Genomic DNA, 44,367 nt, shown 5'->3' with positions numbered 1-44,367 from the left:
GTGGACCGCGCCGGGGGTCCACGCTCTCTCACCCCGCGGCCGCCGCGCCGTCCGTTCCCGCCTGTGTGGCGGGCGCGGGCCCGGCGCCCCCCCCCCCACTCCTCGCTGTGCCGCGCCGGGCGAGGATCTGACCCCGTTCCCGGGCGAGCGGCTCGGCCGTACCCAGCTCGGCACCGCGGCGCTCTTCCGGCCCGACAGCGAAGGCGGGGGCGGCGGCGCAGCGGACATCGTCCGTTCCTGCTCATAGCGCAGCGGGTGAGCCACGCGTGAGTCCGGTCCGGCCCGCGCATCGGCGAGCGGGCCGCCGTGATGCTGTCGGAGGACTCGTCCGGGCGCCCTGGCCGGTCGGCCGGGCGGTCCTCGGCCGGCAGCGCTCACGACGACGTGCCTCGGCTGCTGCATCGTGGACCCTTCCCAGGTGACCTGTGACGGCACGACCCGTCCTCTTGAGTCGAGGCGTTCGGGGTCGTCCCTGACAGAAGATCAGGGTTCATCGGGGGCCCAACCCTGATGATCTTGGCGTCCGGGTTCGGGAGACTCATCGTGCGGGCCGGGAAACGACCACCGGTCCGGATGACGATCAGTCTGGAGATGGACCGTACGTGAACGCCTACACGAACCGCACCCGTCGGGCCGTTGTCGCCGCCGCCGGCGCCCTGGCGGCCGCGCTGACGGTCGGGGTGGGCACGCCCGCCCTCGCCGCGACGCCGGCCACCCCGTCCGCCGGTGCGTCCGCGAGTGCGTCCGCGCTGCCGCCGCTGGACCAGGCGGCGATCCGGGCCGCTCTCGCCAAGCGGCCCGCCGCCGATGTCTCGGCCGCCTTCGTGCGCGTCACCGGCTCCGGTGGGCGGTTCGAGGGCACCTCGGGGGAGGACGGCACGGACATCGACCCGCACGGCAGGTTCCGGGTCGGGTCGATCTCGAAGGTCTTCACCGCCACCGTCGTCCTCCAGCTCGCCGCCGAGGGCCGGATCGACCTGGACGGCAGCGTCCAGCAGTACCTTCCGGACTTCCCCTATGCGTCGGTCAAGGTCGGCCAGCTGCTCAACCACACCAGTGGACTGCCCGGCGGCTCCAACACGCCCTGGGGCGACGGCACCACGACCTGGTTCGCCGAGCACCGCTTCGACTCGTTCACCCCCGAGCAGGTCCTCGCCACGATGGCCGGCCAGCCGTTGGGCTTCCAGCCCGGCACCGCCCAGCAGTACAACGGCATGAACACCTTCGTCGCCGGGCTGATCGTCGAGAAGGTCACCGGCGACAGCTACGCCGACGAGCTGCGCGAGCGGATCATCCGCCCGCTCGGCCTGCACGACACCTCCCTGCCGGACGCCGACGACCCGGAGCTGCGGCACCCCGCCACCCACCCGTACCTGACCGTCCCCGACGCGGACGGCGGCTCGCACCGCGTGGACGTGACCGAGCAGAGCCCCTGGCCCTGGGCCGAGGGCGGCATGATCTCCAGCGCCCCCGACCTGGACCGCTTCATGACCGCCCTGTTCCGAGGGCGCCTCCTCCCGTCGGCCGAGCAGGAGAAGCTGTTCACCGTTCCCGACGTGCCCGTCGCCGATCACAGCAGCCACTGCCCGGGCGGCAAGGCGTGCATGAGCATGGGGCTTGAGCGCCTTGAGGCCAACGGCGTCGTGGCCTGGGGCAAGACCGGATCCCGCCCCGGCTACACCAGCGGCGTCTTCGCCACCCGCGATCTCGCCCGCAAGGTCGTGTACTCGGTCGACCCGACCGCCCTGAACGGCGCCGAGACCCCGTACGCCCTCGGGCTCCTGGTCACCGCCTTCGGTCTGGGCGCCAAGTCCTGACGGGGCGACAGCCCTGCGGGCCCGCCGGAGCGAGGCGGGCCCGCAGGGCTTCGTCGACGGGACGGCGCCGGCCGCCGCAGCCCTGGGCCCCTGACAGCCCGCCACCTCCTGCGCGGGAAGTCGGCCCCACCGACTTCCCGCGCGCCTCCACCTGTGTGACGACCGACAGTTGGCTCGCGCGGGGGAGGGGGTCGGGCCCCGCGGTGGAGGTGGGGCCGGGGTGGTGTCCGCGACGGTGGACACATGCTGAAGAACATCCCGGTGGGCGACACCGAGCGCCCCGTCCCGCGTTGGGCCCTGCGTCTCGCCAAGGCCCTTCCGTTCATCGTGCTGCCGCACTGCCTGTGGCGGCTGCCGTTCGCGTTCGACTTCCGGATGGGTACGGCCGACCCGGCCGCCCCGCCGTACGAGTGGTGGTACACCCCGTACGTGTTCTGTCTGAGCCTGATCACCGAGGCTCTGGCGCTGCTCACCCTGGGGCTGGTCAGCGGCTGGGGCGAGGTGTTCCCGTCCTGGGTGCCGTTCCTGCGGGGGCGCCGGGTTCCGCCGCTCGCGCCGCTCGTCGCGGCGGTGCTGGGCGGGCTGGTCCTGTTCGGCCTGTTCGACCTCCAGCCGCTCGCGTGGATCGGCGTGTTCGATGAGGCCGGGTTCAGCAACGGGTGGTGGGAGGCCCTGGCCCGGGTCTGCATCGGCCCGGCCATGTTGTGGGGGCCGATCACCATCGCGCTGGCCGTCTCGTACTACCGCCGCCGTGCCCGCATCGCGTGACTTCGGTCGATGCGCGGGAAGTCGGACCCGCCGACTTCCTGCGCGCGGCTCGTTCGGGGTCAGTGCGTCCGGTAGTACTCGCCGACCGCCGCGAAGGCGGCCTTCGGGTCCCAGGGGAGCCCGGGGTAGGCGCTGCCGGAGCGGTCCTCATGGACCTTGACGATGCCGTAGCTGGCCAGGTCGAGGTCCGCGCGCGGGTCGCCGTCCGGGCGGTGGGCGAAGTCGTACAGAGCGAAGGTGAAGACGAACGTGGCGTCGATCCCGCCGGCGTCGAAGGCCTCCAGCAGCTCCCGCAGGTACGCGGCCTGGCCGGGCTCATCGCGCTCGTAGGCGCCCTTCAGGCGCACCGGACCCTCGGCGTCGTACTCGACGATCTCCAGGCCGAGCGCGCCCCGGTCGCCCGCTCCCCGGTAGGTGGCCGAGCCGAACTCGGTGACGGCGACCGGCTTGCCCTGCGCCGTCAGGTCGCGGACGCCGTCGGCGAAGCGGTCGGCGACCTCGGCGGAGCGGTAGAGGTCCAGGGAGACCAGGTCGAACGGTGCCCAGTCGACCCGCTCCAGCGGGACGGCGGCGTAGGTGACCGGCCCGGCGAAGTGCTCGCGGACGGTGGCCGCCGCCTTGCCGAGGAACGCGTTGACCTTGCCGCTGACCGCGCCGAGGTGCTCGCGCACCAGCTCGGGCCGGGCGAGCAGCGCGACCCGCTCGTCCGTGCTGTCCCCGGGCAGGAGGCCCGGATTCATCAGACTGAGTTCGGCGCCGGCCACGAACACCACCTCGGCCCCGCGCCGCCGCAGCCGTTCCGCCCGCTCGGCGCAGTCGGCGAACAGCCGCAGCATCTCGTCACCGGTCAGCTCCAGAGGGTACGGGGAGTACCAGACTTCCAGTCCGAGGTCGGCGGCGTACCCGGCCGCGAGTTCGATCCGATCCGGATCCCCACCCGTGATCCGGACGGCGGTGCAGTGCAGGTCGTCGCGGATGATCCGTAACTCACGTTCTACGGCTGCCGGGTCGAACAACTTGCGGGAGTGGGCCCCGCCCCTGACGAAGCCGGTGTCATAGCTGATTCCTTTGGCGCGCATGGTCTCCTGCCTTCGATCGCGGATCGGGAACTTACGGTACGTCCAGTACCGTAGTTGCCGTCGCCCGGGAGCGGCAAGAAGGATGGGACCGCATTCACGAGAGGACGGGACCATGGCCGGGCAGACGCGGCGGCGCGGGGCGGCGCTGGAGGAGGCGATCCTGCGGGCGGCGGTCGCGGAGCTTGCCGAATCCGGGTACGCCGGGCTGACCATGGACAAGGTCGCCACCCGCGCCGGCACCAACAAGAACGCCATCTACCGCCGCTGGCCCAACCGCCTCGCGCTCGGCATCGCCGGCTACAAGCAGCTCGCCAAGGCCGCGCCGCTCCCCGACACGGGTGAACTGCGCGGTGACGTCCTGGAGCTGCTGCGCCAGGCGAACCGGCACTGGAGCTCCCCGCTCGGCGCGGTCCTGCGCGAGCTGTTGGCCGCGGCGGGCGGCGCGACGGAGTTCCTGGCGCAGCTGCAGGACCAGTCCGGCGACGCGGCGGCCGTCCCCTGGCTCACCGTCCTGGGCCGCGCGGTCGCCCGCGGCGAGGCGGCCCCCGAGGCGCTGCATCCGAGGGTGGCGACGGTGGCGATGGTGCTGCTGCGCAACGAGTTCGTCGTGCGCGGGGTGCCGACGGCGCCCGACGACGTGCTCGTGGAGATCGTCGACGAGGTGTACCTGCCGCTGGTGCGGCGCCGCGGCCCCTCCCCTAGACCGCCGCGCTCCCCCTGACCAGGGAGTCGGCCAGCCGCTCGGCGACGGTCTCGTCCAGTGGGCCGTGGCCGAGCAGGAATCGGTACCAGAACACCCCGTAGACCTGGTCCACGATCAGGTCCAGGTCGGTGTCCCCGGCCAGTTCGCCGCGCTCCCGCCCCCGGGAGAGCAGGCCGCGCAGGGCGGTCCGGCGGGTGCCGACGAAGCTCTGCATCAGTTCGGCGAGGTGGGGGTCGCGGGCGGCCTCGCGAGTGAGGGTGCGCAGCGCGGAGGCGGTGGTGCTGTGCTGGGCGGCGTCGAAGGTGGCGGCGATGAAGGCGCGCAGGTCGGTGCGTAGGGCGCCGGTGTCGGGGCCGGGGACGTCCTGGTCGGCGCGGTCGGTGAGGGCGTCGAGCAGCACGGCGCCCTTGGAGGGCCACCAGCGGTAGACGGTCTGCTTGCCGACGCCGGCGGCGCGGGCGATGGCGTCGATGGTGACGGGCGTGCCGTCGGACTCGGCGAGCAGTTTCAGTGCGGCGTCCAGGATCGCGCGGTGGGCGGCCTCGTTGCGGCGGCGGCCGGTGTGCGGCCGGGTGGAGGGGGCCTGCTCGGCCTGGGGTTCGGTGTCGCTCATCGTGGTCGTCCCTTTCTTCTTGCCCCCGCTTGACAAGACTAGCAGTCTCGATAACCATCATTGCCGGAACTAGCGGTATCGACAAGCTCTCGAACCAGCCGGAAAGGCCCCGACCATGAGCACTGCATCGAACCTCTTCGCCGGACAGCGGGTCGTCGTGATGGGCGGCAGCTCGGGCATCGGCGAGGCGGCCGCCACCGCGTTCGCGGCGGACGGCGCCGAGGTCGTGATCACCGGCCGCGACCGTGAGCGGCTGGACGCCGCCGTCGAGCGGATCGGCGGCAAGGCCGGTGGCAAGCAGCTGGACGCGACGGACCCGGCCGCCCTCGCCGCCTTCTTCGCCGAGACCGGGACCGTCGACCACCTGGTGGTCGCGGTCAGCGGCGCGGCCGGCGGCGGACCGTTCGCCCAGCTCGACCTGGCCGACCTCGCCGGCGGCTTCGACGCCAAGTTCTGGCCCCAGGTCCGGGTCCTGCAGTCGGCGCTGCCGCACCTGCGCGAGGACGGCTCGGTCACCCTGATCACCGCCGCCTCCGCCCGGGCCGCGATCCCCGGCACCGCCGGACTGGCCGCCATCAACGGCGCCCTGGAGGCGATGGTCCCGCCGCTCGCGGTCGAACTCGCCCCGCTGCGGGTCAACGCCGTCTCGCCCGGCGTGATCGACACCCCGTGGTGGGACCGCGTCCCCGCCGAGCAGCGCACCGCGCTCTTCGACGGCCTGGCCGCCACCACCCCGGTCGGCCGGGTCGGCCGCCCCGAGGACGTCGCCCGCGCGATCCACATGCTCGCGGCGAACACCTTCGTCACCGGCGTGGTCCTCGACTGCACCGGCGGGGCCAACCTGCCCACCGGCCGCTGATCACGTGTGAGCACGCCTGAGCACGTTTGAGCGCGAGGCAGCGGCCCGGCCCGGGATCCCTCCCGGACCGGGCCGTTGCGGCGGGCCTGCTGCCCCTACCGCATCGCTACGCCCCGCCCGTCACCACTCCGCCACCCGGTAGTCCTTCAGGAACACCCCCGACACCGGGTGCCCCGCCTCGCCCCGCACGATCGGGTCGTAGACCCGGGCCGCGCCGTCGACGATGTCCAGCGGGGTGCGGAAGCCGTGGGCGGCGATCCGGGTCTTCTTGGGGGCCGGGTTCTCGTCGGTGATCCAGCCGGTGTCGACGGCGCACATGTGCACGCCCCGGGTGGCGAGTTCGGCCGCGCTGGTGCGGGTGAGCATGTTGAGCGCGGCCTTGGCCATGTTGGTGTGCGGGTGGCGCGAGGTCTTGTTGCGGACGGCGAACCGGCCCTCCACCGCCGTGACGTTGACGATGTAGCGGGCGCGGTGCGCGGAGGCGAGCAGCAGCGGCAGCAGCCGGTCGCAGAGCAGGGCCGGGGCCAGCGCGTTGACCAGCTGGGTCTCCAACACCTCCGCCGGGTCGAGCGAACCGAGCGTGGCGGACCAGGAGTTGGCGGGCGCGAGGTCGGGCAGCAGTCCGGCCTCGTCGGTGAAGTCCAGCAATGACCCGGCGCCCGAGGGGAGTTGAGTGGAGCCTCCGGAGAGCGGCCGGAATCCGGGGGCATGGGTGATGGCCCGGCGGTCGGTCGTGGGCAGCGCCGTCACCTCGCCCGCCGCCAGCAGGGCGTACGACTCCGGCGGGCGGCGCAGGGTTTGCGCGGCGTTGTTGACGAGGATGTCCAGCGGACGGCCGTCGGCCCGCAACTGCTCGGTCAGGCCGAGGACCTGGCGCGGGTCGCGGAGGTCGATGCCGACCACGGTCAGCCGGTCCCACCACTGCTCGCTGCCCTGGGCGGCGCGGAAGCGGCGGACGGTGTCCTGCGGGAAGCGGCTGGTGACGATCAGCTCGGCGCCGTCCCGCAGCAGCATCAGCGCGAGCTGGAAGCCGATCTTCACCCGCCCGCCGGTGAGCAGCGCCCGGCGTCCGCGCAGGTCGGTGCCGAGGTCCCGGCGGGCGGTGTTGTCGGCCGCGCAGTCCGGGCAGAGCATGTGGTAGAAGCCGTCGACCTGACGGTAGGCCTGTTTGCAGACGTAGCACCGGCGTGGGAGCTGCAGCTCGCCGACCGGTCCGGTGGTGGTCCGGGCGAGCGGCGCGTCCTCGCGGCGGTGCCGGTCGCCGGTCGTGGTGGCGGCGAGCAGCTCGGCGTCGGCTTGCCGGACGGCCTGCTTGGCCTCCTGGCGGCGGCGCTTGCGGCTCTCCGTCACGAAGGAGCTGAGCTGCCGCTCGGCGTGCAGCCGGGTGCGGTCGTGGGAGGGGAGCGCGCGCAGCCGGCCGAGGGTGCGGCTGAACGCGGCGAGTTCCTCGGGGGTGAGGCCCGCCGCGCAGGCGGCGTCGCCGGTCGGAAAGATCGTGTCGAGCTGGTCGTGGTCGTCCCGGACCGTCATGTCCGCCCCCTCGTGCCGTACAGGTGGGAGGGACTGTAGTTGACGGTCCGGGGTGATGAGATGCCAATTTTCCCCCGAGGTGCCGGCCGGGGTGTCAGCCGCAGTCGGGTGTGAGCGAGCCGACCCGGCGGCCGTCGAGTTCGTGGTTGCCGAAGCCGACGACCTCCTGTTCGTCCCCGGCGAAGTGCGGCCGGTCGTTCAGCCGGACTATGCAGCCGGCGCCGTCCGGGAGCGGGTTGCGGGCGGAGCGCGGGAAGATCGGCGGCTCGATGCCGTCCAGCTCTCGCAGCTGGAAGCCGTCCTTCGTGATGTGCGCGTTCTCGGCGAGCAGCACCCGGCCGCTCTGATGGGGGCCCTCGAAGAGGCAGAAGTAGCCCCGGGGGCAGCCCGTCGCCGCCGGATCGGCGTGGACGGCGGGTGCGGTGACCGCCGCCAGGCCGAGGGCGGCGGCGGAGGCGAGGGCGGCGCGGAGCAGGCGGTGGCGCACGGGGGCTCCCAACACGAGACGGTGACCGACAGTGCCGTCGGCATCACCGCATGCTAGATGGTTCCCAGGCGAACGGGTGGCGCCAGGTGCGGGTTTCGGACATCCGAAGGGAACGCATCCGAAGGGAACGCCGAGGTGCCGGTGTCCTCCGGCCCACCGGCGCCTCGGAGCGTCCGCCTTGCACCGGCCCTCCAAGCCGGAGCAGCGAGGACCTTTGTCCAGCAATGAGCAAATCCCTGGGATTTACCGATCCCTCAAGGAGCGGTCAGTTCCGCCAGCTCCTGCGCCGAGAGCGTGAGCCCGGTGGCCGCGGCCGAGTCGCGGATGGAGGCCGGTCGGCGGGCGCCCGGGATCGGGATGACGGCGGGGGACTGGGCCAGGTGCCAGGCCAGGCAGATCTGCTGCGGGCTGACGCCGTGGGCCCGGGCGAGGGTGTGGAAGGGGGTGTCCGGGGCCGGCGCGCTGGTGCCGGGGTCGTCGACGGCGCTGAGGGAGATGCCGCCGAGGGGGCTCCAGGGGAGGAAGGCCAGGCCCAGTTCGGTGCACAGGTCGAGGGTGTCGCGGGTGGCCGGGTGTGCGGGGGAGAAGCGGTTCTGTACGGACACCAGGCGTGGGCCGAGGATCCGCCGGGCGGTGCGGATCTGCTCGTGGTCCACGTTGGAGAGGCCGACCATGCGGATGGTGCCGGCATCGGCGAGGTCCCGCAGGGCGCCGACGGAGTCGGCGAAGGGGACGGCGGGATCCGGCTTGTGGAGCTGGTAGAGGCCGATGGCCTCCACACCGAGCCGGGCCGCCGAGGCCTCGGCCGCGCGGCGCAGGTGGCGCGGGTCGCCGTTGACCGTCCAGGTCCCGTCGCCGGGTCGGCCCCGGCCGCCCTTGGTGGCCACCAGCACCTCGTCGGTACCACTGCCGCGGGCGGCGAGCGCCCGGGCGATCAGCCGTTCGTTGTGGCCGAGTTCGTCGGCGTGCCAGTGGTAGCTGTCGGCGGTGTCGATCAGCGTCACGCCCGCGTCGAGGGCGGCGTGGATCGTGTCGACGGCCTGGTCCCGGTCGGGGCGGCCCTCGACGGACAGGGGCATCGCGCCGAGGCCGACGGCGCTCACCGTGATGCCGCCGATGGCGCGGACGGCGGTCGGCACGGGGGTCGGGGTCATCGGCGGGCCTCCTCGACGGCCCGGGGCAGCCAGTCGGTGATCGGGGAGAAGCGGAAGCCGAGGCGGGCCGCCCGGCCGGTGTCCATCGCGTAGCAGCGGTCGAAGGAGAACGGCGAGAGCGGCTCGTCGGCCCCGGCCGTCAGCACCGGCTCGGTGCCCAGCTCGCGACCGATCGCCGCGCACAGCTCACGTACGTCCAGCGTCCCGGGGGAGGACGCGTTGACCGGGCCGGTGAACGCGCTCGTCGCGACCCAGGCCAGGAAGCGGGCGATCTCCGCCTGGTGGACGAAGGAGGCGCTCTGCGGTGCCGGGTGGACGGCCACCGGCAGGCCGCGCCCGATCCGCTCCACGTAGTGCGCCAGCCGTCCGGTGAAGTCGGCGCCGCCGAGGACGTGCGCGGTGCGCACGGCGACGACGTCGAAGGGCGCCTGCCCGGTGAGCAGCGCCTCCGCCTGGCGCTTGCCCTGGCCGTAGTGGCCCGTCTGGAACGCCGGGTCGGCCCACGGGAGTTCGAGGTCCACCGGTTCGGCCGACAGGTCGAGGGCCTCCTCCCCGAGGGCCGGTCCGCCCGCCCGGCCGAGGTGGGCGTAGACCTCGACCGTGGAGGTCAGCACGTAGCGCGGGGTGCGGTCGGCGAAGACCCGGGCGGCGAGGGCCGCTTGGACGGGCGTGTAGCAGACCTGGTCGACCACGGTGTCGAAGCGCCGGTCGCCGAGCGCCGCGCGCAGCGCGGCCTCGTCGTCGCGGTCGGCGCGCAGATGGGTCACGCCCCACGGTGCGGGCGTCGAGCCGCGGTTGACGACGGTCACCGTCGCGCCCGCGTCCCGCAGGTCCTCGATCAGCCGTCTCCCGAAGTAGCGGCTGCCGCCGATCACGCACACGTCCACGTTCTCGATCCCTCCCTGGTCCCGGTGCTGTCCGATCCCGGTGTCGTCCGGTCTCGGTGATGAGCCTGCCGGGCCCTGGTCGACAGCGGTAGTGTCGATTCGGATACCTCACCATCAGGAGAACTGTTGATCGACGTTCAGCGCCTCGCGGTGCTGCGGGAGGTCGCCCGCCGCGGCAGCTTCAACCAGGCGGCCCTGGCGCTGCACTGCACCCCCTCGGCGGTCTCGCAGCAGATCGCCGCACTGGAACGCAGCCTCGGCGCCCCCGCGGTGGAGCGCTCCACGCGTGGCGTCACGCTCACCGACGCGGGCCGCCTGCTGGTGGAGGCCGCCGACGCGATCGCCGCCGAACTGGCCGACACCCAGCAGCGCATCGGCAAGCTCACCGCCGACCGGACCGCGCTGACCGTCGCCACCTTCGCCAGCGGTGGCCGTCGGCTGCTGCCCGCCGCCCTGGCCGGATTCGTCGCCGACCACCCGGAGGTGGAGCTGACGATCCTGGAGGCGGAGCCGGAGGAGAGCCTGCCCGCCGTCCGCGAGGGCCGGGCCGACCTCGCCCTCGCCTACTATTTCGACGGCCCGCCGCCCGCCCGGCCCGGCGACCGATCCGGCCTGGACTGGACCCCGGTCGGCGAGGACCCGCTGCGGGTCGTCCTGCCGCACCACCACCCGGCCGCGGCCCGCTACCGGGCCCGTCCCGAGCCGCCGCACCTGGCCGAACTCGCCGACCAGCGCTGGATCCTGGGCTGTCACAAGTCCGCCGGTCAGCTCGCCCGGCACGCCGCCCTGGCCGGTGTCGACCTGCGGATCTCCTGCACCGCGACGGACTACGACTTCGCGCAGTCCCTGGTCCGCGCCGGCATCGGCATCGCCCTGATCCCCGAGATCGGCCTGACCCGGCACCCGGAGCTGGTCGCGCTCCCACTGGCCGAACCCAGCCCCCGCCGCCGCCTGGGCCTGGCCCTCTCCCGCCGCCGACGCGGCCGCGCCGCGGGCCTGGCCGAGGAGTTGGCGGCCCGCCTCGTCGCGGAGGCCGGCTGACCGTCCGGATGGAGCCGTCACGCACCTGGTCGGCGCGCTGTCGTCGGACGACCTCACCCGGACGGGCCGTCAAGGGCAGGCCGTCAAGGGCTCAGGCATCAGCCGCAGCAGGGCTTGCACTCCTTCACCTGCACGTTGTCCAGCACCGGCCCGTACACGCCCGCGACGGTGCTCTGGAAGGTCAGCGTGGTGGCGGAGTTCTGCGCGACGAAGCTGAACTGGTGGCCCACGTAGCCCATCGCGGTCTTGGTCTTGCCGGTGACGTCGAAGGAGAAGTCCTGGAAGTCCTGCCCGTCGATGAGCACCTGGCCGGTGCGCAGCGGGACGCCGCCCTCGGGGTTGCCGGCCAGGGCGTAGGTCACCGAGTAGGTGGTGCCGGGGACGGTGGTGAAGGTCTGGGCGATGGCGCCGGGGCCGGAGCCGTTGAGGTCGACGGACTGGTCGCCCTCGGCGGCCTGCCAGAAGCCGGCGCCGATCAGGTCGACGTTGCCGCTGGTGACCGTCCAGGGGCCGATGCTCTGCCCGGCGACGGGCTCGATGAAGCTGTTCGCCGGGGCCTTGGGGGACTCGAAGCTGCCGTCGTCGAAGTGGCTGAGGGTGCGGTGCCCGCCGGCCGCCTGCGCCGGGGCGGCCAGCGCGGTGCCGGCGGCGACGAACAGGGCGAGGGCGGCGATGCGGGTGCGCGAGAGCGACATTTCTTCCCCAACTTCCTTGGTGGCGGGCCGAGATGATCGGCTGTGCACAGAGCGTCGACCGTCCCGGAGCGCCCTGCCAAGACCGGACGGGCGGCGCCCGGTGGTGCGGGGCGCGTGGGGGTGGGCTCCTGCGCGCGGGTTTGTCGGACGGCCGGTTGCCGCAGGCTCGGCGGACCGTCCGGGGGCGAATGTCCTTTCGTGCGGGGGCGAACCCTTCGGGTCGACCGCCGGGTCACCGGGCCCGGTGGTGAAACCGGAGGCGCACGCCCCGCTCGCACCCCTACGGTGGCCCGATGAGCATACGAGCGCCAGGCGGCCCCTTCGGCGGCCCGCGTAGCTGCTTCCTCAGCGACTCCTTCGGCCAGGGCCTCGGCGACCCGGAGTTCCGCGGTTGGGTCGGCCGGGTGCTCCGGGCCGTCGCGCCGGACTCTGCGCCTCCCGCGGCGTCCCGTTCACCGACGTCACCGAGGCGCTGGCCCGGAGCCCCGGCCGGGGTGGCCGAGGCCGGGGCGGCGGACGGCGCGCATCCGGGCGCCGGAGGGTACACGCGGCTCGCGGAGCCGGTGCTCGACGGTGGCTTCGGCGACTGGATCAAGCCAACTCCGCGTCGGACTTGACCTCGGGTGCACTCGAAGGTGAAAGCTGGAACGCGTTGATCCAACCCGCGGACATCGAATCGGAGCACTGGCATGCGCAACGTCTCGTTCGGCAGCAACGGCCCTGAGGTCGGCGTCATCGGCCTCGGCTGCATGGGGATGACCTTCGCCTACGACGTGCAGAACCGGGATGACGAGAAGTCGGTCGGCGTGATCCGCCAGGCGCTGGACCTCGGCGTCACCCTGATCGACACCGCCGACATGTACGGCCCCTTCACCAACGAGGAGTTGGTCGGCGCCGCGCTGGCCGGCCCGTACCGCGAGCGCGCCTTCCTGGCCACCAAGGTGGGCATCGTCCCCGGCCAGATCGGCCGGACCGGGGCCCGCGACGGCAGCCCCGAGCACGTGCGCCGCTCGATCGACGACAGCCTGCGCCGCCTCGGCACCGACCACGTCGACCTCTACCAGCTGCACCGGGTCGACCCGGCCGTCCCGATCGAGGAGACCTGGGGCGCGCTCGCCGAGACCGTCAAGGCCGGCAAGGCGCGCCGGATCGGGCTCTCCGAGGTGACCGTCGAGGAGATCAAGCGGGCCCAGTCGGTGCACCCGGTGGACTCGGTGCAGTCCGAACTCTCGCTGTGGACCCGGGACGTGCTCGCCGACGTACTGCCGTACACCGAGGAGCAGGGCATCGCCTTCCTGCCGTACTCGCCGCTCGGCCGCGGCTTCCTGACCGGCAACATCTCCTCCTTCGACGAGCTGCCCGCCGACGACTTCCGCCGCCGACTGCCGCGCTTCCAGCAGGACGCGCTGAAGGCCAACCTGGCGCTGGTCGGCAAGGTCAAGGAGACCGCCGACCGGCTCGGCGTCGCCCCCGCGCAGGTCGCGCTGGCCTGGGTGCTGGCGCAGGGCCGGTACGTCTTCCCGATCCCGGGCACCAAGACGCCGCGCTACCTGGTGGACAACGTGGGTGCGGCCGAGGTCGAGCTCTCGACGGCCGACCTGGCCGAGCTGGACGCGCTGCCGGCGCCGACCGGCGAGCGCTACTGAGGTCTTTGAGGAGCCGGGGCGAGGCTAGCGTTCCATGATCCACACCAGCTGCCGTCCGGTCTCGCCCGGAGCTCGGACGGCGGCCTCGGCCACCCGGTCCAGCCGGTAGCCGAGCTTGCGCGGGACGGCCGCGCTGGCGCCGTTCGCCTGGTCGCAGCGGATCTCCACCCGCGTGATCCCGGGCAGCGCCAGCGCGGCCTCGGTCAGTGCCCCGGCCGCGCTGGTGGCGATGCCCCGGCCGACGTGCCGGGCGGCGACCCAGTAGCCGATCTCCAGCGCGCCCGGGCCGATCCGCCCGTGCAGCCCGAAGGCGCCGACCACCCGGCCGGGTTCGGCGTCCAGTCCGGCCAGGTACATGAAGTCGGTGCCGGCCTCCCAGGCGGCGGTGCCGGCCCGGGTCAGCTCGGTGGTCCGGGCCCGGGTGGGGGCCTCGGCCGCCCACTCCATCCAGGGCCGCAGATGGTCCAGGTTGGCGCGGACTGCCTTGTTCAGCGCCGCCGCGTGGGTGCTGCGGCGGCGGTGCAGCCGGAGGCCGCCGGGCAACCGCAGCAGCTCGGGCGGCCGCCCGGTGCTGGCCTCCGGTGCCACGGGGGCGGGGCCACAGGACCGTGGCTGTGCTTGGCTCATGGCGGCGATTATGTCCTTGGCCCGGACCTGCCACATCCGGAAATCGGCGGTATCCGGAGCCCCGGCCGGCCCGGGGGCGCACCCGGCGCCGCCCCGGCGCGTCAGAGCCGGACCATCACCTCGTCGAGCTCCTTGCGCCGCAGATCCGGCACCCGCGCCCCCTCGGCGGGGTAACCGACCGGGATCACATAGGCGGCCCGCTCCTCCGCCGGGCGGTCGCACACCTCGTTGAGGAACCTCATCGGGCTGGGGGTGTGGGTCAGCGTGGCCAGTCCGGCCTGGTGCAGCGAGGCCAGCAGCAGCCCGACCGCGATCCCCACCGACTCCTTGGTGTAGTACGGGCGCGGCGACTGCGGCCCCCTGTGCACCTCGAAGACCACGATCACGGCCGGTGCGTCCTCCAGGAACGGCTTGCGCCAGTCGGTGCCGATCGGCGCCAGCGCGGCCAGCCAGTCCTCCGAGGCCCGGTGGCCGTAGAACTCGCGCTCCTCGGCCTCGGCCGCCTCGCGCAGCCGCCGCTTGCGCTCCGGGTCGGTGATCACCACGAACCGCCAGGGCTGGACGTGCGCACCGCTGGGCGCGGTGCTCGCGGTGCGGACCGCCCACTCGACCACCCCGTCCGGGATCGGGCGGGTGGCGTAGTCGCGGACGGTCCGGCGCTGCGCCATCACGTCGTGGAAGGCCTTGCCGCGGGCCTCGGCCTCGTGGGCGGGCACCGTCATCGGGGTGAGCGGGACGCTCGGGTACGGCGTCCCGGTCACCGCACTGCCTGTGCTGTCAACCATGGCCGACAGCACAGCACATGACGGCTGCTCCGGGAAGAGGTCGAGATCAATCCGGGGGCCGGTCCGGGGTGGCTGGAGGTCCGGGGCGGCTAGAGCTCGTGCACCCGCCCGTCCCGGACCTCGATCCGCCGGTTCACCGCCACGGTGTCCAGCATCCGCCGGTCGTGGGTGACCAGCAGCAGGGTGCCGGTGTACGAGCCGAGCGCGGACTCCAACTGCTCGATCGCCGGCAGGTCCAGGTGGTTGGTGGGCTCGTCCAGCACCAGCAGGTTCACCCCGCGCGCCTGTAGCAGTGCCAGCGCGGCCCGGGTGCGCTCGCCGGGGGAGAGGGTGTCGGCCGGACGCAGCACGTGCACCGCCTTGAGGCCGAACTTGGCCAGCAGGGTACGCACCTCCTCCGGCGTGAGGTCCGGTACGGCGGCCGCGAACGCCTCCGCCAGCGGCTCGCCGCCCAGGAACAGCCCGCGCGCCTGGTCCACCTCGCCGACCACCACGCCGGAGCCCAACACGGCGCTGCCGCCGTCGAGTTCGAGCCGGCCGAGCAGAGCGGCCAGCAGCGTGGACTTGCCCGCGCCGTTGGCGCCGGTGATGGCGACCCGGTCGGCCCAGTCGATCTGCAGGTCCACCGGGCCGAAGCCGAAGTCGCCGCGCCGGGCGACCGCCCCGCGCAGGGTGGCGACCACCGAGCCGGAGCGCGGCGCGGTGGTGATCTCCATCCGCAGCTCCCACTCCTTGCGCGGCTCCTCGACCACGTCCAGCCGCTCGATCATCCGCTGGGTCTGCCGGGCCTTGGAGGCCTGCTTCTCGGTGGACTCGGCACGGGTGGCGCGGGCCTTCTTGTCGTTGTCGCCGCCCTTGCGGCGGACATTGCGCACGCCGTGCTCCATCCAGTTGCGCTGCATCTGCGCCCGGGCCTCCAGCGAGGCCTTGGTGTCGGCGTACTCCTCGTACTCCTCGCGGGCGTGCCGGCGGGCCACCGCCCGCTCCTCCAGGTACGCCTCGTAACCGCCGCCGTACAGGTTGACCTGCTGCTGGTGCAGGTCCAGCTCCAGCACCTTGGTGACGGTGCGGGCCAGGAACTCGCGGTCGTGGCTGATCAGCACGGTGCCGGCGCGCAGGCCCTTGACGAAGGCCTCCAGCCGCTCCAGGCCGTCCAGGTCGAGGTCGTTGGTGGGCTCGTCCAGCAGGAACACGTCGTAGCGGGAGAGCAGCAGCGAGGCCAGGCCCGCGCGGGCGGCCTGGCCGCCGGAGAGCGCCGTCATCGGCAGGTCGAGGGAGACCTTCAGGCCGAGCGAGTCGGCGACCTCCTCGGCCCGCTCCTCCAGGTCGGCGCCGCCGAGGTCCAGCCAGCGGTCCAGGCTCACCGCATAGGCGTCGTCGGCGCCCGCCCGGCCCTCGACCAGGCCCTCGGTGGCCTCGTCCAGCGCGGCCTGCGCGGCCGCCACACCGGTGCGCCGGGCCAGGAACTCGCGCACCGACTCGCCCGCGCGCCGCTCCGGCTCCTGCGGCAGGTGGCCGACGTTGGCACCGGCCGGGCTGAGCCGCAGCGAGCCGGCCTCGGGGGTGTCCAGGCCCGCCAGCAGGCGCAGCAGGGTCGACTTGCCGGCGCCGTTCACGCCGACCAGGCCGATCACGTCGCCGGGGGCGACGACCAGGTCCAGGCCGGAGAAGAGGGTGCGTTCGCCGTGGCCGGCGCTGAGGTCCTTGACTACGAGTGTGGCGCTCATGATGGGGCCGATTGTAGGAGGAGCGGGCCCCGGACCGGAAAAGCCCGGGGGCCGCAGCTGTGGCAGCCGCGGCCCCCGGGGTCACCCGTGGATCACTTCTCAGCGACTCACTTGGTCTTCTTGGAGAAGTAGTCGAACATGTGCGCCGCCACGTCCTCCAGGTACGGGCCCGCCTCGTAGGTGTTGGCGCCGTTGCCGATGGAGGTGTCGCTGACCAGGGCCGGCTTGCCGTCCTTGGTGGCGTACCAGCCGCCGCCGCTGCTGCCGCCGGTCATGTTGCAGCCGATCATCAGCATCGCCGGGCGGTCCGGGACGCCGGCCTTCGCGGCCGGCTTGCCGCCGTCGCAGTGCTCCAGCTCGACGCCGTCGAAGGGCTTGCCCTCCGGGAAGCCGTAGTTGGAGACGGCGGTCAGCTGCTCACGCGGGGCGTTGAACCACAGCGGCACCGAGCCGCCGACGGTCTCCTCCAGCGACTTGCCGTTCGGGTCGGGGTTGGCGACCTTGATGATGCCGAAGTCGTACTGGCTCCACGGGCCGCCGTGCTCCGGGTCGGCCTCGGCCGTCCACTGCGGCGAGACCATGCCGGCGGTGGCGCCCCACTCGCCGTACGGCTCGGCGTCCTCCAGCTTGGACTTCTGCTTGTTGCCGTTGCTCAGTACGCCGTTGCTGTTGAAGGCCGGGGCGAAGGTGATGTCGGTGTAGTACTTGTTGCCCTTGCCGCCGTGCAGGCAGTGGCTCGCGGTCCACACCAGGTTGCTCTTGCCCGGGTTGGCCGGGTCGGAGACGACGGTGCCGGAGCACACGTAGTCGTCGTTGCCGTCCTTGAAGAAGATCTTGCCGTTGACGTGCATGTTCTTCGGGAACGGGTGCGCCACCGGCTTCGCCGCGACCACGGCGGGCAGCTGGTCCGGCCCGGTCGGCGGCTGGACGGCGGTGGGCTGGGCCGGGTCCGCGCTGGTCGGCGCCGCGGTCGGCTGGGCCGGGGCCTGCGTCGGGCCCTGGTTGGGCGCCTGCGGCAGCGGCTTCGGCTTGGCGTTCAACAGCTTCTGCAGGGTCCAGTAGCCCTTGACCGCCGGGGTGATGACGTTCGCCTGGGCCCACTTGTCCCAGTCCTCGAGCTTCCAGGTCTTCAGCTCTTCGAGCGTCGGAAGCTTGATCGGGGCCGCTCCCGGCTTGCCGGAGGCGGTGGCCGCGACGGTGGGAGCCGTGGTCTGGGCTCCGGCCGGGTCGCTGTTGTCCGGCCCGCAGGCGGTGGCGACCACCATGGTCAGCGCGGCGACGGACGCGCCCAGGACAGCACGGCTCGGCCGGGATATCGATGACATGAGTTCAAATCCCCCTGTTGACTACTCGCCATACGGCCCGTTCCTCGGGTACGGCCCCGGGGGGCCGCAGGTATGGCAGGTGAGGAGTCTGCCATGTGGATAAGAAACTCCTTACATCCGGCCCCGGCTGGGACGGGGCTGTCACCGGATCGGCACCGGATCGGCACCTGCCCTCCGTCAGGGGTCGGTGAATCGGCGGCCGGGTGAATCGGGGGCCGGGTGAATCCGGCGCCGGGTAAATCGGTTGCACACGTCTGTTGACGTTCGTACCGTGGAGTTCGTCATCAGCCAGACAAGGAGAAGGCCGTTGCTCTACTGAGGTCCCGGGACACCGCCCCGCCGCGCAGGCCCTGCTGCCGCCGCGCGGTGTGCGAGTGTGCGACCTCAGTCACGGCCCACTGGCGCCTTGCCGTGCCCCCTTGTTGTCAGGCCGTACCGGTTCCGCACCCGCGGTGTCTCCCCGTGTTGCTCATCACCCCTTTCAGCAACCATCCGGGAGGCCCTACATGGCACAACCCACCACCGCCGTCCTCTGCACCGACCTCGCGTTCGAGTGGCCCGACGGCAAGCCCGTCCTGGACGGCTTCCACCTCGCCGTCGGCCCCGGCCGCACCGGACTGATCGGGCTCAACGGCGCCGGCAAGTCCACCCTGCTGCGGCTGATCGCCGGCGAGCTCACCCCGACCGGCGGAACCGTCCGGGTCGAGGGTGAACTCGGCTACCTGCCCCAGGGCTTGACGTTCGACACCGGGATGCGGGTCGACGAGGCGCTCGGCATCCGGGCCGCCCGCGAGGCCCTGCACGCCATCGAGTCCGGCGACACCGACCAGCGGCACTTCGACGCCGTCGGCGACGACTGGGACGTCGAGGAGCGCGCCCGCGCCACCCTCGACCGGCTCGGCCTGCGCCGCCTCGGCCTCGACCGCACCACCGGCGAACTCTCCGGCGGTGAGGCGGTGTTGCTGCGGCTGGCCGCCCTGCTGCTGCGCCGCCCCGACGTCCTGCTGCTCGACGAGCCCACCAACAACCTCGACCGGGCCGCCCGCGAGCGGCTCTACGAGACGGTGGCCGGCTGGAACGGCGTCATGCTGATCGTCAGTCACGACCGCGATCTGCTCCGGCACGTCGACCGGATCGCCGACCTGAGGGACGGCGAAGTCACCTGGTACGGCGGCAACTTCGACGAGTACGAGCGCACTCTCGCCGCCCAGCAGGAGACGGCCGAGCGGCTGCTGCGCAACGCCGAGGCCGATGTCCAGCGCCAGAAGCGGGACTTGGTCGAGGCCCGTGTCAAGCTGGACCGCAGCGCCTCGTACGGCAAGAAGCGCTCGGTCACCCGCAACGACCCGCACATCTTCGCCGGGATGCTCAAACGCAAGGGCCAGGAGACGGCGGGCCGGCTCACCGGCATGCACACCGAGCGGCTGGAGGAGGCGAAGCAGCGGCTCACCGCCGCCGAGGAGGCCGTACGCGACGACGCCGAGATCCGGATCGACCTGCCGCGCACCGCCGTTCCGGCCGGGCGCACCGTGCTCACCCTGCAGAAGGTCAAGCTGCCCTACGGCACCACCGCCGACCTCGACCTGCGCGGCCCCGAGCGGATCGCCCTGGTCGGGCGCAACGGCTCAGGCAAGACGACGCTGCTGCGCACCATCGCGGGCGAACTCTCCCCGCTGGAGGGCCAGATCACCACCCCGGCGGCGCTGCGCTACCTGCCGCAGCGGCTCGACCTGCTGGACGACAAGCTGACCGTCGTGGAGAACGTCAAGCTGTTCGCTCCAAACGCCGGGGACAACGCGATCCGCGCCCGGCTGGCCCGCTTCCTGTTCCGCGGCGCCCGGGCCGACCAGCCGGCCGGCACCCTGTCCGGCGGCGAGCGGTTCCGGGCGACGCTGGCCGCCCTGCTGCTGGCCGATCCGCCGCCGCAGCTGCTGCTGCTCGACGAGCCGACCAACAACCTGGACCTCGCCAGCGTCCGCCAGCTCACCCAGGCGCTGGCCGCCTACCAGGGCGCGCTGATCGTGGTCAGCCACGACCTGCCGTTCCTGCGTGGCCTGGGGCTGACCAGGTGGCTGGAGCTGGACGGCGAACTGAGGGCGGTGGACCCGATGTAGCGGGCGAGGCGGGCGAAGCGGGTGCGGCGGGTCCAGTGGGTGTGGCGGGGGGTGCCGGTACGGCGGCTACTCCTGCCCGGCCTGCCTGACTTGCCCGTCGGGCGTCATCCGACGCGCCGTACCCGTGCCCCTTGGGCCTACCCGCCCGGCCGGCCGAACGGGCCCGGGGAGGGGGCGACGGCAAACCGTTTTGACGGCGGGTGGAAAAGAGTCGGTCGTGCTCCCAACTTCCGTGCACTGCAGTACCATCGGCGGCATGCCTGCGCTCAACATCGAGTACACGGAACACGAGCTCGCCGCGATCCGCGAGGCCGCCGCCGCGGACGGCAAGAGCGTGAAGGCGTACGTCCACGACCTGAGCGTGCGGGAGCAGCAGCGCCGGGTGTTCGTGGACCACGCGGTGGCGTTCTGGAAGGCGCACCAGGCGGAGTTCGACGCCGCGTTCCCGGAGGACGCGCCGGCCGCGTGAGCGGCGGCGGTGCGGGTGCGAGGTCAGGGCCCGGCGTGGTGGCGGGTCGGGGCACGATGAGGGCCGGGGCGCGGTGAGGGACGAGGGCGTGACGCTGCTGCACGTCGACCTGCGCTGGCTGCTCGACGTGCAGGAGCTGGCCTCCCCGGAGGACCTCAGCGTGCGGGACTACTCGGCGTTGCAGGCCGCCGTGGCCCGGCACCGGGTGAACACCGCCCAGCTCGGCCACGACGCCGACCCCGCCTGGTGCGCGGCCACCCTGATGCACACCATCGTGCTGCTGCGCCCGCTCCCGGTGCGCAACAACCTGTATGCCTGCATGACGACGGCCGCGTACATGCACGCGGCCGGAGAGGGGATCGACCCGCCGTACGGGGCGCTGGTCGAGCTGGCCCGGGACGTCGCCGAGGCCCGGGCGGACGTGTACGAGGCGGCCGACCGGATCCGCGGCTGGCGGATCTGAGCTCCCGGGCGGGTGCGGGGCCGGCCGCCGCGGAGCTCAGGCTCTGGCGGCCATCGGGCCATCGGGTCATCAGGCCCTCGCGGGCCTCAGCTTGGCCGCGACCAGCGTGCCCAGCCGGTCCAGCCCGACGACGAGCGCGGCGAGCACGATGAACTCCACGGTCAGCTGGGCGATCTGGCCCCAGACGTAGCCGTAGCCCTTGCCGGTCGGGTCGAAGAAGAAGTACGGGTACGGCGTCGGGAAGTCGTCGAACAGCGCGTTGCGGCCGAGCACGATCGCCGCGTAGCCGAGCGGGAAGGCCAGCCAGAGTGGGATGTCCTTCCAGGCCGCCGCGTTGCGCGGCTTCAGCAGCAGCCAGTCGGCGAGCACCATCACCGGCGTCATGTAGTGCAGGAAGAAGGACGACCAGTGCGCCAGCCGGTCCGGCCCGCTGACCAGTCCGGGCAGCGGGTTGGCGCCGTGCTGGAGCAGGATGTGCGAGACCAGTCCGGTGATCAGGATGTACAGCGTGGCGGCGCCGCGCAGCCGGGGTGCGGGCGCGTCGACGGTGTCGCGCTCGATCATCCAGTAGACCGCGCCGATGAAGTAGCCGAGCACGATCACATTGCTCTGCACGGTGAAGTACACCAGCGACGCCGCCCCTAGGGACAGGCCGAGGCCCGCCGAGAGCGCGATGCCCGCGCGCCACCACAGCGCGGGGCTGGTTCGGACTGTCATGCGGCCACCAGTTCGTTCCAGGCGATACGGGAGGTATCGGACGGCTAAGAGGAATGCCGCACTCTACTTGCTGGTAGCGGGCGGGCGGAACCTCTCCGCGAGCCGGTGCGTACCCGTATGAATCGCCGTCCGGGGCTCAGCCGGGCAGGACGAACCCCGACTCGTACGCCGCGATCACCGCCTGGGTGCGGTCCCGGGCGCCCAACTTGGCCAGCACGCTGCCGACGTGCGTCTTCACCGTCTCCTGGCTCACCACCAGCTGCCGGGCGATCTCGCCGTTGTTGAGCCCGGTGGCCATCAACCGCAGCACCTGTCCTTCCCGCTCGGTCAGCCGCCCGATCGGCCCCCGGTCCACGGCGGCGGCCTCCCGGCGGCCGTCCGCGCCGTGGCGCAGCGCGAGTTCGCGCACGGCCGCCGGGAACAGCAGCGAGTCCCCGCGTGCGACCAGCCGCACAGCCTGGACCATTTCCTCCGCCCGCGCCCGCTTCAGCAGGAACCCGGCCGCGCCCGCGCGCAGCGCGTCGTACACGTGGTCGTCGTGCTCGAAGGTGGTGACCACCAGGATCCGCGGCGGCTCGGCCATTCCGCCGACCAGCTGCTCGGTGGCCCGGATCCCGTTGATGCCGGGCATCCGGACGTCCATCAGCACCACGTCCGGGCGCAGCTCGCGCACCAGCGGGACGACCTCGGCGCCGTCGGAGGCCTCGCCGACCACGGTGAGGTCCGGCTCGGCGTCGATCACCACCCGCAGGCCCATCCGGACCAGCCGCTCGTCGTCCGCGATCACCACGCGGATGCTCCCGTTACCGAAGCCCTCGCTACCGGCGCTCTCGTTCATGATGTCCCTCCCACCGGCAGCCAGACGGCCAGCCGCCACGTCGTTCCGTCCTCGCTCGGCCCCGCCGTGCTCCCGCCGCGCAGGGCCGTGGCGCGTTCCCCGATCCCGCGCAGCCCGCGCCCGCCGCCCGGGCGGCTCGGGCGGGCGGGGCCGAGCGGGTTGGTCAGTTCGATCTCCAGCCGGTCCGTGTCCAGGGCGACCCGCAGCCCGGCCGGGGCGGGCCCGGCGTGCCGCAGCACATTGGTCAGGCCCTCCTGCACGATCCGGTAGGCCTCGCGGGAGACCTCGGCGGTCAGCGCGGCCAGACCGGGGTCCAGCTCGGTGTTCACCGTCACGCCGGTGCGGGCGAGTTGGCGCAACAGGTCGTCCAGTTCGGCGAGTGTCGGCCCGGCCGGTTCGGCGGTGGCCTCCTCCTCGCGCAGCAGCCCGAGCACGGTGTCCAGTTCGGCGACGGCCCCCCGCGCGGTCTCCTCGATCGCCCGCAGCGCCTCGGTGGCGAAGTCCGGGTCGGTGCGCAGCACCCGGGCCGCCGCCGAGGCCTGGATGCCGACCGCGCTGAGCGCGTGCCCGACCGAGTCGTGCAGCTCACGGGCCAGCCGGTTGCGCTGGGCGAGTACCGTGGCCCGCCGCTCGGCGGCGGCCAGCCGCTCCTCCGGGGTCGGCCCGAGCAGGGCGGGTGCCCAGCGGGCGAGCAGCGCACCGAAGGCAGCGTTGGTGCCGATGACCAGCAGCAGGACGGCCAGGCCCAGCAGCGGGCCGGTGACCATCCAGCCGGGGAAACGGTCCTCCCAGAACCGGGCGAGGTCCTCGGACCCGCCGAGGCTCATCAGCAGCACCACCGAGAACGGCACCCCGGCCAGCGTCATCCCGGCGACCACCCCGCCGGAGAACAGGTGCAGCACGAACCAGACGGCGGTGCGCCACCTCGCCCCCCAGGACCGGGCCGGTCCGGTGGTCAGCTCCTCCGGCCGCGCCACCATGCACAGCGCCCGTGCGGCCGCGCCCTCCAGCCCCCGGACGGTCGGCACCAGCGCGGTGACGGCCGCCATCGGCAGCGAGGTGAACAGCGCCAGCAGCTGCAGCAGCACTTGTCGCAGGTGTCCCTGGGCAGGGTTGAGCGCCCCGAGCCCCACGATCGACAGCAGCCAGTACGGCATCAGCAGCGCGCCGCCCAGCACCAGATGCACCCAGCGCAGCCGGGCCCGCCGCCCGAACAACGCCTCCACCACTGACCGCAGCCGGCCGCCCCCCGTGTCCACCCGGGTGACTCTACGTCAGCGGGCGCCCGGCGGGTCGGTGTCATCGCGCGGCCAGGTCGCGCGGCGGCTCTGTTCCGCTCAAGGCCGCTCGTGAACTCGGCTGTTCCCGCTGCACCGCCCGTTCGGTCAGTGCCATCGCGCCGACGGCCAGCACCAGCACCCCGGCCGTGAACTGTCCGGCCTGCACCAGGTTCATCAGCCCCGGTGTCGCGCTCGGCAGGTCCTTCACCGTCGTCTCGGTCCCGAACGCCACCAATTGGTAGCCGCCCCAGCCGAAGAGCGAACCGGCGCCCAGCCACGCCACCGTCAGCGGCCCCCGGAGTCGTCGCCCGGGCCCGATCCGGAACACCAGCACCAGCGTCGCGACCGTCGCGGCCACCGCCATGGCCGCCATCGCGGCGTCCATCGTGGCGATCGACCGGGTGCGCTGCTCGACCCAGTGGATCGGCAGCCCCACCTCCCCGCCGGCCGCCCAGTACGCCCGGACCCCGGCGACCGCCAGCGCGACCAGCGCGGCGACGCAGGCGAAGGCCCGCTGCACGTTGCGGGTGGGGGAGTCGGGCAGGTCGCCGATCCGGCTGCGCAGAAGGCCCGCCCAGCGCCGGCGGGCGTAGAGCACGAACGCGGTCATCAGCGAGAGGCCCTGCACCCCGAAGCCGCCGTAGACGAGGGTGAACACCCAGTCCGCGATGGTGTCGTCGAGGTGCGGCTGATCCGGCGTGCGGTGCTCCGGCCCGAGCACCAGCGAGGCGAGCGCGTCCGTCGGCACCGCCACCAGGATCGTCCCGAGCAGCCCGGTCGCCACCCACATCGGGAAGGCCACCAGCCCGGCCGGCGCCCGCCGCCCCCACGGCCGTACGAAGGAGAGCGCGAGCGCCAGCGCGGTCGCGTCCATACCGAAGGTGAGGAGGTTGACCGTCCAGAGGCTGTCCAGCGCCTTCGGGTCGCGCGCGCCCACGTGGGAGCCGGTCAGCCACAGCAGTTTCAGTGTCAGATAGGGCGCGGTGGCGGCCATCGCGATCCCGGCCGCCACCCCCCGTACCACATCCTCTTTGCGCCTCATGCCCCCTACGTTGCCGCCGCCCCCGGGCCCGCACCTCCGCCCGGCGCCCGATCCCCCTCCCCCCGGCGGGGGATTCCGGCTCACGCCATCCGGTGGATCAGCCGTTCCTCGTCGTCGACCCGCCCGTCCGGGTCGGCCACCAGCCCGAGCCGCTCGGCGAGCCGCCGTGAGGGCAGGTTGTCGGCCCGGATCAGCGCGGTCACCGCAATCCCCGGGAACCGCGGCAGCGCCTCCGCCATCGCAGCCCGCGCCGCCTCCGCCGCATAGCCCTTGCCCCAGGCGGACGGCCGGAAGCGGTAGTACAGGTTGAACACCTTCTCCCCGTCCAGGGTGTTCAGATACAGCCCGGCGAACCCGATGATCACCCCCGGCTCCTCCCGCGTCGACACGGCGCAGTACCCCACCCCGTCCCGCGGCCAGTCCGCCACGAACCCGTCCAGCATCTCCTGCGCCTGCGCGATGTCCCGCTGCGGCCCGTGCGGGTTGTACCGGTTGGTCTCCGGATCCCCGTGGATGGCGAACATCGCCTCCGCGTCCCCCTCCTGGGGCCGCGTCAGGACCAGCCGCTCGGAGACGGCGACGATCGTGCGTGCGGTGGTGGTCATGGCGGCTCCCCCGTGTCGTGCGTAATAGATCAATTGCACCCCAGGCCATTACCCCGACACTCGCCCGCCCATTCCTCCCCGGCCGTGGAATCGGCCCACGCCCGATCGTCCCGGCGACACGGGGTCGGGGAGGAGGTCTTGTTACCGGCCGGTCGCTTCCCTATCATCACGAGTGTTACAGCTTTACTGTCAAACCCTGAAGGGGTCTGCGGCCAGTGCGCGACACAAGCAGTCCAGCGGGCGGCGCGGGCGGTCCGGGGCCGTTGGCGGGTGTGCGGGTGGTGGAGCTCGCGGGGATCGGGCCAGGGCCGTTCGCCGCCATGCTGCTGGGGGACCTCGGGGCGGACGTCGTGCGGGTGGACCGGCCGGAGCCCTCGCCGCTGGGGACGGATCCGGCGTACGACCTGACCAATCGGAACAAGCGGTCGGTGCTGATCGACCTGAAGTCGCCGGAGGGCCCCGGGCGGGTGCTGAACCTGGTCGAGCGGGCGGACCTGCTGATCGAGGGGTACCGGCCGGGGGTCGCGGAGCGGCTCGGGGTCGGGCCGGAGGTGTGTCTGGCGCGCAATCCGGCGCTGGTGTACGGGCGGATGACCGGGTGGGGGCAGCAGGGGCCGCGGGCCGCGACCGCCGGGCACGACCTCGGGTACTCGGCGGTGGCCGGGGTGCTCGGGATGGTCGCGGCGCAGGGCGGGGCGGAGGAGGCGCCGGGGATCCCGGCCAATCTGCTCGGCGACTACGCGGGCGGCTCGCTCTACCTGGTCGTCGGCCTGCTCGCCGGGCTGCACCACGCCCGTGCCACGGGCGCCGGCCAGGTGGTCGACGCCGCGATCGTGGACGGCGCGGCGCACCTCGGCAGCATGCTGTGGGGCCTGCTCGCGGCCGGGCACTGGCAGGACCGCCGGGGCGTCAACCTGCTGGACGGCGGCGCACCGTTCTACGCGATCTACCGCGCGGCCGACGGCGGGCACCTCTCCGTGGGCGCGCTGGAGCCCCGGTTCTACGCCGAGTTCGCCCGCCTGCTGGGACTGGGCCCGGGCGCGCCGGGACAGCACGACCTCGCCCGCTGGCCCGAACTGCGCGCCCTGATCGCCGCCCGCTTCGCCACCCGGACCAGGGCCGAGTGGGAGACCGTCTTCGCCGGCTCGGACGCCTGCGTGGAACCGGTTCTGACGATGCGGCAGGCAGCGGCGGACGGGCATCTGTCGGCGCGCGGTACGTACGTCGAGGCGGACGGCGTCACCCAGCCCGCCCCCGCCCCGCGCTTCTCCGCCACCCCCGGCGCGCTGCGCCGCCCGCCGGCCCGGCCGGGCGCGGACACCGCCGAGGTGGCCCGGGACTGGCAGGTTCCGTCCATCGACCCGTCGGCTCTCGACTCCGCAGCAGAACAAGGAGAGTAGCGTTGCAGCGCGAGATCTTCACCGAGCAGCACGAGGACTTCCGGGCCACCGTGAAGGCCTTTCTCGCCAAGGAGGTGCTGCCGCACTACGACCGCTGGGAGAAGGCCGGCATCGTCGACCGCTCCGTCTGGCTGGCGGCCGGACGCCAGGGCCTGCTCGGCCTGGCCGTCCCCGAGGAGTACGGCGGTGGCGGCACCCCGGACTTCCGCTACGCCGCCGTGCTGGCCGAGGAGTTCGCCCGGGCCGGTGCCTCCGGGCTGGCGATCGGCCTGCACAACGACATCATCGGCCCGTACCTCACCTCGCTCGCCACCGAGGAGCAGAAGCGCCGCTGGCTGCCCGGCTTCTGCACCGGCGAACTGATCACCGCGATCGCGATGACCGAGCCCGGCACCGGCTCCGACCTGCAGGGCATCCGCACCCATGCGGTCGACCAGGGCGACCACTACCTGCTCAACGGCGCCAAGACCTTCATCTCCAACGGCATCCTCGCCGACCTGGTGATCGTGGTCGCCCGCACCACCCCCGAGGGCGGCGCGCACGGGTTGAGCCTGCTCGCCGTCGAGCGCGGCACGCCCGGCTTCGAGCGCGGCCGCAACCTCGACAAGATCGGCCAGAAGGCCCAGGACACCGCCGAGCTGTTCTTCGAGGACGTCCGGGTGCCGAAGGAGAACCTGATCGGCGAGCTCAACGGCGGCTTCGTCCACCTGATGCAGAACCTCGCCCAGGAGCGGCTCACCATCGCCGCCGCGGCGATCGCCGGCGCCGAGTACCTGGTCGAGATCACCACCGACTACGTCAAGCAGCGCGAGGCCTTCGGCCGTCCGCTGGCCAAGCTCCAGCACGTCCGCTTCGAGATCGCCGAACTGGCCACCGAGTGCGCGATCACCCGGACCTTCGTCGACCGCTGCATCACCGAGCACAACCGCTACGCGCTCACCCCGGCCGACGCCTCGATGGCCAAGTGGTGGGCCACCGAACTGCAGAAGCGCACCGCCGACCGCTGCCTGCAACTCCACGGCGGCTACGGCTACATGAGCGAGTTCCCGGTCGCCCGGGCGTTCACCGACGGCCGCATCCAGACCATCTACGGCGGTACCACCGAGATCATGAAGGAGATCGTCGGCCGCTCCATCCTCGGCTGAGCCCCGTCCGGAACCCTCAGGAACCCCCCTGCCCCGAAAGGCATTTCCATCGTGACCACCGAAGCGTACGTCTACGACGCGATCCGCACCCCGCGCGGCCGCGGCAAGGCCACCGGCTCGCTGCACGGCACCAAGCCGATTGACCTGGTCGTCGGCCTGATCCATGAACTGCGTCACCGCTACCCCGAGTTGGACCCGGCCGCGATCGACGACATCGTGCTCGGCGTGGTCAGCCCGATCGGCGACCAGGGCTCCGACATCGCCCGGATCGCCGCCGTCGCGGCCGGCCTGCCCGACACCGTGGCCGGTGTCCAGGAGAACCGCTTCTGCGCCTCCGGCCTGGAAGCCGTCAACCTGGCCGCCGCCAAGGTCCGTTCGGGCTGGGAGGACCTCATCCTGGCCGGCGGCGTGGAGTCGATGTCCCGGGTCAAGATGGCCTCCGACGGTGGTGCCTGGTTCGCCGACCCGATGACCGCGTACGAGACCAACTTCGCCCCGCAAGGCATCGGCGCCGACCTCATCGCCACCATCGAGGGTTTCTCCCGCACCGACGTGGACGCCTTCGCCGTCGAGTCCCAGGCCCGCGCCGCCAAGGCCCAGGCGGACGGCCTGTTCGACCGCTCGGTGGTCCCGGTGCGTGACCGCAACGGACTGGTCGTGCTGGAACGCGACGAGTTCATCCGCCCCGGCACCACCGTCGAGACCCTGGCCGGTCTCAAGCCCTCCTTCGCGGCGATCGGCGAGGCCGGCGGCTTCGACGCCGTCGCCCTGCAGAAGTACCACTGGGTGGAGGCCATCGACCACGTCCACCACGCGGGCAACTCCTCCGGCATCGTGGACGGCGCCGCCCTGGTCGCGATCGGCAACCGCGAGGTCGGCGAGCGGTACGGGCTGCGCCCGCGCGCCCGGATCGTCTCCGCCGCGGTCTCCGGTTCCGAGCCGACCATCATGCTCACCGGTCCCGCCCCGGCCACCCGCAAGGCGCTCGCCAAGGCCGGCCTCACCGCCGCCGACATCGACCTGGTCGAGATCAACGAGGCCTTCGCGGCGGTCGCGCTCCGCTTCATCCGCGAACTCGGCTTCCGCCACGACCAGGTGAACGTCAACGGCGGCGCGATCGCCCTCGGCCACCCGCTCGGCGCCACCGGCGCGATGCTGCTCGGCACCGTGATCGACGAGCTGGAGCGGCGCGACCTGCGCTACGGCCTGATCACCCTCTGCGTGGGCGGCGGCATGGGCATCGCCACCGTCGTCGAGCGCGTCTGACCCCCGCCCCAGCAGACCGGTAGACTTGGAGAACTTGATGAGCGACACCACCACCATCCGCTGGGAGCAGGACCAGGACGGCGTGGTCACCCTCGTCCTCGACGACCCCACCCAGTCCGTCAACACCATGAACGAGGCCTTCACCGCCGACTTCGAGACCGTGGTCGGGCGGCTGGCCGAGCTCGGCGACGCGCTGCGCGGCGTGGTGATCACCTCCGGCAAGAAGACCTTCTTCGCCGGGGGAGACCTGCGGATGCTCTCCACGGCCCGCCCCGAGGACGCCGAGGCCGTCTTCGAGAAGTCCATGCGGATCAAGCGCTCGCTGCGCACCCTGGAGACCCTCGGCAAGCCGGTCGTCGCCGCCGTCAACGGCAGCGCGCTCGGCGGCGGCCTGGAGATCGCCCTCGCCTGCCACCACCGGATCGCGCTGGACACCCCGGCCAGTCGGATCGGCCTGCCCGAGGTCACCCTCGGTCTGCTGCCGGGCGGCGGCGGAGTGGTCCGTACGGTACGGCTGTCCGGCATCACCGACGCCCTGCTGAAGTTCCTGCTGCAGGGCCGCCAGTACCGCCCGGCGCAGGCGCTGGAGCACGGACTGGTGCACGAACTGGTGGACACTCCCGAGGAGTTGGCCGTCCGCGCGAAGGCCTGGATCGAGGCCAACCCGACCGCCGTCCAGCCCTGGGACGTCAAGGGGTACAAGATCCCCGGTGGTACCCCGGCGACCCCCGCCTTCGCCGCCAACCTGCCCGCCTTCCCGGCCAACCTGCGCAAGCAGCTGAACGGCGCGCCCTACCCGGCCCCGCGCAACGTGCTGGCTGCGGCGGTGGAGAGCAGCCAGGTCGACGTCGACACCGCGATGGCGATCGAGGCCCGCTACTTCACCGAGCTGGCCTGCGGGCAGACCAGCAAGAACATGATCCAGGCGCTGTTCTTCGACATGCAGGCGGTCAACTCCGGTGCCGGGCGCCCCAAGGACGTCGAGAAGCGGCTGGTCCGCAAGGTCGCCGTGCTCGGTGCCGGGATGATGGGCGCCGGCATCGCCTACGCCTGCGCCAAGGCCGGCATCGAGGTCATGCTCAAGGACGTGAGCCTGGAGGCCGCCGAGCGCGGAAAGGCCTACTCCGAGGGGCTGTTGAACAAGGCCGTGGCCCGCGGACGCTCCACCGAGGCCAAGCGCGACGCGCTGCTCGCCCGGATCACCCCCACCGCCGAGGCCGCCGACCTGGCCGACTGCGACGCGGTGATCGAGGCCGTCTTCGAGAACACCGAGCTCAAGCACAAGGTGTTCCAGGAGGTCGAGGGCGTCGTCGCCCCCGACGCGCTGCTCTGCTCCAACACCTCCACCCTGCCGATCGGCCTGCTCGCCGAGGGCGTCCAGCGCACCGGCGACTTCATCGGCCTGCACTTCTTCTCGCCGGTCGACAAGATGAGGCTGGTCGAGATCATCCGTGGCCCGCAGACCGGCGACGAGGCGCTCGCCCGCGCCTTCGACCTGGTCCGGCAGATCGACAAGACCCCGATCGTGGTGAACGACTCGCGCGGCTTCTTCACCTCGCGGGTGATCGGCCAGTTCCTCAACGAGGGCGTCGCCATGGTCGGCGAGGGCATCCACCCGTCCAGCATCGAGCAGGCCGCCGCCCAGGCAGGCTACCCCGCCAAGGTGCTCTCCCTGATGGACGAGCTGACCCTCACCCTGCCGCGCAAGATCCGCGACGAGTACCGGCGCTCGGCGGAGGCCGCCGGCGTCACCTGGACGCCGCACCCGGCGGACGCGGTGGTGGACCGGATGGTCGACGAGTTCGGCCGCCCGGGGCGCAGCGGCGGCGCGGGCTTCTACGAGTACGGCGAGGACGGCAAGCGCGGGCGGCTCTGGCCGGGGCTGCTGGAGCACTTCTCGCGCCCGGACGTCGACGTCGCCGACGTCCCGTTCGAGGACCTCAAGGAGCGAATGCTGTTCAGCGAGGCGCTGGACTCGGTGCGCTGCCTGGAGGAGGGCGTACTGACCTCGGTCGCCGACGCCAACGTGGGCTCGATCCTGGGGATCGGCTTCCCGGCCTGGACCGGCGGCGTGTTCCAGTACATCAACGGCTACCAGGGCGGCCCGGCCGGCTTCGCGGCCCGCGCGCGCGAACTCGCCGCCGCGTACGGCGAGCGCTTCGCGCCGCCGGCGCTGCTGGAGCGGATCGTGGCGGAGGGGCGGACCTTCACCGACTGATCCCCGCCCTTGGATCAGGCGGATCCGGGTGAGGCCGTGCCCGTCACGGCCTCACCCGACTTCCGGCCCGATTCGTTTGTCCGGCTCCCCGGCCCGATTCCCTGTCCGGCTCCCTGGCCCGATTCGCCGCCCGGCCCCTCACTCCTCGCCGAGCTGCTCGCCGAGTTCCTCCCGCAGGGACCGCTGGAACGCCGTGACCAGCGCCTGGGCCACCATCGGCTGGATATGGTCGGTCAGGGCCTTCATCCGGGCCAGCTCATCGGGGGCCGGCTCGCTCTCCCGGTACGGCTTCCACACCGTCTCCCGGAACAGCCGCTGCAACTCCCGGGCCGTCGCCCGGCTGTGCTCCAGCACCACCGCCCGGGCGGCCAGCAGCGTCTCCAACGGGATCGGCACGTCGAGGATCCGCACGCCCAGCGGCAGCAGGCCCGGATCCACCCGGAACACCTCCGGATCCGTCGTCCGCTCCAGCGCCCCCATCGCGACCAGCCGCTCCACGTGCTGCTCGGACAGCCCCTGCCCGGCCCGCCGCTCCAGCTGCGCCCTGGTGGCCTCCTCCGGGGTTTCCGGCGTCCAGGACGCCACCAGCGCCCGGTGGATCGCCAGATCCAGCGGCGTACTGTCCTCCGGCAGCCGCGCCAGGTACCGCTCGATGGCCGCCAGCGTCAGCCCCTGCCGCTGCAACTCCTCGATCAGCCCCAACCGGTCCAGGTGCTCCGCCCCGTACAACCCCACCCGCCGCGGCCCCAACTCCGGCGGCGGCAGCAGCCCCTTCGTCCCGTAGAACCGCACCGTCCGCACCGTCACCCCGGCCCGCGCCGCCAACTCATCCACCGTCAGCCGCACCTCCCCCACAACGGCGCCGTACTCCCCCATCTGCTGCCTCCCGCGCTGGCACACTCCTGCTGTGACACCAGTAGTGTGACAGTGCCGTGCGGCCAGGTCCATCGATGGGTTTCCCGCCCGATGGCCGCGCCCTCCGGTAGACCCCGCACGATCTCGCCGCGCGCGGCCCGGGGCCCATGCCTGGGGTCCACGCCCGGGGTCCACGCCTGGGGCCCGATGCCTGCCCGACGGCGTACGACGCGGACGCCCCTGCCTCCCGCCGGGGCCGGACCGTTGAGCCGGGACCGATCGGCGGGGCAGGGGCGTCGACGACCGTTCGCCTGGGGTCAGCGGGCGGCGGGTTCGGTGAGGGTGGCGTGGTGGCGGCGGGTGACTTCGGGGTGGGCTCGGGTGTAGCCCTTCCATTCGTTGAGGCCGAAGTCGGCGAAGAGGGGGTTGTGGGGGTCCTCGGTGGCGCCGGGGGCGTGGTGGGCGAGCGGGAAGTCGAGCGGCTCGATGTGGGCGTCGAGGCGGGGATTGTAGAAGAACGGGACGGAGAAGCGCTCGCGGGCGCCGGGCGGGCTGATCACGCGGTGGCTGGTGGCCTTGAGGTAGCCGTCCGTGGCCACTTCCAGCAGTTCGCCGAGGTTGACGACGAAGGCGCCGTCGCGCGGGGGGATGTCCAGGAAGGTGCCGTCCGGGCGCTCGACCTGGAGCCCGCCGACGGTGTCCTGCAACAGCAGGGTGATGAAGCCGTAGTCCTTGTGGGCGCCGACGCCTTGGCCGGCGCCGTCCGGGGCGGTGCCGGGGTAGCGGACCAGCTTGAGGCGCAGGTGGGGGTGGCCGGCGAAAGCGTCGTCGTAGAAGTCGGGGCGGGCGCCGATCGCGGTGAGAAGCTCGTGCAGCAGGCGGCGGGCGACCCCGCCGAGGTGGTCGATCCAGCCGAGGGCGGCGGTGCGCAGCTCGGGGAGCGCGTCGGGCCACTGGTTGGGCCCCTCCAGCCACCAGTACGCGGGCTCGCCGGCGCCGGGGACGTGCGGCGGCAGCTCGGCGCCGATGTCCAGCTGGTCGCGCCAGTCCTGGCTGCCGCCGGTGCGCTCGTCGCCGGTGCGGGTGTAGCCGCGGTAGTGCGGGGAGTTGAGGTTGCTCACGGCGAGCCGGTCGGCCTCGGGGAGGGCGAAGAAGGCGCGCATGGCGGCGGTGAGCGCGGCCGTCTCCTCCGGGGTGACGCCGTGGCCGACGAGCTGGAAGAAACCGACGCCGGTGGCCGCGGCGCGCAGGTCGTCGTGCAGGCGGAGGCGGTCCTCCGGGCTGCCGTCGGCGAGCGAGAGGTCGATCACCGGGAGGGCTTCGGGGAGCGCCTCGGTGGAGCCGGTTCCGGATATGGGCGTGTGCTGCTGCGTCATGTGTGACATCCGCTGGGTCTCGTCCCGGTCGGTCCCGGTGGTCGACCGGGAAGGGCCGGAGCTGCGCCTGGTGCGGCGGGGTGCTCCGGGAGCCGGGAGGTGGTGGCGGCCGCTGGGGGCCGCCGTTGAGGGTGGGTGGCGCGAGGTTCAGCCGGAGCGTCGACAGGACATGCTCGTCACGCGGAGCAGGTCCACGTGGCGGCGGCGAACAAGGATGAGCACCCCATCAGGGTAAATGACCGCTTCCAGGGTGGGCGAGCCCCCTACGGCGGAGGGCCGCCCATCACTTGTCCGTGATCTTTCAAGTTGCGGGTCTTTCAAGGCGCGGGTCTTTCAAGGCGCGGGTCTTTCAAGGCGCGGCCTTTCAACACGGGCCGCCGCTCTGATCGGCGGCTCCCTTCCGGGGGTGTCGGGGGTTTTCAGGCGTTGTTGAGGTAGGCCAGGACGGCCAGGACGCGGCGGTTGTCGTCGTCCGAGGGCTGGAGGCCGAGCCGGACGAAGATCGACGCGGTGTGCTTGGCGATCGCCCGCTCAGTGATCACCAGCTGTTGGGCGATCGCCGTGTTGGACCGGCCCTCGGCCATCAGCGCCAGCACCTGCCGCTCGCGCGGGGAGAGGGTGGAGACCGGACCGGCCGAGGAGTTGTGGGTGAGCAGCCGGGTGATCACCTCCGGGTCCATCGCGGTACCGCCCTGAGCGACCCGCCGGACGGCGTCGATGAACTGGGCACCGTCCAGCACGCGGTCCTTGAGCAGGTAGCCGATCCCGCCCGTGCTGCCGGCCAGCAGCTCGCGGGCGTACAGCTGCTCCACGAACTGCGACAGCACCAACACGGGCAGACCCGGGTGGGCCTGACGGGCCGCCAGGGCCGCGCGCAGCCCCTCGTCGGTGAAGCTCGGCGGCAGTCGCACGTCGACCACGGCGATGTCGGGCCGGTCGGCGGCCACCGCGGCGAGCAGCTGTTCGCCGTTCTCAACCGCCGCGGTGACCTTCATGCCGTTGGCCTCCAGCAGCCGGGTCAGCCCGTCCCGGAGGAGGAAGAGGTCTTCGGCGATGACAACGCGCACGGGATCTCCATGTTCACGATGGTCGGACCACCGGACGGGCTGCTGATCGCGAGCACCCCGTCGAAGGCGGCCAGTCGGCGTTCGGTTCCGCTGAGGCCGGTTCCCCGGGACGGGTCGGCGCCACCGCGCCCGTCGTCGGCTACCGATATCCGCAGCAGCCCGTCACTGTGCCCTATCTCGATCCACACGTGCGAGGCCCCGGCGTGTTTCACCGTGTTGGCCAGCAGCTCGCTCACCGCGAAGTAGGCGGCCGACTCCACCGGGGCCGGGGCCCGGCCAGGCAGGCTGCCGGTGAAGGTGACCGGCAGCGGCAGGTCCAGCGCGGTCGCCTGCACCGCGTCGGCCAGGCCGCGGTCGGCCAGCACCGGCGGGTGGATGCCCCGGACCAGGTCTCGCAGCTCGCTCAGCGCCTTCACCGAGGACGTCCGGGCCTCGGCCAGCAGCGGCCCGAGGGCTTCCGGGTCGTGCTTCAGCTGCTCGGCGACGGTCAGCAGCATGCCCAGGGCCACCAGCCGGGCCTGCGCCCCGTCGTGCAGGTCCCGCTCGATCCGGCGCAGCTCGGCGGCGCCGGCGTCGATGGTGTCCGCCCTGGTCCGGGCCAGGTGACTGACCTGGCGGGCGAGTTCGGTTCGCCGGGACGGCCCGAGCAGTGCCCGGGCGGACTTCTCGTGAATCCGCAGGACGGGCGGGGCGGCCCACAGGACGGCGAACGGGAACATCCAGACGCCCATGCCGTAGACGATGAACAGCGGGAAGAACGGCCCGTTCCGGCCGAAGACCTCCAGGGCGACCGGGGTCAGCAGCACGATTGCGGCGGTGAACAGCACGGCGAGGCCGGTGAGGAGCGCCCAGGCGAGGTCCCGCCAGGTCGCCGGGTCGGTCAGCCAGCCGCCGAACCGCAGCCGCCGCCAGGGGCCGGCCTCCCCGGCCGGGCGGCGGTACGGCACCGGGACCGGTCGCCCGCTCCACCGCTCGACGACGCGTCGGCTCTCGGTGGCGGCCCAGCGCGCGCCGAACAGCCCGAGCACCACCAGCGAGGGCGCCAGCCAGAGCGAGACGGACCGGTCGCCGGGCGCGGCGCCGCCGTACAGATGGGTCGCCATCACCGCGAGCGCGCCCGGGGCGAACAGTGCGGCCCCGACCGCCCGGCCGCCACCCCCGGTGGCCCAGCAGAGCGCCCAGAGGGCGACCGGCGCCATCGGCACGAGCAGGATCAGCGGCCCGCCGGGGGAGAACGGCCGGGACTCGTCCGGGCCGAACAGGGCGGCGGCCAGCACGATCGGCCCGGCCAGCAGCGAGACCAGCCCCGTCACGGCCAGTGTCGCCACGTACCAGGCGCGTACGCCGTCCACGCAGGCCCGGCCCAGTTGCCGGGCCACCCAGCCGATCGCTCCCGTCCTCATGACACTCCCCCTCTGTGTTCCGCAGCCCCTGTGCAGAGGCCCCGAAGCCGGCGGTTCCGAAGCCCCACAGGCCCGCGGTCCCGATCTTTCGAGGGCTCAGTCTGCCTGGCGCGCGGACCCGGCGCCCTAGGTCTGAACACCCAGTTCGAGGTGTATCTGGATACACCTCCGAGAGGCCGTTTAGACGGCTGTCTGCACCCCGCCGCCGATCCGTAGCGTCGTCTCCCGTCAGCCGGCCCGGGGTCTCCCGGTGCCGGACCCCGAACGGTGGAGGGCCCGTGAACGCGCCGATCATCCGGATCCGCGGCGTCAGCAAGACGTACGACCGAACCGACGCCGCCCGCCCCGCGCTGGCCGGGCTCGACCTGGAGGTACGGGCCGGCGAGACGCTGGCTGTGCTCGGCCGCTCGGGCAGCGGCAAGTCCACCCTGCTGAACCTGATCGCCGGCCTCGACCGCCCGAGCGAGGGCGCGGTCGAGGTGGACGGCGTGGACGTCCACCGGCTCGGCGAGGCCGCGCTGGCCGAGTACCGGCGGACGCGGATCGGCATGGTGTTCCAGTTCTTCAACCTGCTGGACGACCTGAACGTGGAGGACAACGTGCTGCTCCCGGCCCAGCTGGCCGGGATGCGGCGGGAGCAGGCCCGGGCCCGGGCCGGGGAGCTGTTGGAACGGCTCGGTGTGGCCCGGCACGCCAAGGCCTTCCCCGGCCGGCTCTCCGGCGGCGAGCGTCAGCGCGTCGCGGTGGCCCGGGCACTGATGAACCGCCCGCCGCTGCTGCTGGCGGACGAGCCGACCGGCGCGCTGGACACCGCCTCGGCCGCCGACGTCCGCGACCTGCTGCGCGGGCTCAACGCGGAGGGCCAGACGATCCTGCTGGTCACCCATGACACCGCACTCGCCGAGGCCTGCGCCGACCGCACGATCGAACTGCTCGACGGCCGGCTGGTCCGGGACACGGCGGCCGTCCCGACCCCGGGTGGGATGCGATGAGCGAGCGCAGCGAGCGATCCGGTGGAAGGTGCGCGTGGGTGGATGCCCTTGCCGAGCGAAGCGAGGTGGGTGCATGAGCGAGCGCAGCGAGCGAATCGGTGGAAGGTGCGCGTGGGTGAATGCCCCTGCCGAGCGAAGCGAGGTGGGGGCATGAGCGCCCTCGGCAAGGTGGTCCGGGCCGGGGTCGGCCGCAAGCGGGTACAGACCCTGGTCATGGTGCTCACCACGATGATGTCCGTGACGGCGTGCATCCTCGCGGTCGAGTTGCTGGTCGCCGCCCAGGGCCCGTACCAGCGCTCCTTCGCAGACCAGCACGGCGCGCACCTCAACGTGCTGTACGACCAGACCAAGGCGAGCCCCGCCCAGCTCGCCGCGGCCGCCCACGCGCCCGGCGTGACGGCTTCGGCCGGCCCCTACCAGGCGGTCACCGTCCAGCCGCGCTCCGGTCCGGCCACGAAGATCCCGCCGGGTGGAAGCCTGCTGCCGCCGATGACGCTGGTCGGCCGCGCCCAGGACGGCCCCATGGACGGCCTGCGGCTCACCATGGGTCGCTGGGTCGCGGGCCCCGGCGAGGTGGTCTTCCTGGACGGGCACTCCCCGCTGGCCGTCGGCGACAGCATGCAGTTCCCGGACCTGCCCGGGCACCCGACGCTCAAGGTCGTCGGCCTGGCCTCCTCGGTCTCCTGGAGCGCGGACGGCTGGGTCGCCCCCGAGCAGGTGGCCGGGCTGACCGCGCCCGGCACGACCCCCGCCGCCCAGTACCTCTACCGCTTCGCCCACGCCGACAGTGACGCCGAGGTGGAGGCCGGCCACGCTGCGCTGGCCGCCGCGGTGCCGAGCGGAGCGCTCGCCAGGGCCACCTCCTACCGGCCCACCCGGGAGGAGGCCAATCGGACGGCCTCGACCTTCGTCCCGTTCGTCACGGCCTTCGGAGTGCTCGGCCTGGCCATGTCGGTGCTGATCATCGGTGTCGTGGTCAGCGGCGCCGTGAGCGCCGCCACCCGCCGGATCGGCATCCTCAAGTCCCTGGGCTTCACCCCGGTCCAGGTGGCGCGCGCCTACGTCGGCCAGGCGCTGATCCCCGCCGGGGTCGGTACGGCGCTCGGCGTGTTCGGCGGCAACCTGCTCTCCGTACCGGTCCTCGGGATGGCCCACAAGGCCCTGCACGGAGGCCTGCTCGGCATCCCGCTCTGGGTGGACGTCGTGGTCCCGGTGGTGGCCCTGGCCGCCGTGACGGGCACCGCGTTGGTGCCGGCGCTGCGCGCCGGGCGGCTGCGCACGGTGGAAGCGCTCGCGGTGGGCCGGACGGCGCCGGGCGCCAAGCGGGCGGCCGCCGGTGGCACGACCGACCGGGCCGGAGCGGCCGGCCTGCTGTCCCGGGCGCAGAACCTGATCGGCCGACTGCCGGTGCCGCGTGCGCTCAGCCTTGGGATGGCCTCGCCGCTCAACCGGCCGGGCCGCTCGGCGACCACCGCCGCCGCGGTGGTGCTTGGCACGGTCGGGGTCACCCTCTGCGTCGGCCTGACCCTGTCGCTCGGTTCCCTCCAGGACGGCCTGACGGCCGACCGCGCGGGCAAGGTGCTGGTCCAGCCCCCGATCGAGGGCACCCCGGAGCCCGTAGACCATGTGGACGAGACGGCCGTGGTGAAGGCGATCGAGTCCCGCTCCGGCACCCGGGCCTGGTACAGCAGTGTGCCGACCCCGGTCACCGTGGCCGGGAACACCGGGCGCTCCCAGGTGGTCGCGTTCACCGGTGACGCTTCCTGGAGCGGCTTCCAACTGGTCTCCGGCCGCTGGTTCCACGGCCCCGGCGAGGTCGTGGTCAGCGCCGCCTTCCTGCGCGCCGACCAAGCGAAGGTCGGTGACACCGTCACCCTCACCGACCAGGGGCACAGCACCCCGGCGAAGATCACCGGCGAGGTGCTGACCACCAGCGACCTGGTGTTCCTGGACCGGGCCGCGCTGGCGCCGCTCGGCGGCGCGGTCCACGCCGAGGCGATCTCGTTCCACATCGACCTCACCCCGGGCACCGACACGACGGCCTACGCCGACGGGCTGGACCAGGCCGTGAAGCCACTGGGGCTGAGCGCCGACCCCGGCGGGGAGCACATCAACATCGTGGTGCTGGCGATGAACACCCTGGCGGGCACGCTCACACTGCTGCTCTCCGTGGTGGCAGGGCTCGGGGTGCTCAACACGGTGCTGCTGGACACCCGGGAGCGGGTGCACGACCTCGGGGTTCTCAAGGCGCTCGGGATGTCTCCCCGGCAGACTGTCGGGATGGTGCTCACCTCGGTCTGCGGCAGCGGGCTGGTGGCCGGGTTGATCGGGGTCCCGGTCGGGATCCTGGTGCACCACCAGGTGATGCCCGCGATGGCCCGCGCCGCCGGGATCGGGGTGCCGGACGCGGACCTCACCGTGTTCGCCCCGTCGGTGGTGGGGCCGCTGATGCTCGGGGGCCTGGTGCTGGCGCTGCTCGGCGCCCTCCTGCCCGCGACCTGGGCGGCCCGCACCCGGACGGTCACGGCGCTGCGGACGGAGTGACGGCGGGGGAGGGGCGCGGGCGGTCGGCCCGGACGGGCAGACCACCCACGTCCCTCCCCACCCGCCTCAGGAGAGCCGCGCCGCCGCGTACGCCTCCATGGCGGCCCGCTGGTAGGCGGCCAGCCCCGGGGTGATGGCCTCGTACGCGGCGCTCCACATCTCGTTCTCCGTGCAGGAACGCGCGATCGCGAGGTACTCCTCCACCGGGACCGCCCGGATCCCGCTGAGCAGCTGGTACTCCTCGTCGATCATGCGCTGCGCGGGCTCGGAGTCGGCCGGGTGCCCACTCGCCATCAGCTCCGCCAGACGGACCATCCGTGCGGTTCGCTCGCGCTGGCCGGCCTCGACCTCGGCCGGGGTCATCGCGGCGGTCGCCTGCCGGGCCGCCTCGGCGTGCTCGGGGAAGTCGCGCAGGCTGACGTCGACGTCGGCGGGCTGGATGCCCTCGAACAGGTTCTCGGGTCGGTTGATGCTGGTCATGGGCGTGCCGTCCTTCCGGGAGCGTTCCAGGTCGGCGATCGTGCGAGAGACGGTGGCGGCCAGGGAGTCGAGCCGGTCGCGTTCGGTGACCAGTCGGCGGTGATGGCCCCGCAGGGCCTCCAACTCGTCCACCTGGTCGCCCAGGATCCGGGCGATCTCGGTCAGCCCCACGCCCAGTGCCCGTAGCACGAGGATCTGCTGCAGCTGCAGCAACTGCCGCTCCTCGTAGTAGCGGTGGCCGTTGGAGCCGATCCAGGCCGGGGGTAGCAGCCCGATCTCGTCGTAGTGCCGCAGGGTTCGGGCGGTCACCCCGGACATCCGGGCGACCTCCGCGATGGGCCAGGCCATGGCCGTCTCCTCTCCCACGTCGCTTGGACCAGGACCGGTTCCTTCCGGCCCTGGTCATGACGGTAGAAGCTGCCGCTGCGGCAGCTTCAAGCCCGCATGTTCAAACCCTCGGCGCTGAACAGCTCGCACGGCTGAACGGCTGAACGGCTGAACGGTTCGTACGGCCGAACGGTTCGAGCAGCTGAACGGCTCACACGCCGGTGAACCAGTCCAGCGACTGCCCGTGCGGCCCGGTGTAGGCCACCGGCTGCTCGTCCAGGGCGAGCGCGAACAGCCCGGACCGGGCCGGGGCCTGGGCGGGGAGCCGCTCCGCCACGGTCGGCAGCACGGCGATCGCCTCGTTGGAGATCCAGTGCCCTGGCAGCTCGCGCATCGTCGCCGCGAACTCCTCCCGGGCCTCCGGCGGCAGGTAGGCGAGCACCGCGCTGTGGAACACCACCGGCGTCGCCCCCGCCGGAGCCTGTGCCACCAACTCCCGTACGGTCGCGTTGAGATCGCCGCGCGTCAGTAGCGGCGGTTCGGTCCGGGCGACCTGGACGGCACCGCGCAGCCGCTCCAGCCGGTGGGTCTGCTCCGGCCAGACCAGCGACTCCAGCCAGCGCATGTCCTCCTCGGCGCGGACGTCCAGCGGGTTGAGGTCGATCCCGGCCCGCCACACCACCTCGGGCAGCCGCTCCCGCAGGAAGTCGACCATCGGCACCGGTCCGCTCACCGCGCACTCCAGCGTCACCGGGCTCCCATCGGCGCCGAACTCCTCCACCGCGGCGCCGGATTCACCCTCGGACACATACCGGTACCGGTACCGGTACCGGTCCGGGTACAGACAGAGCCCGGCCGAGGCGCCCACCTCGATCAGCGCGAGCGGCTGCGGCAGCGAGGCCAGCAGCGGCAGCAGGGTGGCGCAGCGGCCCGCCTCGTTGGTCTGGGTGCGCCGCTCCAGCATGGTCGCCGAGACTTCGGCCCAGCGCGTCGCCGCCCAGTCGCGGAAGGTCGGCCAGCCCTCGGCCACCGGTCCGCCCAGGTGCCGCACCGCGCCGAACAGTAGGTTCGGCTGCCGCTTCGGGACCGGAAGTTCCCCCAGCAGCCCGAGCAACTCCGTGTCCCCCGCGACCCGTTCGGCCAGTTCCTGGTAGATCGCCGAGTTCCCGCGTGCCTCCCGCTCCGCAAAAGCCAGGTAGAGGTTCCCCGTTCCGGTGTCCATGGTGCGTACTCCCTTTCTTCCAATCGGATTCGGCGCAGCCTTGGCCGCGCCCTTGCTGTCCGCTGTACGGGCGCCAACCCGGTGCGCGCGAGAGCGGGCGCACCGGAAAGTGAGGCCGCCCGCAATGGGAGCCCGCCGGTGGCGACCGCAACTCCCCGCAGCAGGAGGTCTGGTGAAGTCCGAGATCCGTACCCGCGCCGTGCTCGGCACCACCGCCGTGGTGGCCGCCTGATGCTCCTTGGTCTGCACCCGTGGGCTGCACCCGTCGGATCACCGCGCGGACCCGGGCGATCACCTCGCGCACGCCGAACGGCTTTGACACGTGGTCGCCGGCGTCGATCTCCAGCGCGACCACCCGGTCCGTCTCGTCGCTGCGCGCGCTGATCACGATGATCGGCCTGGGACGATCGGCACGTCCCCGCGTCGGCGCAGCGCCCGGCGCGCGTCCAGCCCGCCGGTGTCGGGCAGTCCGAGGTCCAGCAGCACCGGGTCGTACGGTTCGGCCTCGGCCAGTGCTGCCGTCCCGGTGGTCACCCAGGCGACCGTGAACCCGGACCGCGCCAGCCCGCGCCGCAGCGACTCGGCGACCGGCTCATCGTCTTCCACCAGCAATGCATGCACGGGGGCACCCTATTGACCTGCACCGCACGGTCGAACACCGACTACGCCACAGCAGCGGCCGCCGTCCGCAGTGCCCCGACCAGCGCCCGAGCACCGGTTGCCCCCAGGTGCCTTCCCGCACGACGGCATGCGGCGCCCGCACCGGCTCCGGTCCGCGCAGCCGGTGCACCGTGACGCCCGGATGCCGCTGCGCCAGGCCCAGTTCCGGGACCAGCGCCACCCCACTCGTCGGCCCGCGCACCACGCTCTGGCTCGGCGGGGCCGTCCTCGCGACGGCCTTCCTGCCGGTCTACCCGTCCCCGCTGCGCACCCGCCGACCGTCTCGGAGCCGGAGCCGGAGCCGGAGCCGGAGCCGGAGCCGGAGCCGAGCCGGCACTGGCGCCGACACCGGGGTACGGGTCTACCAGCGCGGAGTGCCGTGTCCCGGCTGCCAGTCCAACCCCGGGTTCGGCCGCGGACGAAGCGTGCGCACCAGCGCGCCGACCGACCAGACGACCAGGGTCAGCAGCCCGTAGAACAGCAGCAGCGCCCAGAACGGGGTAGTGGACAGGCTCCGGTTCTCGAACCGGCACCACGCGTCCGGCGGCAGCCAGGACGCTCCCGTCTCCAGCAGTCGCCCGCCGCCCTGCACCAGGCCGTGCTCGCAGCGCTCGCCGTAGTCCAGCGACCGCACGTACAGCAGGCTGTACAGCGCACCCGCGGTGGCGAAGGAGAGGGCGGCGCTGATGCCGAGGAGCATCGCCCGTCTTCGCCCGGCCGTTGTACGGATGTTCGTCACTGAGGCAGCGTACCGGCGCGACGGCCCCGACCCTGTTCAGCGACGGCCCGACCCTGTTCAGAAGGGCCCGAACGGCCAGCACGCCCCCGGCCCGGATCACCCCAGCAGGCCGCCCATGTGCCCGTCCTCGGCGAGCAGCCGCCACGAGCGGCCCGGCGAGGCGAAGGCCTCCGGGTCGACGGCCTCCACCAGCCGGTCCACCACCGTGCTCAGCAGCGACTGGGGGTCGAACACCGCCCAGGTGTCCCGGCCCCGGCCGTGGTCCCAGCGCTCCCACTCGGCGCGCAGCCGCTCGTACGTCCACAGCGCGTAGAGCAGGGCGGACAGGTCGCGGTTGAGGTAGGCCTCGGGCTGGCCGTCGTCGTACCAGTCCGGCAGTTCGAGCCGGCCGGTGGCGCCGTCCAGGGCGATCGTGAGGTCGGTCGGCCAGTCCCCGAGAGCCAGGTAGTCCCGCTGGTACGGGCGCTCCTCCTCGCCGTCGAAGTACTCGGGGTACGCCTCCGCCATGGTCACCAGCGGTTCCTCGCACGCCCCGAACATCGCCCCGCCCAGCGGTAGACCGACCTCGGTCAGCAGCCGCCGGGTCGGCTCGTGCACCAGGGCGGCGGGCAGCCCCTCCGGCCGGAAGCGGTGCACCAGACCGGCCCCGCCGTCCTCGTCCGTCAGCGCCGCGAGCTCGGTCACCAGCTCCCCGCCGACCTCGTACGCGGGCCCGTCCGGCCCGCCCGGCAGGGCGCCCCAGCCCAGCGCCCGGACCAGCAAGGCGGTTCCCCAGTGCGCCGGTACGGCGCTCCGCCCGAACAGAGCGGGGTCGATCTCCCGCATCCGCCGCTCGGCCCCCGCCGTCACCTCGGCCACCACCGCCGGACCGCGCCGCCCGTCCAGCGAATCCGACCGCCGGGACGCCTCGCCCACCGCGTCCACCTCACGCATCAGGGCGGCCAGCGCGGTCAGGTCGGAGGCCAGCAGATCGCGTCGCGGACCGCCGTTGCCGAGGAACACCTCGCCGGTGGTCCCGTCCAACAGCACCAGGTTGCCGACCGCGGCGAAGGGCGTGCAGTAGTCCGTCTCCCCGAGGACGAACAGTCGCTCCGCCCCGCCGGGGAAGGCCTTCGGTGAGCCGCCGTCGAGCATCCCGAAGTCCAGGAACGCCCCGGCCGTCGGCAGCCCCTCCCGCACCAGGAACTCCCGGCTGCCGTCATGGACCACCCCGCCCGGCACCCCGACCACCCGCGCACACCCCACGTCCCCCACCCTTCACGGCTCTGCCCCCTGACCCACCAGACCCTAGCGGGCCCGTCCGACAGGGCCACGGGGGTTTCGCGCGTCGGGGCGGGATCGTGACGTGCCGCCCGGCGAAGCGGCGGTGCGTCCTACGGCAGCGGCACCTCGTCGACGTTCC

General features: G+C 73.0%; 40 protein-coding genes and 1 pseudogene (1 of these 41 cut by a window edge). 15 read left to right on the top strand and 26 right to left on the bottom strand.

Features of this window, described 5'->3' with window-relative positions:
- Nucleotides 1–602: 602 nt before the first annotated feature.
- Complete coding sequence (locus ABZW30_RS27320; protein ID WP_355673843.1) at nt 603–1,817, top strand: serine hydrolase domain-containing protein; 1,215 nt, start codon at nt 603–605, stop codon at nt 1,815–1,817.
- Between the two features lie 243 nt (nt 1,818–2,060).
- On the top strand, nt 2,061–2,585 hold the full coding sequence (locus ABZW30_RS27315; RefSeq protein WP_355673842.1) for a hypothetical protein: 525 nt from the start codon (nt 2,061–2,063) through the stop codon (nt 2,583–2,585).
- A 59-nt stretch (nt 2,586–2,644) separates the two neighbouring features.
- Here the strand turns inward: ABZW30_RS27315 and ABZW30_RS27310 are convergent, their stop codons facing one another.
- Entirely contained in the window at nt 2,645–3,664 is a 1,020-nt protein-coding gene (locus ABZW30_RS27310; protein ID WP_355673841.1) for a hypothetical protein, read from the bottom strand.
- A gap of 112 nt (nt 3,665–3,776) precedes the next feature.
- On the opposite strand from ABZW30_RS27310, the gene ABZW30_RS27305 reads away from it, so the two are divergent.
- Nucleotides 3,777–4,385 carry a TetR/AcrR family transcriptional regulator gene (locus ABZW30_RS27305; protein WP_355673840.1) on the top strand — a complete coding sequence of 203 codons (609 nt, stop codon included), beginning with the start codon at nt 3,777–3,779 and terminating at the stop codon, nt 4,383–4,385.
- Here ABZW30_RS27305 and ABZW30_RS27300 read toward each other — a convergent pair.
- Nucleotides 4,363–4,980 carry a TetR/AcrR family transcriptional regulator gene (locus ABZW30_RS27300; protein WP_355673839.1) on the bottom strand — a complete coding sequence of 206 codons (618 nt, stop codon included), beginning with the start codon at nt 4,978–4,980 and terminating at the stop codon, nt 4,363–4,365. The genes ABZW30_RS27305 and ABZW30_RS27300 overlap by 23 nt on opposite strands.
- Before the next feature lie 115 nt (nt 4,981–5,095).
- Here ABZW30_RS27300 and ABZW30_RS27295 point away from each other — a divergent pair, with 115 nt between their 5' ends.
- Nucleotides 5,096–5,839 (top strand): SDR family oxidoreductase, encoded by a 744-nt coding sequence (locus tag ABZW30_RS27295; RefSeq protein ID WP_355673838.1) that lies wholly within the window; start codon nt 5,096–5,098, stop codon nt 5,837–5,839.
- A 120-nt stretch (nt 5,840–5,959) separates the two neighbouring features.
- On the opposite strand, the gene ABZW30_RS27290 is transcribed toward ABZW30_RS27295, so the two are convergent.
- The 4 genes from ABZW30_RS27290 to ABZW30_RS27275 all read right to left on the bottom strand — a co-directional run bounded on the left by ABZW30_RS27290 (nt 5,960) and on the right by ABZW30_RS27275 (nt 9,897).
- Complete coding sequence (locus ABZW30_RS27290; protein WP_355673837.1) at nt 5,960–7,369, bottom strand: SDR family NAD(P)-dependent oxidoreductase; 1,410 nt, start codon at nt 7,367–7,369, stop codon at nt 5,960–5,962.
- A 94-nt stretch (nt 7,370–7,463) separates the two neighbouring features.
- Nucleotides 7,464–7,868 (bottom strand): peptidase inhibitor family I36 protein, encoded by a 405-nt coding sequence (locus ABZW30_RS27285; RefSeq protein ID WP_355673836.1) that lies wholly within the window; start codon nt 7,866–7,868, stop codon nt 7,464–7,466.
- 242 nt (nt 7,869–8,110) lie between these two features.
- Nucleotides 8,111–9,010, bottom strand: a complete 900-nt coding sequence (locus ABZW30_RS27280; RefSeq protein WP_355673835.1) for an aldo/keto reductase — start codon at nt 9,008–9,010, stop codon at nt 8,111–8,113.
- Entirely contained in the window at nt 9,007–9,897 is an 891-nt protein-coding gene (locus ABZW30_RS27275; RefSeq protein ID WP_355673834.1) for an NAD-dependent epimerase/dehydratase family protein, read from the bottom strand. The genes ABZW30_RS27280 and ABZW30_RS27275 overlap by 4 nt, the downstream gene beginning before the upstream one ends.
- Nucleotides 9,898–10,023: 126 nt before the next feature.
- On the opposite strand from ABZW30_RS27275, the gene ABZW30_RS27270 reads away from it, so the two are divergent.
- Nucleotides 10,024–10,938 (top strand): LysR family transcriptional regulator, encoded by a 915-nt coding sequence (locus ABZW30_RS27270; RefSeq protein WP_355673833.1) that lies wholly within the window; start codon nt 10,024–10,026, stop codon nt 10,936–10,938.
- Between the two features lie 98 nt (nt 10,939–11,036).
- Here the strand turns inward: ABZW30_RS27270 and ABZW30_RS27265 are convergent, their stop codons facing one another.
- On the bottom strand, nt 11,037–11,633 hold the full coding sequence (locus ABZW30_RS27265) for a choice-of-anchor C family protein (RefSeq protein ID WP_355673832.1): 597 nt from the start codon (nt 11,631–11,633) through the stop codon (nt 11,037–11,039).
- 689 nt (nt 11,634–12,322) lie between these two features.
- Between ABZW30_RS27265 and ABZW30_RS27260 the strand changes: the two genes are divergently transcribed.
- Nucleotides 12,323–13,279 carry an aldo/keto reductase gene (locus ABZW30_RS27260; RefSeq protein ID WP_355673831.1) on the top strand — a complete coding sequence of 319 codons (957 nt, stop codon included), beginning with the start codon at nt 12,323–12,325 and terminating at the stop codon, nt 13,277–13,279.
- Between the two features lie 24 nt (nt 13,280–13,303).
- Here the strand turns inward: ABZW30_RS27260 and ABZW30_RS27255 are convergent, their stop codons facing one another.
- From ABZW30_RS27255 to ABZW30_RS27240, 4 genes are all read right to left on the bottom strand, one after another.
- A complete protein-coding gene (locus tag ABZW30_RS27255; RefSeq protein WP_355673830.1) occupies nt 13,304–13,906 on the bottom strand; it encodes a GNAT family N-acetyltransferase in 603 nt (200 codons plus the stop codon).
- Nucleotides 13,907–14,007: 101 nt separating this feature from the next.
- Entirely contained in the window at nt 14,008–14,691 is a 684-nt protein-coding gene (locus tag ABZW30_RS27250) for a nitroreductase family protein (RefSeq protein ID WP_355673829.1), read from the bottom strand.
- Between the two features lie 89 nt (nt 14,692–14,780).
- Nucleotides 14,781–16,418 carry an ABC-F family ATP-binding cassette domain-containing protein gene (locus tag ABZW30_RS27245; RefSeq protein WP_355673828.1) on the bottom strand — a complete coding sequence of 546 codons (1,638 nt, stop codon included), beginning with the start codon at nt 16,416–16,418 and terminating at the stop codon, nt 14,781–14,783.
- A gap of 107 nt (nt 16,419–16,525) precedes the next feature.
- Complete coding sequence (locus ABZW30_RS27240) at nt 16,526–17,743, bottom strand: hypothetical protein (protein ID WP_355673827.1); 1,218 nt, start codon at nt 17,741–17,743, stop codon at nt 16,526–16,528.
- Between the two features lie 506 nt (nt 17,744–18,249).
- Between ABZW30_RS27240 and ABZW30_RS27235 the strand changes: the two genes are divergently transcribed.
- From ABZW30_RS27235 to ABZW30_RS27225, 3 genes are all read left to right on the top strand, one after another.
- The gene (locus ABZW30_RS27235) at nt 18,250–19,857 is read left to right on the top strand and encodes an ABC-F family ATP-binding cassette domain-containing protein (RefSeq protein WP_355673826.1); all 1,608 of its coding nucleotides are present in this window, start codon (nt 18,250–18,252) and stop codon (nt 19,855–19,857) included.
- Between the two features lie 256 nt (nt 19,858–20,113).
- A complete protein-coding gene (locus ABZW30_RS27230) occupies nt 20,114–20,326 on the top strand; it encodes a hypothetical protein (protein ID WP_355673825.1) in 213 nt (70 codons plus the stop codon).
- Between the two features lie 88 nt (nt 20,327–20,414).
- Nucleotides 20,415–20,789 (top strand): toxin Doc, encoded by a 375-nt coding sequence (locus ABZW30_RS27225; RefSeq protein ID WP_355673824.1) that lies wholly within the window; start codon nt 20,415–20,417, stop codon nt 20,787–20,789.
- Nucleotides 20,790–20,858: 69 nt separating this feature from the next.
- On the opposite strand, the gene ABZW30_RS27220 is transcribed toward ABZW30_RS27225, so the two are convergent.
- The 5 genes from ABZW30_RS27220 to ABZW30_RS27200 all read right to left on the bottom strand — a co-directional run bounded on the left by ABZW30_RS27220 (nt 20,859) and on the right by ABZW30_RS27200 (nt 25,271).
- Nucleotides 20,859–21,506 (bottom strand): Pr6Pr family membrane protein, encoded by a 648-nt coding sequence (locus ABZW30_RS27220; RefSeq protein WP_355673823.1) that lies wholly within the window; start codon nt 21,504–21,506, stop codon nt 20,859–20,861.
- Nucleotides 21,507–21,642: 136 nt separating this feature from the next.
- A complete protein-coding gene (locus ABZW30_RS27215; protein ID WP_355673822.1) occupies nt 21,643–22,344 on the bottom strand; it encodes a response regulator transcription factor in 702 nt (233 codons plus the stop codon).
- Nucleotides 22,341–23,603, bottom strand: coding sequence for a histidine kinase (locus ABZW30_RS27210; protein ID WP_355673821.1), 1,263 nt, complete (start codon nt 23,601–23,603; stop codon nt 22,341–22,343). The genes ABZW30_RS27215 and ABZW30_RS27210 overlap by 4 nt, the downstream gene beginning before the upstream one ends.
- Before the next feature lie 40 nt (nt 23,604–23,643).
- Nucleotides 23,644–24,666 (bottom strand): hypothetical protein, encoded by a 1,023-nt coding sequence (locus tag ABZW30_RS27205; protein ID WP_355673820.1) that lies wholly within the window; start codon nt 24,664–24,666, stop codon nt 23,644–23,646.
- Nucleotides 24,667–24,746: 80 nt separating this feature from the next.
- Nucleotides 24,747–25,271: a GNAT family N-acetyltransferase gene (locus ABZW30_RS27200; RefSeq protein WP_355673819.1), complete on the bottom strand. Its 525-nt coding sequence runs from the start codon at nt 25,269–25,271 to the stop codon at nt 24,747–24,749.
- Between the two features lie 215 nt (nt 25,272–25,486).
- On the opposite strand from ABZW30_RS27200, the gene ABZW30_RS27195 reads away from it, so the two are divergent.
- From ABZW30_RS27195 to ABZW30_RS27180, 4 genes are read left to right on the top strand one after another with little or no spacing between them, the layout of a single operon-like run.
- Nucleotides 25,487–26,671: a CaiB/BaiF CoA-transferase family protein gene (locus ABZW30_RS27195; RefSeq protein WP_355673818.1), complete on the top strand. Its 1,185-nt coding sequence runs from the start codon at nt 25,487–25,489 to the stop codon at nt 26,669–26,671.
- Between the two features lie 2 nt (nt 26,672–26,673).
- Nucleotides 26,674–27,816, top strand: a complete 1,143-nt coding sequence (locus ABZW30_RS27190) for an acyl-CoA dehydrogenase family protein (protein ID WP_355673817.1) — start codon at nt 26,674–26,676, stop codon at nt 27,814–27,816.
- Between the two features lie 51 nt (nt 27,817–27,867).
- The gene (locus tag ABZW30_RS27185; RefSeq protein WP_355673816.1) at nt 27,868–29,082 is read left to right on the top strand and encodes an acetyl-CoA C-acetyltransferase; all 1,215 of its coding nucleotides are present in this window, start codon (nt 27,868–27,870) and stop codon (nt 29,080–29,082) included.
- Between the two features lie 37 nt (nt 29,083–29,119).
- Entirely contained in the window at nt 29,120–31,300 is a 2,181-nt protein-coding gene (locus ABZW30_RS27180; RefSeq protein ID WP_355673815.1) for a 3-hydroxyacyl-CoA dehydrogenase NAD-binding domain-containing protein, read from the top strand.
- Between the two features lie 138 nt (nt 31,301–31,438).
- On the opposite strand, the gene ABZW30_RS27175 is transcribed toward ABZW30_RS27180, so the two are convergent.
- From ABZW30_RS27175 to ABZW30_RS27160, 4 genes are all read right to left on the bottom strand, one after another.
- Entirely contained in the window at nt 31,439–32,176 is a 738-nt protein-coding gene (locus ABZW30_RS27175) for a MerR family transcriptional regulator (protein WP_355673814.1), read from the bottom strand.
- Nucleotides 32,177–32,472: 296 nt separating this feature from the next.
- A complete protein-coding gene (locus ABZW30_RS27170) occupies nt 32,473–33,531 on the bottom strand; it encodes a 2-oxoglutarate and iron-dependent oxygenase domain-containing protein (protein WP_355673813.1) in 1,059 nt (352 codons plus the stop codon).
- A 419-nt stretch (nt 33,532–33,950) separates the two neighbouring features.
- Nucleotides 33,951–34,598, bottom strand: coding sequence for a response regulator transcription factor (locus ABZW30_RS27165; RefSeq protein WP_355673812.1), 648 nt, complete (start codon nt 34,596–34,598; stop codon nt 33,951–33,953).
- Entirely contained in the window at nt 34,550–36,001 is a 1,452-nt protein-coding gene (locus ABZW30_RS27160) for a histidine kinase (RefSeq protein ID WP_355673811.1), read from the bottom strand. Before ABZW30_RS27160 ends, ABZW30_RS27165 begins: the two co-directional genes overlap by 49 nt.
- Nucleotides 36,002–36,279: 278 nt before the next feature.
- On the opposite strand from ABZW30_RS27160, the gene ABZW30_RS27155 reads away from it, so the two are divergent.
- Together ABZW30_RS27155 and ABZW30_RS27150 are read left to right on the top strand one after the other, a co-directional pair.
- Nucleotides 36,280–36,993, top strand: coding sequence for an ABC transporter ATP-binding protein (locus ABZW30_RS27155; protein ID WP_355673810.1), 714 nt, complete (start codon nt 36,280–36,282; stop codon nt 36,991–36,993).
- Nucleotides 36,994–37,143: 150 nt separating this feature from the next.
- On the top strand, nt 37,144–39,537 hold the full coding sequence (locus ABZW30_RS27150) for an FtsX-like permease family protein (protein WP_355673809.1): 2,394 nt from the start codon (nt 37,144–37,146) through the stop codon (nt 39,535–39,537).
- A gap of 66 nt (nt 39,538–39,603) precedes the next feature.
- Here ABZW30_RS27150 and ABZW30_RS27145 read toward each other — a convergent pair whose 3' ends face one another.
- From ABZW30_RS27145 to ABZW30_RS27120, 6 genes and pseudogenes are all read right to left on the bottom strand, one after another.
- Nucleotides 39,604–40,365, bottom strand: a complete 762-nt coding sequence (locus ABZW30_RS27145) for a MerR family transcriptional regulator (RefSeq protein WP_355673808.1) — start codon at nt 40,363–40,365, stop codon at nt 39,604–39,606.
- A gap of 190 nt (nt 40,366–40,555) precedes the next feature.
- Entirely contained in the window at nt 40,556–41,566 is a 1,011-nt protein-coding gene (locus ABZW30_RS27140) for a DUF2332 domain-containing protein (RefSeq protein ID WP_355673807.1), read from the bottom strand.
- A gap of 253 nt (nt 41,567–41,819) precedes the next feature.
- Nucleotides 41,820–42,187: pseudogene (locus tag ABZW30_RS27135) on the bottom strand (response regulator); the annotation flags it as partial.
- Nucleotides 42,188–42,587: 400 nt separating this feature from the next.
- Nucleotides 42,588–42,965, bottom strand: coding sequence for a hypothetical protein (locus ABZW30_RS27130; RefSeq protein WP_355673806.1), 378 nt, complete (start codon nt 42,963–42,965; stop codon nt 42,588–42,590).
- Nucleotides 42,966–43,061: 96 nt separating this feature from the next.
- On the bottom strand, nt 43,062–44,210 hold the full coding sequence (locus ABZW30_RS27125) for an SUKH-4 family immunity protein (protein WP_355673805.1): 1,149 nt from the start codon (nt 44,208–44,210) through the stop codon (nt 43,062–43,064).
- 128 nt (nt 44,211–44,338) lie between these two features.
- Nucleotides 44,339–44,367: the 3' portion of a hypothetical protein gene (locus tag ABZW30_RS27120; protein WP_355673804.1), read on the bottom strand. Its footprint extends 949 nt past the window's final position; 29 of the gene's 978 nt are visible here — the last part of the coding sequence; its start codon lies off the right edge, out of view; the stop codon is at nt 44,339–44,341.

It is taken from the genome of Kitasatospora sp. NPDC004669, assembly GCF_040609455.1.
Taxonomy (GTDB): domain Bacteria; phylum Actinomycetota; class Actinomycetes; order Streptomycetales; family Streptomycetaceae; genus Kitasatospora.
The sequence above is the reverse complement of the archived record's forward strand: the minus strand, read 5'-3'. Positions and strand labels throughout refer to the sequence as shown.

Excerpts from the sequence above, each read along its gene's own strand:
- ABZW30_RS27305 (WP_355673840.1), top strand. The coding sequence starts at position 3,777 with ATGGCCGGGCAGACGCGGCGGCGCGGGGCGGCGCTGGAGGAGGCGATC.
- ABZW30_RS27265 (WP_355673832.1), bottom strand. The coding sequence starts at position 11,633 with ATGTCGCTCTCGCGCACCCGCATCGCCGCCCTCGCCCTGTTCGTCGCC.
- ABZW30_RS27180 (WP_355673815.1), top strand. The coding sequence starts at position 29,120 with ATGAGCGACACCACCACCATCCGCTGGGAGCAGGACCAGGACGGCGTG.
- ABZW30_RS27235 (WP_355673826.1), top strand. The coding sequence starts at position 18,250 with ATGGCACAACCCACCACCGCCGTCCTCTGCACCGACCTCGCGTTCGAG.
- ABZW30_RS27150 (WP_355673809.1), top strand. The coding sequence starts at position 37,144 with ATGAGCGCCCTCGGCAAGGTGGTCCGGGCCGGGGTCGGCCGCAAGCGG.
- ABZW30_RS27160 (WP_355673811.1), bottom strand. The coding sequence starts at position 36,001 with ATGAGGACGGGAGCGATCGGCTGGGTGGCCCGGCAACTGGGCCGGGCC.
- ABZW30_RS27315 (WP_355673842.1), top strand. The coding sequence starts at position 2,061 with ATGCTGAAGAACATCCCGGTGGGCGACACCGAGCGCCCCGTCCCGCGT.
- ABZW30_RS27295 (WP_355673838.1), top strand. The coding sequence starts at position 5,096 with ATGAGCACTGCATCGAACCTCTTCGCCGGACAGCGGGTCGTCGTGATG.
- ABZW30_RS27170 (WP_355673813.1), bottom strand. The coding sequence starts at position 33,531 with ATGACGCAGCAGCACACGCCCATATCCGGAACCGGCTCCACCGAGGCG.
- ABZW30_RS27220 (WP_355673823.1), bottom strand. The coding sequence starts at position 21,506 with ATGACAGTCCGAACCAGCCCCGCGCTGTGGTGGCGCGCGGGCATCGCG.
- ABZW30_RS27215 (WP_355673822.1), bottom strand. The coding sequence starts at position 22,344 with ATGAACGAGAGCGCCGGTAGCGAGGGCTTCGGTAACGGGAGCATCCGC.
- ABZW30_RS27255 (WP_355673830.1), bottom strand. The coding sequence starts at position 13,906 with ATGAGCCAAGCACAGCCACGGTCCTGTGGCCCCGCCCCCGTGGCACCG.
- ABZW30_RS27140 (WP_355673807.1), bottom strand. The coding sequence starts at position 41,566 with ATGGACACCGGAACGGGGAACCTCTACCTGGCTTTTGCGGAGCGGGAG.
- ABZW30_RS27145 (WP_355673808.1), bottom strand. The coding sequence starts at position 40,365 with ATGGCCTGGCCCATCGCGGAGGTCGCCCGGATGTCCGGGGTGACCGCC.
- ABZW30_RS27250 (WP_355673829.1), bottom strand. The coding sequence starts at position 14,691 with ATGGTTGACAGCACAGGCAGTGCGGTGACCGGGACGCCGTACCCGAGC.
- ABZW30_RS27240 (WP_355673827.1), bottom strand. The coding sequence starts at position 17,743 with ATGTCATCGATATCCCGGCCGAGCCGTGCTGTCCTGGGCGCGTCCGTC.
- ABZW30_RS27230 (WP_355673825.1), top strand. The coding sequence starts at position 20,114 with ATGCCTGCGCTCAACATCGAGTACACGGAACACGAGCTCGCCGCGATC.
- ABZW30_RS27245 (WP_355673828.1), bottom strand. The coding sequence starts at position 16,418 with ATGAGCGCCACACTCGTAGTCAAGGACCTCAGCGCCGGCCACGGCGAA.
- ABZW30_RS27280 (WP_355673835.1), bottom strand. The coding sequence starts at position 9,010 with ATGACCCCGACCCCCGTGCCGACCGCCGTCCGCGCCATCGGCGGCATC.
- ABZW30_RS27175 (WP_355673814.1), bottom strand. The coding sequence starts at position 32,176 with ATGGGGGAGTACGGCGCCGTTGTGGGGGAGGTGCGGCTGACGGTGGAT.
- ABZW30_RS27205 (WP_355673820.1), bottom strand. The coding sequence starts at position 24,666 with ATGAGGCGCAAAGAGGATGTGGTACGGGGGGTGGCGGCCGGGATCGCG.
- ABZW30_RS27260 (WP_355673831.1), top strand. The coding sequence starts at position 12,323 with ATGCGCAACGTCTCGTTCGGCAGCAACGGCCCTGAGGTCGGCGTCATC.
- ABZW30_RS27310 (WP_355673841.1), bottom strand. The coding sequence starts at position 3,664 with ATGCGCGCCAAAGGAATCAGCTATGACACCGGCTTCGTCAGGGGCGGG.
- ABZW30_RS27290 (WP_355673837.1), bottom strand. The coding sequence starts at position 7,369 with ATGACGGTCCGGGACGACCACGACCAGCTCGACACGATCTTTCCGACC.
- ABZW30_RS27200 (WP_355673819.1), bottom strand. The coding sequence starts at position 25,271 with ATGACCACCACCGCACGCACGATCGTCGCCGTCTCCGAGCGGCTGGTC.
- ABZW30_RS27300 (WP_355673839.1), bottom strand. The coding sequence starts at position 4,980 with ATGAGCGACACCGAACCCCAGGCCGAGCAGGCCCCCTCCACCCGGCCG.